The following is a 57,671-nucleotide window of genomic DNA, read 5'->3' on the forward strand; positions in this document are numbered from 1 at the left end:
ATGCCGGCTATGTCGGCTGTGAATACCGCCCGGCGGGCGAAACCGTCGCCGGGCTCGGCTGGCTGAAGGCGTTCGCCGGCTGATCCGGCGGGGGCTGGGAGCAAGTCTTGGAGGCGGGTCCCGGACCCGCCTGCCGTCCTCAGATTTTCCCGAGATTCTCGTAGCTCTGATGCAGCGCCCAGTCGCCTGCGCAGAAGCGTTCCTTCGCGAAATTGTGCTGGTGCCAATAGGGATAGATGTAGGGGAGGCGGCTGACGGCGTTCAGGCGTTCCAGTTCCTGAATGCTCAGCTCCAGGTCGACCGCGGCGATGTTGTCGCGGAAATGCTGTTCGGTCAGCCCGCCGACAACGACGGAGGCAATCGCCGGTCGTGACAGCGTCCAGGCGAGTGCGACCTGTGCCGGCGTGGCGCCTCTTGCCTCGGCGATCTCGACCAGAACGTCGACGATGCTCCACAGGCGCTCTTTGTCGCGGATGGGAGGTTCGCTCCACCCGGCCGCTTGGCGCGAGTCGGAAGGCGTCCGATCGCGGCGGAACGCGCCTGAAAGAAGGCCGGCCGCAAGCGGGCTCCAGACCATGACGCCGAGGCCCTGATCCACGGAGATCGGCAGGAGCTCGTATTCCGCCTCCCGCGCTTCCAGCGTGTAGTGGATCTGCTGCGTGACGAAGCGGGGATAATTCCTGAGATCCGCAATCCCCAGCACCTTCATGATGTGCCAGCCGGAATAGTTCGAGCAACCGACATAGCGGACCTTTCCCTGACTGACCAACGTGTCCAGCGCCGAGAGCATTTCTTCGGCCGGGGTAAGTCCGTCCCATTCGTGCATGAAATAGATGTCGATATGGTCGGTTCGCAGGCGCTTCAGGCTCCGCTCGCATTCGCGGATGAGGTGATAGCGTGACACGCCTTCGTCGTTCGGGCCGTCCCCGATCCGCATGCGCGCCTTGCTGGAGACGAGAACCTTGTCACGACGTCCTTCGAGGACCTCGCCGAGAATTTCCTCCGAACGTCCGGCGGAATACATGTTGGCGGTGTCGAAGAGATTGATGCCGCCGTCGATGCAGGTATCGACCAGCCGTTGCGCCTCCTTGACGCCCTGGCTTGCGACCATGGCGAAATCGCCCTTGCCGCCGAACGAGAAGGTACCCATGCTCACCGCCGAGACCTTGAGGCCAGAGCGGCCGAGTCGCCGATATTCCATGTTCTACTCCTTGGCTTGACGCTGCCCGGGACGCCGCCCGGCAGCCTTGATGTCGTGGTCTGGACGACCGGAAACCGTCGCCTTCATCGCTGGGGCGCGCCTGCCGAAAGCTGCTGCCTGACATGGCGCATGCCGAGTTCGGGGCTGGTCAGCACCGGCACGCCGCCCGGCTCGGGGCCGAGAGGGGCGAGCGCATTCGCCATCGACGCCTGGGCGAGGACGATCAGGTCGACCTTCGGTGCAAGCCGTCGGAAACCGTCGACCACAATGGCGTCGTGTCCCTCGCGGTCGCCGCCTGACAGGCGCTGGAACGCTCCCTCGCACAGCTCCTCCGTGACGCGGCAATCGGCGCGCCCGGTGTCGGCCGCGGCCCTCCTGATGACGTCGCCGGTGGGGCCGAGCGTCGTCGGCAACGTTGCCAGGACGCCGATCCGCGACGATTTCGACACCGCTTCGAGGGCCATGCCCGTGTCGATGCGGAAGAGTGGCACGGGGCAAAGGTGTCGCGCGGCATCAACGGCCGGACCGAGCGAGGAGCAGGTGACGAGAACGGCATCGGCACCGCCATCGACGGCCGACCAAACGTACTGCGTCAGGCGCCGCATCGTCGCTTTCGAGAGGCTGCCCTCCCGGATCGTATTCCTCAGCAGGCTTTCATCGAGAATGTTGAAGGGCTCCCAGTCGTCCAGTTCCCGCCTGGCAAGCGCGTCCAGCGTTGGCACGAGGCCTGCGACCGTGTGAATCATGGCGATGGACATGGCGGCCTTTGTCGCGTCGGGCATCAACGGGCTCTCCGGTTCGATTTCTCGCCTGCGATCAGGCTCGAGCAGACTTTAATATGACAGCGCTGCCATACTATCGCCCGTCTTCGGATGAACGCAACATCCAAAAAGCGCCGTATCTCCACTATCTTTGACGAATTGCGGGAATCCGCAGATGAAATGCGAATATCCGCAAATCGTAAAATGCCGGTTGACAAAATCCGGGAACTGAACGAGACAATGACAGCGCTGCCATTCAATGGCCATTCTACCGTCAGTTCTCGACCGGAGATTGGGCGGCACGGACGGCCGAAGGGGTTGAGGAGCCCCTTGCGTCGAGGCGGCAGCGCACCGGAGCAATTTTTGGGAGGAATGAGAAATGCTTGCGACCGATCAGCACCAAACCGCGTCCGGATCGCTGCATTCCCGCCTGCTGACCGAAGCCGGCAGGCTGTTCCAGGTGCGTGAGTTCAACGTCCTGATCGCGCTGGTCGTGGTCGGGGCCCTGATCAGCCTCTATACGCCCTACTTCTTCACGACGAACAACCTGATGGGCGTGTTCCGCGCCTTTTCGCTGACGGCGATCATGAGCATCGGCATGGTCATGGTCATCATTACCGGCGGCATCGACCTGTCGGTCGGATCGGCCATGGGGCTTGCCTCGCTCGTAACCGCTCTCTGCTTCAGCGCGGGTTACCCAGCGGAGATCTGCGTTGCCGCCGGTCTGGGCGTCGGCCTGGTCTTCGGCCTCTGCAACGGCCTCCTGATCACCTTTATCGGTTTGCCGCCGTTCATCGCGACCCTTGGAACACTGAGCATCGGGCGCGGGCTGATGTACATGATCACCCGGGGCGTGCCGGTGACGCCCGAGACGCCGGAGGGTTTTTCCGTCCTCGGGCAGGGGTATCTCGGCCCCGTGCCGGTGCCGGTCATCATCATGGTTGTCCTGATGCTGTTCTTCGCGGTCATCATGCGCCGCACCCGCTTCGGCCGGCACGTCTATGCGACGGGTGGGAACGAGCACGCCGCGCGGCTGAGCGGCGTCAAGGTCGACCGCATCAAGCTGTCGGTCTATGTCCTGTCGTCAACGATTGCCGCATTGGCCGGCGTCATCGGTTTCTCCCGCTATCTCTCGGCCGAGCCGGCTTCCGGCTTCGGGTCCGAGCTTGATGTCATCGCCGCCGCCGCGATCGGCGGAGCGAGTCTGGCCGGCGGGGCAGGGAGCGTGACCGGTGCGGTCATCGGCGCGGCGCTCGTCGGCGTGATCGCCAACGGCGTCGTGCTTCTCAACATCAATACCTATGCGCAACAGGCCATCACCGGCGGCGTCATCCTGATCGCCGTGAGCCTCGACGTGCTGCGGAGCAGGATCATGGGAGGAAAAAACTGAGCCAAGACGAATGAGCATGCCGAACATCTAAGTCAATCACGAAGAATCCAGGCTCGAGGAGAGCTTGTTGAGGAGGAGGATTTCATGCGTGTACTTTTCAATTCCGCTCGTGCGGCGATCCTGACGATGTCGCTGCTGGCAACGGGTGCAGCCTTTGCCAAGGACAAGGCCGACATCACCGTCGCCGTCGTTCCGAAGGTTGCCGTCCCGTTCTTCGACGACTGCAACACCGGTGCGAAGGAAGCTGCCGACAAGCTCGGCGTGCAGTATCAGTGGGTCGTTCCGCAGAACACCCAGGGTTCGACGCAGGTCAAGATCATCGAGGACCTGATCGCGCGGCATGTCGACGGGATCGCGATTTCCGTGAACGAGCCGAAGTCCGTCGAAGGCATCATCAAGCAGGCCGTCGATGCCGGCATTGCCGTTCTCACCTTCGACAGCGACAGCGCCAACAGCGGCCGCAGCATGTATATCGGCACGATCAATGAAGCTGCTGGCGAAACCATGGGCAAGGCGATGGCGGAAGCCATCGGCGGCGAGGGCAAGGTGGCGATCGTCACCGGTCAGCTCGGCGCATCGAACCTGAACGAGCGCATCGCCGGCGTGAAGAAGGCACTCGAAGCCTATCCGAAGATCACCATCGCCGCCACCGAAGGCACCGAGGACGATCTCGCCCGCGGGGTGTCGGTGACGGAAGCACTGCTTCGCGCCAACCCGGACCTCAAGGGCATCTTCGGTATCAGCCAGGTCGGCGGTCCCGCGGTCGCCAAGGTTCTCGCCGAGAAGGAATTCTCCGATCGCAAGGGTGTGCTGAAGGTGTTTGCCTTCGACGACCTGCCGGACACGGTCAAGGGCGTCAAGGACGGCTTCATCGACGGCATCATGGTTCAGCGTCCGGTCACGATGGGACGTCTGGCGGTCGAGCACCTGGTGGCGCAGATCACCGGCGAGGAGAAGAACCCGGCCGATGTCGATACCGGCGTCACCGTCGTCACGGCCAACAATCTGGGCAGCTACACGAAGTAACACCTGCAGAACCTGGGTGCGGGAGCCGACTGCTTCCGCATCCATTCACACCGGAGCGGGATTCGAGCAGACCATGACCCCATTTCTCGAAATGCGAAACATCTCAAAGACCTTTCCGGGCGTGAAGGCATTGAAAGGGGTCGATCTCACCCTCTATCGCGGACAGGTTCATGCCATCGCGGGCGAGAACGGGGCGGGAAAAAGCACGCTGATGAAGATCATGACCGGCGTGCAGCGCTGTGATCCCGGCGGTACGATTGCGGTCGAAGGCCAGGACGTCGTAATCTCTGATCCGGTGCATGCCAGAGCCCTCGGCATATCGATCATCTACCAGGAGCTCGCGGTCGTCGATAATCTGTCGATTGCGGAAAACATCTTCCTCGCCCGCGAACCGGTGAATGCAGCCGGGCTGATCGACCGGCGAAAGATGAATGCGGCTGCCGCCGCCGTTCTCGCCGAACTCGACATGAAACTCAATCCGGCGATGCTGGTCGGCGATCTCAGCATCGGACAAAAGCAGATGGTCGAGATCGCCCGTGCGATCTCCTATCAGTCGAAACTCATCATCATGGACGAACCGACCGCCTCGCTCAGCCATCACGAGGCAACCGTCCTGCTGCGCATGGTCAAGAAGCTCGCCGCGCAGGGGATCGGTATCGTCTACATCTCGCATCGGCTCGAGGAAATCTTCGAGATCGCCGACACGGTGACCGTCATGCGCGACGGCGAGACCGTGGACTCTCGGCCCGTCGGCGAAATGACGCGCGATCTTCTGGTGCGCAAGATGGTCGATCGCGAACTGTCGCAGTTCTTCGGCGAACATGTCTCCCACGCCACCGACGAAGTGCTGTTGTCCGTGCGCAATCTCGGCATGTACCGGCCGACGCATCATTCCGCCAATGTCAGGGATGTGAGCTTCGACCTGCACAGGGGTGAAATCCTCGGCTTCTTCGGACTCATCGGAGCGGGTCGCACGGAGGTCATGGAAATGATCTTCGGCAGCCGGGCCTATGTCGGCGAGATCCTGATCGATGGCAAGCCGGTCAGGATGAGCGACCCTTCGGTTGCGATCAGCGAAGGTCTCGGCTTCGTGACCGAGGACCGCAAGGGGCAGGGGCTCGTGCTCGACATGTCGGTCCGCGAGAATTTCAGCCTCACGCATCTCTCGGACTATTGCCGGCTCGATTTCGTGGATCGCGGCCGGGAGACGAAGCGCTGCCGGGAGTTCATCCAGGCGCTCGGGATCAAGACGCCGAGCCCGGAACAGAAGGTCGTCAATCTGTCGGGCGGCAACCAGCAGAAGGTCATCATCGCCAAATGGGTGGCCCGCAAGCCGCGCATTCTCATCGTCGACGAACCGACCCGCGGCATCGACGTCGGCGCGAAGGCCGAGGTCCACGCCCTGCTGAACAAGCTGGCTGAGGAAGGCATGTCGATCATCGTGGTCTCCTCCGACCTGCCGGAGATCCTCGCCATCAGCGACAGGGTGATCGTCCTCAGGGAGGGCCGCATCACCGGTGGCTTCAGCCACCAGGACGCCAGCCAGGAAAACGTGATGTTCGCCGCGACGGGCTGACCCCGCGGGCAAGACGACATCCCCAACAGCAATATCAGCAGCAATGGAGTATGAGATGAGCAAACGCATTATGTTCACCGGGGGCAGCGGCAAGGCTGGAAAGCATGTCGTCCAGTACCTCGTCGAACAGGGCCACCAGGTCCTGAACATCGACACCAAGCCGCTCGACAATCCCAAGGTGCGCACGCTGATCACCGACATTACCGACAGCGGCCAGGTGTTCAATGCCTTCTCGAGCTACATGGGCCTGCACGAATTCGACCCGTCACTGCGGGCGCAGCCCGTGGATGCGGTCGTCCACTTTGCGGCGATCCCGCGGATCATGCTCACGCCGGACAACGAAATGTTCCGCATCAACACGATGGGGACCTACAACGTCATCGAGGCCGCGGTGAAGCTCGGGATCAAGAAGGTGATCATCGCCTCGTCGGAGACCACCTATGGTCTCGTTTTCGCCAACGAGCCCCGCCATCCGGTGCACTTCCCGCTGGAGGAGGATTACCCCGTCGACCCGATGGACAGCTATGCACTGTCGAAGATCTGCAACGAGAAGACCGCGCAGGCCTTCGCCCTGCGGTCGGGCGTCGACATCTATGCCATCCGCATCGGCAACGTGATCGAGCCGCACGAATACGAACTCTTCCCCAAATGGTTTGCCGATCCGGGCTTCCGCAAGAGAATTGCGTGGAGCTATATCGACGCGCGGGATCTCGGCCAGATCGTCGACCTCGCCGTTCACAAGGACGGGCTCGGCTTCGAGGTGTTCAACGCCGCCAACGACGAAACCTCTTCCGACCTCCCGACGCAGGAACTGATCGACCGCTTCTATCCGGGCGTAAAGGTCACGCGTCCGATGGGAGAATACGAAAGCCTGCTGTCGAATCGCAAGGCACGCGAGATCCTCGGCTTCCGGGAGCAGCACTCGTGGCGGAAATACGTCGGACAGAAGTGATGCGTATTCGCCGTTCGCGCCACGGCCTCTTGTGAAACAAGTCGTCCGGCGCTCTTCGCAGCGTCGGACGACTTGGTATAAAGGTTCTACGGGAACGAATGGTTGGAAACAGCCGACAGGTCTTCTTGAACCCGCACTGGAGCACAAAGAATGGGAGAAGCTACGCAACCGAGGCTGCGTCTGCCCGACCGGAAGAGCAAGGTCACCGTCAAGGACGTCGCGCAGCGTGCCGGTGTGGGCGAATCGACCGTCTCACGCATCATGCGCAACAAGGGGCCGGTCGCGGAAGAAACCCGAAAGCGGGTGATGGAAGCGGTGCGGGCCACCGGCTACGTGCCGAACAGGATCGCCGGCTCGCTGGCCTCGCTCGATTCCCATCTCGTCGGCGTCGTCATTCCGTCGCTCTCGAACATCGTCTTTCCCGAAGTGCTTCAGGGCATCCACGCCGCGCTGCGGGACAGCGAGAACCAGCCGGTCATCAGCGTCACCGAATATGACATGGACCGTGAGGAAGCGGTCGTTCGCGGGCTCTTGTCCTGGAAGCCGAGCGCAATCCTGATCGCTGGCTTCGAACATACCGATGCGACGCGTCGCATGCTCATTCAAAGCGATATCCGCGTCGTGGAAATGATGGATATCGATGCGGTGCCGATCGATATCGCCGTCGGCATGTCGCACCGGCGTGCCGGATACGCCACGGGGCGCTATCTCGTCGGGCGCGGCTATCGCCGCTTCGGCTATGCCGGCCACGACTGGACGGCGGACCGGCGGGCGCGTCTTCGCTACGACGGCCTTGTGGACGCGCTGCGGGATGCGGGTCTGACGATCACGGCGGAAGCCGTGGCGGAAGCGCCGAGCTCCGTCGGCGTCGGCAAGGAGATGACGGCACGGCTCTGTGCCGAGCATCCGGAACTCGATGTCGTCGTCTATTCCAACGACGACATGGCGGTCGGCGGCATCTTTCACTGCATGGCCGCGAATATCTCGATCCCGGACCGGCTGGCGATTTTCGGCTTCAACGGCCTCGATATCGGCCGGGAATTGCCGCAGCCGCTTTCAACGATCCGCTCGAACCGTTTTCTCATTGGCCGCACTGCGGTCGAGAAGGCGTTCGAGTCGGCGCAGCGCCCGCCGGAACCCTCGGTTTTCGACACCGGCTTCGAGGTGTTCGCCGGCGCGACCGCGTGATGCGTCCGGCGAGGGCTGGCTTCGACACCTGGCGAAACTCAGCGACTTCGCTTTGGTCGAGTGGAACGCCGGAGAGACCGAAATAGGCCCGGTCGGCCCAAGCTCGCGAAAATGGCCAACTTGACGAACAAACGAAGAATATGGATTTTGGCGGGTGCAAGCGACAATGCCTTTGCATCGCAAAAATCAGGCGCGAAAAGCAAACTTTAATCGGGATTTCTGCGACAAAGAAAATTCTAGTCGCAAGAAACGGGTGGCCTATGACTCTATAGATCAGGCCATCTGTCCTTATGTATCGCACATGAGGACAAACGATGTTGAATTCCATCCAATCTGCTCCACTACCCTCCGCATTCAAACGCATAGGCTGGTCGAATCTCTTCGCACAGTTTTCCGAGCAGATAGCATTGGCAGCGGCTCCATTGGCAGCGGTTTTGTTACTTGGGGCGGGGCCGGTTGAAACGGGCTGGCTGCAAATGGCGCAAACCCTTCCGTTTTTGCTGCTGTCCATTCCGGCCGGACTTGCCGTTGATCGGGCCTCGCGCAGAACATTGATGGTGGGATCGGAGGTCCTGCGCAGCTTTTCCCTTATTGTTATCGTACTACTTTTAGCATTTGGACTGCTGAATGTTACGCTACTCGCGGTTCTCGGCTTCATCGGGGCCGTCGGGACGGTTTGTTATAGCGTGGCCGCTCCTGCGATTATTCCCTCAATCGTACCCCGCGCACGACTTGGCGATGCGAACCGCTGGCTTGAATTGGTGCGCAGCGCCGCTTTTGCCGCCGGCCCCGCTCTTGGCGGTGCGTTGGTCGGTTGGACCGGCGCTTCTACTGCCTATGTGCTTGCAACCGTGCTTTCCATTCTGGCCGCGCTGTATTTAGCAAGTATTCCAAGAGACGATGTAACATCGCGCCCCTTCAGCAGCCCGCTACAAGACCTGAAGGCGGGAGCGACATTCGTTGCACATCATAAATTCCTGCTTCCGATCCTGTTCACTGCGATTTTCTTTAATACCGCGTGGGTGATTTTGATCGCGATCTTTGTTGCCTACGCCGTCCAAAACCTCGGCATGAGTGCAACCCAGGTAGGCATTGCGTTGGGAATTGATGGTGTCGGCATGATTGTAGGAGCCATGATCGTGCCAGTCCTTGCACGGCGCTTTTCGGTTGGAACCATGATTGTTCTGGGGCCGCTTGGAGGATTCTGTGGGGCTTTCCTCATGTTGTTGACGCTGTGGTTTCCTTCATTCTGGCTGGTATGTGTCAGTTTCTTCGTGTTCGGCGTCGGGCCAGTTCTTTGGAGCATCACGACGATGACACTGCGTCAGGCGGTTACGCCAAACGTCATGCTTGGTCGAGTTTCGGCGCTGATAATGACCGCCACCTATGGGGCAAGGCCGCTCGGGGCTGCGCTCGGCGCTCTCGTCGCGGGCTACTTCGGCGTTGCAGCATGTCTATTCTTGGCAACAGGAGGATTCTTGATCCAGTTCCTGATTATCCTCCTTTCGCCAGTGCCCGGACTACGTGCCTTGCCGTGAACAAGAGACTGCCATTGGGCAGGTTTAACGGCCGGTCGTCGCAAAATTCCTGATTTTTCAGCGAAAAATGCCCATACTGAGATCATTCGGCAAATCTTGTCGCAAAACTCGCTCGCAAAAATCATTGAATCGCAGGGGATTTTTGCGACAAGATTCCAGCCCGCGACGCATTTGGGTATACCGATGAGTGACAATCGAATGTGACGTATATGGAATGTAACAAAAGGGTGGATTTTCGATAAAAGTGACGTTACAAAATCGAAACCACCCTAATGTGGCAGATTTGCCATGGCCCGCATCGGATACGCCCGCGTCAGCACCACAGATCAGGACCTCGATATTCAAACCGAGCGGCTGAAGGCTGCCGGTTGCGAAATCATCCGTTCGGAAACCGGATCGGGCGCCTCGAGGAGGGGGCGTTCCGAATTGGAAACCATCATGCAGTTTCTGCATGCGGGTGACGAGCTGGTGGTGCTGCGGCTTGGTCGGCTCGGCCGCTCTACCCGCGATGTTCTCAATCTCGTTCATGAACTTGACGAAAAGGGGGCGTCGCTCCGCGTCCTCGAACCGGAAGTGACGACGGCCGGGAGCATGGGGCGAATGGTCATAACGATCCTCGGCATGGTGGCCGATATGGAACTCAAGTTCATCAAGGACAGGCAACGGGCTGGTATCGATGCAGCGAAAGCTGACGGCATCTACAAGGGACGCAAGAAAATCATTGATGACGCCGAAATTCGCAGACGGATTGCTGACGGTGCAACCAAAGCGGCCGTTGCTCGTGAATTGAACGTTTCCAGGATGACAGTTTATCGCGCCTTGGAAGGTCTCCCCGCGCCGTCAGAATCCATCTGACTATTCGTTCACCGTCCGTTCTTCGAGTTGGCCAAAATCGCAGCTTCGGGCCGACTGGGCCAAATAGACAGCAGGGCACCGGCGCTGGTGTCCACGCACAAGGAGGCTTCGAGCGCGTCGCGCTCCATACCGCGGCCGAGCGCCGCCCAGACGGATACCGTTGAGTCGGCATGGACCTGCGGCCAGTTGCTAACGTTCGTGTTCGAGCGGCCCGACGATGCTGATGCCCTCGGCGCGTGCAACGGCGGCCATTTTCCGGTCGGACGTAGCGAGTGGCATTCCACTTGATCTTGCGAGTTCGACGTAGCTTGCATCGTAAGCCGACAGGCCAAGTCGAAGCGACAGATTGACGATGGATACGTCGTTACCGGTGCCTCCGTCCGTGAGCGGCAAAGCGCGCAGCCTGAGCGTCATGGCCAGCGCCGCCCCTGGGTTCAAACGGCCTCGCCTTTCCGCCATGACAAACAGGTTGCGGATCTCAAACCAGAAAAGGGACGGCACAAGCGCCGGTCCGGCGGCGAGCGCTCGGATCAAGCTCTCTGCGGCTTCACTTTCCTCGTCGGGAAGAAACCAGCTGGCCGCAATCGATGCGTCGAGAACAAACGCCATAGCTACGCTCGGCCCTCATCGCGCCATGTGCGGATTTCGTCGCGTGTGACCGGCTTGGCGAGCGCGCGCATCGCTCTGATTTCGACGATTGCCGACTCGATGTTGTCTTCTTTGCGGATACGGGAAAGGACGGCAATGGGATCGTTGCCGCGGGAAATGATTATCTCTTCGCCCGCTTCGACGCGCGCCAGCAGTTCGGAGAGATGGGCTTTCGCCTCTGCCACCTTGACGGTTACGCTCATAAAAACTCCCTCGTCGTTCGCATTCGCCCACCAAATGCCGCGGGCCACATGCGGGCAATTGCGAAACGATATCTCCGGCCAAGAACTTGGTCAACCGGTAGACCACCTTGGCGGATGCCACGGCTGCTGACCGCGAACCCATCGTCTCGCAGTAAAGAATACGCATCGAAATCCTGCTGAAGGAAAATCTCCAAGACGTGCCGGAGGTAACCGGGTCACGGATCCGCTGGCCGATCTTCCGTCCGTTCGACGTCGGCGGTGTCTTGGACGCAGCCGGAAAGCGATCACATCCTGATGAAGCTTCTCATCGCTGGTCGAGGCCCTCGGCCAGATGCACAAGGCCGATGAATTCCGACCGGTAGCCGTAGGGGTCCGGGCCACGCGATGCCGACGCGAGATCTGCGATCGCCTGGTAGGAATAGGAGTCGGGGAGGGCGACGTGCCGCAGTTTCTGGCCGAAGGCGGCGACGGCCACCGAGAAGCGAACGTCCTGCGGCGCGGCGTCGACCGAGGCGACGGTGTTCTTGTCGTCGACAGGCATGGTGACGAGGACGCTCTTTTCTTCGCCCGGCCGCTTGTAGCGCATCTTGAGGAAGGCAAGCTCCCCGCGATGCGCATCGCCTGATGTCTCTGCCGGAACGGTGCTGCTCGCGCCGTAACGCAGCTCGTCGTTCATGACCGCGGGACTTCCCTTGGGCGTGATTTCGTAGATCGCCGTGACGGTGTGGCCGGAACCGATGTCGCCGGCGTCCACACGGTCGTTGTTGAAGTCCTCGCGGTTGAGGGTCCGCGTCTCATAGCCGATCAGCCTGTACTCGGCGATTCGCTCCGGGTTGAATTCGACCTGAAACTTGACGTCCGTGGCGATCGGAAACAACGTCGATCCGGCTTCCTCGACCAGCGTCTTCTGTGCCTCCGCCAGGGTATCGATATAGGCGGCGCTCCCATTGCCGTTCTGAGCAAGCGTCTGCATCAGGGAATCGTTGAGATTGCCGCGGCCGAAGCCGAGAACGGTCAGGAAGATGCCATCTTTGCGCTCCTCCTCGACCATGCGCTTCAGGTCTTCGTCGCTCGACGGCCCGACGTTGAAATCGCCATCCGTCGCCAGCATCACGCGATTGACACCGTCCTTGACGAAGGCTTGCTGGGCGAGATCGTAGGCCGCCTCGATCCCCTCGGCGCCCCCGGTCGAGCCTCCGGCCTCCAGCCGGTCGATTGCCGAGAGGATCTTTGATTTCTCCGCCACGGGTGTCGGTTCGAGCACGATTCCGGCATTGCCGGCATAGGCGACGATCGAAACCGTGTCGTCGGCCTTCAGCCTGTTGACCAGGAGACGAAAGGCGCTCTTGAGCAGCGGCAGCTTGTCCGGCTCGTCCATCGAGCCCGACACGTCGATCAGGAACACCAGGTTGGCACGCGGCGTCGTCGCCGGCGCGCGGTCATAGCCCTTGATCGCCACGTGCATCAGTTCCGTGTCGTGGTTCCACGGGGTCGGCATCACCGTCACGGTCGCCCTGAACGGCGCATCGGCGCTTTCAGGGCCCGGCCAGTCATACGGGAAATAGTTTATCATCTCCTCGACGCGAACCGACTGGGGATCGGGGATTGTCCCCCCGGTCAAGGAACGGCGAACGAAGGAGTAGGACGCGCTGTCGACATCGGCGGAGAAGGTCGAAACCGGATCCGTCGCCACACTCCTGATCGGATTATCATCGGCGTTGGCGAACCGCTCGCGATCCTGTTCGGGCTGAAACGCGCCGCTCTCCCCCATGAGTGGAACCGGGGCGAGGGCGGGTGCGTTCATACGAGCGGCCGACTGCGGTTTCGGGGATACGGCGCTCGATGCATTGGGTAGCAGGCGTTCGACCTCCCCGACATCCGCGGCGGGACCGTTCGTCTTGCCCGCAAGGGCGATGGCATCAGAGTCGCCACGCGTCGCCTCGGCCGCAGCAGATGGAAGGGAGGTGGGCCGCTCCTCGTCCGTTGCGATCTTTTCCTGATCGATGACCGGCACGCCGTTACCGTTCATCTCGATCGTGAGATAACCGGCGAGGGGAACGACGAGCAGCGTCGCAAGGGCTGAACCGGCGAGGAATTTCTTGTTCACGGCAGGACTCCATATCCAGTTGAAGATGGAGCTTTGACGCCGCCCTCCCGCATTTCCTTGGTCTGCCGGGACATGATTTCCCGCATCGTCGAAAGCCTGCATCGCTGCGGCAAGCGCCCGCGCCCGCGCCTCCGGATCGGGTGCCGGCGGTGTCTGGCGGGAGAGTTTTTCGAGTTCCTTGTCCAAGATCATACCTCTTCCTTGCCGAACATGGCCTTCAGCCTCTTGCGTGCCTCGTGGACGTGCCAGGAAACGGTCGCCTCCGAGCAACCCAGCGTATCGGCGGCGGCGGAATGGCTGAGGCCCTCGCCATAGACGAGCAGCACCGCCGCGCATTGACGTTCCGGCAGCGCGCGCACCGCCGCCCACAGCTCGGTCGAGACCTCGTCGTCGCCGCCCGTATTGTGCTGCGGTTCGGCGGTGTAGGCGCGAACCGTCTGCTGTTCTCGGGTGTGCTTGCGTCTATGGTCGCGGGCTGCGTTCAGCGTCAGCGTATAGAGCCATGTCCTGAACCGGCTGGCGCCGCGAAAGCTCCGGATGGCCGCGCCGAGCTTGACGCAGACCTCCTGGGCGATATCGTCGGCATCGGTGGAACTGCCCGACCATCGCCATGCCATTGCGTGGACAAAATCGTAGTGGCGCGAGACGAGCTGCCCGAAGGCCTCGCTGTCGCCGCGCTGCGCCCGTTCTATGAGCTCTGCATCCAATTTCGCACCCACCCCAAGCCGACCCGCAAAGGACTATTTTGAGAATGAGACGGTTGTCGGATGATTTTCCTTGGGTCGGCATCAGAAAATTATCAGGAAATCTGAAAATCGATAGTGTCGCGGGACATACGGCCGGATGGAGTCGACAGTTCCATAATGCTGATTATGCAATTTATGAATGTGGCCGCAAAGTTGAAGTGTCCTGTTTCTGCAAAGTTGGAATGTCACACTCCCCGTCTCTGATTGCAATCAATCCCATCTGCAATCTCCCAGACGTCAATCAGAGACGGGGAGTGTGACATTCCAACTTTGCAGAAACAGGACACTTCAACTTTGCGGCCACACTCGTCCGTTTGTATATTCCTGCTTTTGGAACTGTCTGCATTTTTTAGGCGGGGCTTGTTATGTATTGCCATGAAAACGTTTGCGATTTTGCAAAACACAAAGCGCGCCTTGCAGGCGCTCTGCTTGCGTCGACGGCGTTGGCGGTCAATCCGCTTGCAGCCTTTGCCGGTGATGTTCTGCCAACGGGTGGGACGGTTGCAGCCGGTTCTGTGAATGCGTCCACGTCCGGCACCACGATGACGGTCACGCAAAGCTCGGACCAGGCGATTGTCAACTGGAACGGCTTTTCCATCGGGCAGGGCTATACGGTCAATTTCGTCCAGCCGGACAGTTCTTCCGCTATTCTCAATCGTGTGACCGGCTCCACGACCTCGACGATTGCCGGTTCGCTGACGGCGAACGGTCAGGTTTATCTCATCAACCCGAACGGCATTGCGATTACCTCAACGGGTTCGGTGAAGGTCGGTGGCGGCTTTGTCGCTTCCACGCTGGATATCTCGGATGAAGACTTCCTCAATGGCAATTTGAAGTTTCAGGGTGATGGCGCGTCCGCCGGTGTTTCCAACGAAGGCGTGATCACCATTGGTCGCGGCGGCTATGCAGCGCTTCTTGGCGGCACGGTGAAGAATTCCGGCACGATTGCAGTTCCCGTGGGCAAGGTCGGTCTTGGTTCGGGCGAACAGGCAACGCTTGATCTTTCCGGCGATGGCTTCCTGCAGGTGGCAGTTCCCACAGCCGATGGCGCGGAAGGCGATGGCGCGCTTGTTGAAAATTCCGGCTCGATCTCGGCAAGCGGCGGTCTTGTGGTGATGAAGGCGGCAACGGCCAAGTCAGCCGCCCGTCAGGCGATCAATATGTCCGGCGTTGTCGAAGCGGATTCGGTTTCCGGCTCGGATGGCGAGATCGTCATTGGCGGTGGCGACGGCGGTACGGTCAAGGTCTCCGGCAAGGTGACGGCCAAGTCATCGACGGGCAAAGGTGGAAAGATCAAGGTCACTGGCAAGACAATCAAGCTTGCAAGTGCGGAAATTGATGCATCGGGTGCAACAGGCGGCGGTTCGATCAATATCGGCGGCCTGAGGCACGGCGCGGACGGGTTGCAGACGGCGGAGACCACGAGCGTTGATGCAAATACGGTCATCCGTGCGGATGCCACACAAGCCGGCAATGGCGGCAATGTCGTTGTCTGGTCTGATCTTCTGACGACCTATAACGGCACGATCTCGGCCGTTGGTGCTGGCACGGGCACAGGTGGCGATGCGGAAGTCTCGGGCAAGGCAACACTTGTCTATACCGGCTATACCAATCTCTATGGTCCCGGTGGTTATGGCACGCTTTTGCTTGATCCATATAACATCACGATCTCCAGTGGCACGGCGTCGAACTCTTCGGGCACTACGGCCACGGGCAATGACAGCGTGATCAATGTCAGCACGCTGACGAACGCTCTTGCCAGCGCCAATGTGGAAATCACCACCAATTCCGGCGGCAGCCAGACGGGCAATATCACGGTAGCAAGCGATATCAGCTGGTCGGCGGGTACAACGCTGACGCTGACGGCGGCCAACAATATCTATGTGAATGCCAATATCACGGCGACAGGCGCAAGCGCCGGTCTGGTGCTGACCTATGGCGGGTCCGATTATTCCATTGCGTCGGGCTCTTCGATCACGCTTTCCGGCGCAAGCGCCTCGCTTGCCATCAACGGTCAGGCCTATACGCTGATCCACTCCATGAGCGAGCTGGACGCAATCGATACGACCGGTTTGTCTGGACACTACGCATTGGCAGAAGATCTGGATGCGTCCGGCACGACCTACACATCAGCACTGGTTGCAACCGGCAGTTCGTCATTCACCGGCACGTTTGCGGGCCTTGGCAACACGATTTCCAACCTTACGATCAACGCGTCCTCGGGGTACGGTGTCGCATTGTTCTATGGTTCCAGTGGCGCCATCCGTGACGTCGGTCTGGCGAGCGTCAACATTACCGGGGGGTACTATGTTGGCGCTTTGGTTGGATCCAATCGGGGTACGATTAGTAATTCCTATGCGACTGGCAGTGTGAACGGCACGTACTCCTACATCGGCGGGCTGGTGGGGCAGAATAGCTCTGGCGGCGCGATCAGCAATTCCTATGCGACAGTTGGCGTTGGCGGCAGCACGTATGTTGGAGGTCTGGTGGGGTTGAATGACGCTGGCGCGATCAGTAATTCCTATGCAGCCGGCAGCGTGACTGGCGTTGCCTATGTTGGCGGGCTGGCGGGGGATAATGGCTCCGGTTATGGCTCCGGCACGATCGCCAATTCTTATGCGACGGGCAGCGTAACGGGTGATGGAGATGTCGGCGGGCTGGTGGGATATAATGTCAACTCCGGCTCGATCAGCTATTCTTATGCGACCGGCAGCGTAACCGGCGGCAGTAGCAGCGGTGCCGTTGGCGGGCTGGTGGGGACTAGTTATGGCACGATCAGCAACTCCTATGCGACAGGCAACGTGCTCGGTTTTTCCATCGGCGGGCTGGTGGGGCATAATCGTGGCGCCATTAGCAACTCCTATGCGACTGGCAGCGTGACTGGCAGCGGCAACTATATCGGCGGGCTGGTGGGATATAATAACTCCGGCACGATCAGCTATTCCTATGCCACTGGAGCGGTGACCGCCTCCTCCTCATCATCCTACTCCTACGCTGGCGGGCTGTTGGGGTATAGCACCTCCGGCACGGTCAGCTATTCTTATGCCACTGGAGCGGTGAACGCCGCCGCCTCATCATTCTACTCCTACGCTGGCGGGCTTATAGGGTATAACGCTAACGGCACGGTCAGCTATTCTTATGCCACCGGGGCGGTGAACGCCTCCTCCTTATCAGAGTCCTCCTCATCCGCTGCCTTCGCTGGCGGGCTGGTAGGGTATAGCGACAACAGCACGATCAGCTATTCCTATGCCACTGGGGCGGTGAACGCCTCCTCCGCCTCATTTTCCTTCCCATCCAGCGCCTACGTTGGCGGGTTAGTGGGGTATGACTTTGTCAGCACGATCAGCTATTCTTATGCCGCCGGGGCCGTAACGGCCTCCGCCTCCTCCTCCGTCGCCAACAATACCGGCGTTGGCGGGCTGTTGGGGTATACTTGGCTTGACGGCAGCACATTTACTGCACTTTACTGGGATACCGAAAGCTCCGGCACAACAACGGGTGTCGGTCTTGGCACTGCAACAGGCGTTACCGGCCTGACATCCGCCCAGGCGCGCGTTGCCTCCAATTATTCCGGCTGGGATTTCTCGACCGTCTGGTATCAGACGGGCGATATGCGACCGATCCTGAGATCGGAAGCCGCAACTGCGGTCAATGGTGTCATCACCGTTTCCAACCTGCATCAACTGGCGCTGATGGGGGCTGATCTGACGGCCAGCTACCAGCTGACGGCCGACCTCGACGCCAGCGCCACCGCTTCCACCGCCACAAGCCGCGGCATATGGGGCGCAGCAGGATGGCAGTCTGTTGGCGACTTTTTCACAGCCTTTTCCGGAACGTTTGACGGCAACGGCCACACGATTTCCAACCTGACGATCAGCGCATCATCGGCCACCTTTGTCGGCCTGTTTGGTGGATCAGAGGGCACAATCACCAATATCGGACTTGTGAATGCTGATATTACCGGGGGGAGTTATGTCGGCGGGCTGATAGGGATAAATGCCGGCACGGTCAGCAACGCCTATGTGACCGGCAGCGTGAGTGGCAGCGGCGATTACGTCGGCGGGCTGGTGGGGTATGGCGGCGGTCCCGGTACGGTGAGCACTTCCAATTCAACCGCGAGTGTGAGCGGTGGCGCTGGTGTCGGCGGGCTGATGGGGAGCAATCGTGGTGGGATCAGTAATTCCTATTCGACCGGCAGCGTGACTGGTACGAGCTATGTCGGCGGGCTGGTGGGGTATGGCGATGGCGGCACGGTCAGCAATTCTTATGCAACCGGCAGCGTGAGCGGTACGAGCTATGTCGGCGGGTTGATGGGGTTTAGCACCGGAACGATCCGATATTCCTATGCCACGGGTAGCGTGAACGGTAGCGGCGATTACGTCGGTGGTCTGGTAGGGGGTAACGCCGGCACATTAACTGCGCTGTACTGGGATACGGTTACTTCTGGAAGAACGACGGGTGTTGGCGTGGGCAGTGCGACAGGCGTTACAGGCCTGACGACATCCCAGTTCCAGGATACGGATTATTTCTACACGCTGGCTTCCGCCGCTGGCTGGGACTTCGAGACAGTCTGGGCGCCGCCAAGCGATGGCTATTATCCTGAGCTTTACGCAATGTCGACGGTCGCTTGGGTCAGCGATGTGGCGGCCTCCTCCACTTACGGTGACAGCACGGCGACAGTCGGCTCGGTGACATCTCATGGCGGTCCGTCGTCTTATGTTTGGGGGAGAGCTGGCGATAGCCTGACGCTGACGGGCGGAACATATGCTGTCAGTTCCACCACATCTGCTGGCTCGCATAGTTCCAGCCTGACGACCTCGGTCTCCTCCGCGACCAGCGCCGATGGCCTCAGCTACCGGGTAATCTATTACGGTGGCACCAATAATCTGACAGTTGCCCAACGCGCCATCACTGTGGCGGCCAATGCTGCATCGAGCACCTATGGCAATACGGCAAGCCTGACTTACTCGGTGACCTCCGGCAGCCTCGTCAATGGCGACAGCCTGTCAGGTTCGCTGGCAAGCACAGGCGCGTCGTCAACGGCGAATGTCGGTGATTATTCGATCACGCAGGGGACATTGGACAACTCCAACTATGCGATCACCTATGTCGGGAATACTCTGACCGTTGGTCAGCGGGCGATCACCGTTGCGGCTAACGCTGCTTCGAGCACTTATGGCGAGACAGCGAGCCTGACTTACTCGGTAACCTCCGGCAGCCTCGTCAATGGCGACCGCCTGTCCGGTTCTCTGGCAAGCACAGGCGCGTCGTCGACGGCGAATGTCGGGACCTATTCGATCACGCAGGGCACGCTTGCGGCGAACTCCAACTATGCCGTGACCTATGTGGCAGGAACCCTGACGGTTGGTCAGCGGGCGATCACGGTGACGGCTGATAATGTGACGATCACTGATGGCGATACGGCAAACCTGACCTGGCGGCTCACTTCCGGCAGCCTCGTCAATGGCGACAGCCTGTCCGGTTCGCTGGCCAGTGACGGTACATCTGGCGGTGTCGGGACCTATTCGATCACGCAGGGCACGCTTGCCGCCGGCGGTAACTATGCCTTGACCTATGCGGCAGGCATTTTGACAGTGAACGCAGCCAGCGGTGGCGGCGGCACAACAATCGTTCCCTCGACACCTCTTGCAGGCACGTTCGGCCAGTCATCTTCCCCGTTCGGCTTCTCAGGTGCAGGCTCAACCGGTCTTGGCGGTACATCTGGCGTGGCGCAGATCGTCAGCTATGGCGTCGGTTCTCAGGGTAGCGCAGACCAGTCCTCCGGCAGCGGGTCTTCCGGTTCGGTCATGACGGTGGAAGATCCGGAACTTTCCGGTGCTGTCTGCCAGCTTGGTGACGGTTCGGCTGTCGCCTGCAGCGTAAACTGAGTTTGAGGGAAACGATCATGCGTAAATTGTTGAACATCTCCGTTTCCGCTCTCACTCTGGGCCTTGCAATCTCTGCATCTTACGGACTGGCTCATGCCCAGACGGCAAGCCAGCTGACCGAGAAGTCCTATGCGCCGCCCGTCATCAAGGCGGTCAAGGGCGGGCTTGCGCTTCCCGGCTCGACCGGCGTTGAAGCACCTGCCGGGGCCGAGCGGCTGCATGTCACGCCGTCCGGCCTTGTCGTCGACGGTAGTCTGCCAGGCATGGAGACTGATACTGCCGCCGTTGAAGGCACGATTGCTGGCAAGACGGTCACGGGTGCCGATCTCTTTAAAGCGGCAAGCGATCTGGAAGCCGCTTACGTGCGGGCGGGCTACCTGCTCGTGCGCGTGTCCTTGCCGCCGCAGACGTTGAAGAATGGCCAGCCGTTAAAGCTCGTCGTGACTGATGGCTATGTCGAGGCAATCGATGCATCAGCGCTTTCGGGCAAGGCGAGAACGCGTGTGGAAGCGGTTCTGGCTCCGCTTGCCGGCTCAAAAGGCCTGACGAAGCGTGAGCTTGAACGCCGTCTGCTGCTTGCAGGCGACACACCCGGCGTCATGCTCAAATCCACGTTGAAGGCCGGATCCAAACCGGGTGCGACGATCATCGTTGTCGATGGCCGCTATGATGCTGTCACTGTCAGTTCTTCGGTTGACAATTCGCTTTCCAGTTCCATGGGATCAATCGTGGCCAGCACGGGCTTCGACTTCAACAACCTGCTTGGTCTTGGCGAGGCATTTTATCTGCGCCTGAACGGCTATCCGGGCTTTGGTTCGGACGATGTCTTCAGCGCCGATCCGCGCAACCGCCAGATCGTTGCAGGCCTGACCATGCCGATTGGTACGGACGGATTGTGGGCAGGCCTTGAGGCTGTGGACAGCCGCACGCATCCAACCTCCAGCCTTGGCTATACGATGGCTGACCATTATCAGCGCCTGTCTTCAAAGCTCGGCTATAACTGGGTGCGCTCGCGCGATTTCAACACGGCGTCCATCATCACCTTCGATATTGCTGACGAGAAGCAGCAGATCGTCATGTCGGGCACGAAGACGGATTATAGCGAAGACCGTCTGCGCGTGCTGCGCCTGACGCAATCGGCTGACTATTTCTACAGTTTCGGCGGTCATGTGTCGGGCGATATCACGGCTTCCTTCGGCATGAAGGCACTTGGCGCGCGTACGGCAACGTCGGAGCTTCCGATGTCGCGTGATGGCGCAAGCCCGTCATTCAGCAAGCTGGAAGCAAGTCTGCACTATACTCAGCCCTTTGCCGATGGCCGTGTGCAATGGTTGATTGCCGCACATGGGCAAACCTCGTTTGGCGATGCGCTGGCCGCGTCCGAGCAGATGGGGCTTGGCGGCATGAGCTGGTTGTCGGCCTTTGACAGCGGCGCTGTTCAGGGCGATGCCGGCTTTGCGGTTCGCTCCGAATTGTCCTTCCCGCAGATCTTCACGCCTTTTGCCTCGAAGGAAGATATCGGCGCGGTTGCCGCTCCTTATATCTTTGGCGCAGCCGGTGTGGCCAAACTGGAAAATCCGACTTCGGTTGAAACAGCCGTTACACGCGCGATCTCCTTTGGTGCAGGTCTGCGTCTGGCACTGTCTCAACAGGCCAGTTCAAATGCGGCCAACCTTACGCTTGAATATGCCCATGGCGCAGCCAACGGGATGAGCGCGAAGAACCGCATCAATGTGCGCTTCTTAGTCAGCTTCTAACTCTTGCTCCCGAATTGCCCACCCGCTACAGCCTTGCAGCGGGTGGGCCTGTTTCAACAGCCTTGCCAAACCGGACCGGTGCGGCAACTTACCGGACCATAACATGACCCTGATTGCCCGTTCCTCATCGCTTCTTCACATTGCCCTGCTTTCTGGCCTGGTGCTTGGCGCGCCTGCCTCCGGTTTTGCCGCCGATAACAAAACCGCCGCAGTTCCGGCAGAACCGGCCGTCACCACGGCCTCTTATGGCAACTGGGTTTTACGCTGCGTCAATCTTCCGGCAGGAAAAGACGGACAGGCCGCAGCAATACCGGTGACGAGCTGCGAGGTTTCCGAAACGGTTCAGGTTCAGGGTCAGGCCCAGCCGGTGGCCCAAATCGCTCTTGGCCGCATCCCCGGCGACAAGACACTCATTCTGACAGCCGTTCTGCCATCCAACATCGCCATTCCCGGCATGGTTCACATCTCCGGCAATGGCAAGACGGGCGCTGACGAAGAAGGCGCAATCGACATGAGCTGGAACCGCTGTGCGGGCGGGGCCTGCTTTGCCACCGCCAAGCCGGATGCCGCCGCCATCAAAACCTTGCGCTCCGGCAAGGATGGCCACATCCGCTTGACCGACGCATCCGGTCGCGTCATCTCTATCCCCCTCTCATGGAACGGCCTCGATCAGGCACTCACAGCGCTCGATAAGCAGGGGTGAGGAGTGCAGCAGGGCCGACGCGGCGGCTCGCGTCTCGATGCCCACGAGGACTACATCGTCGGCATGTTCGAAGAGGCAAAGGACATCACGCTCAACGAAATGGTTCTTCGATTGGCTGAAGAAAGAACCGTATCCATTGGCCGCAGCGGTCTTGATGTCTGGCTGCGCAAGCGCGGCTGGACTTTCAAAAAGAAACCGCACATGCATTGGAGCAGGAGCGTCCCGACCTCCTGAAGCGTCGCAGAGACTGGTTCGACGGCCAGCTCGATCTCGATCCGGCGCGTCTCGTCTTCATTGATGGTGAGACGGAAAAGCAATTGATCTAGGCAGTCGACTCATAAACTTTGACACCAAATTCTCGTGGCGACGAGCTTCACAGCGGCGAGATAGTTTTCGGGGCGCTTGTCGTATCGGGTTGCGATGCCCCGGAACTGTTTGATCTTGTTGAAGAAGCGCTCCACGAGATTGCGCTGCCGGTAAACCCAGCGCGAGAAGACAAAAGAGCCCTTGCGGGTTGCCTTCGGCGGGATATTGGCCCAGGCTCTTCGCTCGGCAGCCTTGGCCCGAATGGCATTGGTGTCATAGCCCTTGTCAGCCAGCAGGATATCTCCTTCGCCAAGCTCGTCCATCAGCGTGTCGGCCTCTGTGCAGTCGGCGACTTGGCCACCAGTCAGGCGGAGGTTGACGGGACGTCCTTCGGCGTCAACGAGCGCGTGGATTTTGCTCGTGAGCCCGCCACGGGAACGTCCCATGCCTCCATCATCTCCATCCCCTTTTTCCCGTGGCCGCATGCTGGTGAACACCGACAAAGGTCGGGTCGATCATAACTATATCGCCATCATAAGCCTCAGAAACCGCCTCAAGACGCCGGTCCCAGACACCGGCTTTGCGCCAACGGACGAACCGGTTGTAGCAGGTCGTCGGTGACCCGTAGCGCTCCGGGATTTCCGCCCAGGGCGAACCTGTCCGGAACCGCCAAAGGATGCCGTTCAGCACTCTGCGGTCATCGACCCGAGGAACGCCGCGAGGCTTGTTGGGCAGAAGTGGCGAAAGGATTGACCATTCGTGGTCCGTAAGTTCGTAGCGGCGACGCGTCATGAAGGCTCCCTTATTCGGAAGCCTTGAATCACGACACGAGAAAAACACCAGGTGATTTTATGAGTTTACGGCCTAGCAAATGAGGCCGCTCGATCCCGCTGGATTATGCCGTTTTCCAGCATTGGCGGGCTATGTTGGAGATTGATTGGGCGCATGCAGAGCTGTCATGTCAGGCCGCAGTCGCCGAGGAAGGAACCTGCGGGCGGCATGCTCTGGACGAAGCCTACAAAAGCCTGGCCGCTGAGGTCGCCGACTACAATTTCGACATGGCAGCTGCTCGTCTGAGCCCGGGGAATTGAACGTATCGATCGCAAACACGAATCACACGATCGTTAAAAGCCCATGAAGCCTTCGCAGTCGGCCAGTCTCGGAGCCGTCTTCAGCGTCTCCAAATCAACCATGGGAACCCCAAGAACTGGGTCGCCCGCAAAGATCTCCTCGATCGCGGTCGCCACCTGCAGCACGCCGGCGTCATCATGCCGGCGGCCGACGATCTGCAGCCCGAAGGGCATGCCGAACGCATCCCGGCCGACGGGGATGGTGATCGACGGATGGCCGGCCAGCGTCGAGGCATAGGCCATGGCCAGCCAGTGATAGTAGTTTTTCGTCGGTTGCCCGTCGATCTCGGTCGGATAAAGCTCGTGCCAGTCGCGCGGGCTGATGGTCACGGCCGGGCAAAGGACGTAGTCATGGCCTTCGAAAAATCGTTGCCAGTCGCGATAGAACCGGCCCTGTTTCACCAGCGCATCGGCGATATCGAGCGGGCCATAGCTTAGACCCTCCTCGACATTGGCGCGGACGTTCGGGCCGATCTTGTCGGGGTGGGTTTGCAGCAGCGTGTGGTGCAGGCCGAGAAACATCACGCCGCGAAGTACGGAAAAGATGCGATCGGCATCGGTGCAAGCGGGATGGGTCTGCTCGACCCTGCCGAGATGGTCGGACAGCCGCGCCACCACCCGGCCGAACGCCTCGCGGATCACCCTTGATGTCGGCGCAAAGCCGAAATCCTCGGTCACCGCGATCCGCAGAGTTGCCAGATCCGGGCGCCGGCCCTGGCCGAAGCGATCGGCCTGCCACGGCGTCTGCCCGTCTATGACCACGGTATAGGGGTCGAGCCGATCCGGCCGCGCCATGACCGACAGCATCAGCGCCACATCGGCGACGCTGCGCCCCATCGGCCCGCTGGTCGAAAGATGCATCAACGCCATGGCGCGCGTATCGCCGGGAACAACACCGGGCGACGGGCGGAAGCCGACGACACCGCAGAAAGCAGCCGGGTTGCGCAGGCTGCCGCCCGTATCCGAACCGGTGGCCAAGGGTGCCATGCGGGCCGCCAGAAGGGCTGCCGAACCGCCCGACGAGCCGGCTGCGCTTTTCGTCGTGTCATGGGGATTGGCCGTAACACCATAGACGGCGTTGCGGGTATTGCCGCCGGCGCTCCAGTCCGGATTGTTGGTCTTGCCGAGGGGAATGGCGCCGGCCCGGCGCATGGCGGCAACAATAGCATCGTCCTTTACAGCGATATTGTCGCGAAAGATCTCCGAGCCGAACGTGGTCGGCAGACCCTGGACGTCGATCATGTCCTTGACCCCGAAGGGCAGGCCATGCAGCGGACCGAGCGCCTCATGGCGCATCACGCTCTGCTCGGCCTGGCGCGCCTCGGCGATGACCCGGTCGAAATCCTGCGCCACCACGGCATTGACCGCAGGATTGAGCTGCGTCACGCGCTCGATACAGGCCTCGGCCAGTTCGACCGGCGACAGGCGGCGCAGCCCGATCAGCCGGCGGGCGTCCATCGCATCGAGATCGGCAGGATTGGTCTTGCTCATGGCGATACCTTTTTCACGTCGAGAGAGCGCCAAGCCCCTTGATCAGCATATTGAGGGCCATCAGTAAGATGAACACGGCGAAAATCCGCTTGAGCATTGCGGCTGGAAGGTAATGCGCCAGCCGAACCCCGAGCGAGACCGTGGTCATCGAGATGGCGACGATGACAACCAGAGCCGGCAGGTCGACGAAGCCGATCGTGTAGGGTGGGAGACCGGGAAGCCCCCAGCCGGCAATCAGAAATCCGGCAAAGGACGGCACGGAGATCAGCAGCCCGAAGCCCGCGGACGTGGCCACCGCCTTCTGCACCGGCATGCCGTAGAGCGTCATTGCCGGCACACCGAAGGAACCGCCGCCGATGCCCATCATCGCCGAGAAAAAGCCGATGACCAGACCGTAGATGCTGGCCAGCATCCGGCCCGGCAGGGTGTCAGACAGTTTCCAATGGGTTCGGCTGATCAGCATGTAGAGCCCGAGCAGCAGGCCGGTCACCCCGAAGATCACCGAGAGATTGGCTGAGCGCAGCGAAGCGGCACCGACCACTCCGGCCAGCGCGCCGAGAGAAATCGCCGGTCCCCAGCGCTTCAGCACGGACCAGTCGACCGCCCCGCGCCGGTGATGCATCAGAACCGAGCGTGCCGAGTTGAGGATGATGGTGCCGCTGGAGGTGGCGACACAGACCTGCATCAGGCGGTCGCTCTCATAGCCGAGGAACTCGAAGGCATAATAGAGGGCCGGTACCAGGACGACTCCGCCGCCGATCCCGAGCAGGCCAGCGACCAGGCCGGACAAGGCGCCCGTTGCGGCCAGGAACACAAAAAGCAGAACGAAATCCATCGATCAGGCAATCTGCTTCAGGCTTTTGGCATTCTCGGCGATATCGAGGAACAGCGCCGTCATGACCTGCATGCCTTCACGGGCAATCGGCACCAGCGCATGTTCGTTGGGGCCGTGCTGGCCGCATTCGGCATGGGAGTGCGGAATCCAGATCGTCGGCAGACCAAGGATGTCGGTAAAGGCATCGTTGGGCAGTGAGCCGGCCAGATTGGGCAAGACATGCGGCCGCCTTCCCGCCGTCCGCGTGAGCGAGTTTTCGACAAAACGCACCCAGGGATGATCCGGTGAAAAACGGGTCGCCCGGAAGGCTTCGCCGCGCCCCGGACGAACCTCGACCATGGGAAAACCATGGGCATCGAGATGACGACGCAGGGCGGGAATGATGTCGTTGATGTCGGTGCCGACGACGAAGCGCAACTGGCAGGTGGCCCGCGCCGAGCCCGAAATGGCATTTTGCGGCGCATCGATATTGCCGGACGACATGGCGAGCACGGCAAAGGAGTTCCAGCCGAAGACACGCTCGCTCGGCGTCAGGTCACTCTCGCCCCATTCGGCGTCGTGACGGCGCGGCGGCAGATCACTGAGCGTGGCGCGGATATCGGGCGTCAGGCTGGTCGGGCGCCATTCGGGAATTTGTATCTGGCCGCGCGCATCGGTGATCGTCGAGATTGCCTGGGCCAGGATGATGGCGGGATCGGCCAGCAGTCCGCCGAAATTGCCGGAATGGTGGTCGCCGTCCCGCAGATCGACCAACAGGTTGATCGACATGCCGCCGCGCGACCCCATGAACATGGTCGGCGTGTCGACCGCCAGACGCGGGCCGTCCGAGGCGATCAGCACATCGGCCGCCAGCCGCTCCCGGTTGGCCGTGAAGAATTCGCGCAGCCCGAAGGAACCGGTCTCCTCGGCCATTTCGAGAACGATCCTGGCGTTGAAACCGAGCCGGCCCTGTTCGCGGATCAGCAGTTCCAGCGCCTTGATGTTGATGAGATGCTGGATCTTGTTGTCGGCCGTGCCGCGGCCATAGAGCTTGTCGCCTTCTCTGGTCAGGGCGAAGGGCTCAAGGCCCTCCCGCCAACGATGGGCCTCTCCGTTGCAGACATCGCCATGCCCATAGACCAGAACCGTCGGCAGGCTCTCCTCCTCGATGCGGCTGGCGATCAGCAGCGGAGCGCCGCCCTCGCGAGGATTGTCGAAAATCTCGACTGCAAAGCCCATGGCCGACAGCCGTGGCTGCATGTCCTCCTGCAGATAGGCGTAGAGATCCTCCCGCCGCCCTTCCGACTGGCTGACGGAGCGTCGCGCCACGAGCGCGGCCAGATCTGCGACCAGCCCTCCACCATCAACATAATGGGTGGCGGCGTCGATCAATTGTGTTCTGTCCATGGAATGCACCTACCTCGCTGCGTCGGCAGGCCCAAGCGCTGCCATATCTGGCGCCTCCCAGCCGCGGCCGGGCATGGCGGCGAGCAGTTGACGCGTATAGGAATGTTGTGGATTGCCGAAAACGTCGTCGACCGTGCCATATTCCACCACCTCGCCTTTCGACATGACGAGGATATGGTCGGAAATCTCGGCTGCCACACGCAGATCGTGGGTGATGAAAATCACCGTCAGGCCAACGGCCTTGCGAATGTCGTCGAGCAGCTTCAGCACGTCCTTCTGCACGGATACGTCGAGCGCCGACACGGCCTCGTCGGCGATCAGGATTTTCGGCTCGACCATCAGGGCGCGGGCAATCGAGATGCGCTGACGCTGGCCGCCGGAAAACTGTGCCGGATACCGGTCGAGCGCATCCTCCTCCAGCCGGACGATCTTCAGAAGTGCTCGGGCCTTTTCCATGGCTTGGCTGCGCGGCACGCCGAAATTGACTGGCCCCTCGACCAGCAGGTCGCCAATCTTGCGGCGCGGATTGAGCGAGCCATAAGGATCCTGAAAGACGATCTGGATATGTTTCCTGAAATCGCGGCGGCCGGCGGCCGTGGTCGTATCCAGCCTCGAACTGCCGATCCAGACGGACCCTTCGTCAGGCTCCACAAGCCCCATCAGGCACCGCACCAGCGTCGTCTTGCCGGAGCCGGATTCCCCGACGATGCCCAGCGTCTGGCCTTCCAGAACGGTAAAGTCCGTCGGCTTGACGGCATGCACCTTGCGGGCCGGCTTGAACATGGTCCGGGCCGTCGAATAGGTCTTTTCGATGCCGGCGACCCTAAGCGCGATCGGCCCAGACATATCAGGATTGCCCTTGATGCCATGACGTTTCGGCACCGCATCGATCAGCATGCGCGTATAGGGATGGCTTGGGTTGTTGAGCACCTGTTCGACGGTGCCCTGCTCCACGACCACGCCCTTCTGCATGACCAGGACTCGATCGGCGAGTTCCGCCACCACGTCGAAATCATGGGTGACGAACAGGATGCCCGCCTTGCGGCTTTCCTTCAGCGCCTTGAACATATCGAGGATCTGCGCCTGCGTCGTCACGTCGAGCGCCGTCGTCGGCTCGTCGGCGATCAGCAGGCGCGGCTCCATGGCGAGCGCAATGGCAATGACGATGCGCTGGCGCTGGCCGCCCGACAATTGATGCGGATAGGCATAATAGAGGCGTTCGGGATCGGGAAGACGCACTTCCTTGAGAAGCGCCAATGTCCGCGCCCGACGCTCGGCCCTGGACATTTGCGCATGTGCTTCGAAGACTTCCTCGATCTGGTTGCCGACCGTATAGCACGGGTTGAGCGCGCTCATCGGCTCCTGGAAGATCATGCCCATGCGGCTGCCGCGCAAGCCGGCATGCTCGGCCTTGGACAGCTTCAGCACATCGCGGCCTTCAACGAGGATTTCGCCCGCCGACGGCTTCAGGACTTTCGGCAGAAGGCCCATGGCGGCAAAGGACGTGATCGACTTTCCGGAACCGGATTCCCCGACGATGCAGAGGATTTCCTTCTCGTGGATATCGAGCGACAGGTTGCTGACGGCATGCGGGCGGTCGCCGCCCTTCGGCAAGTCTATCGTCAGGTTGCGGATCGACAGGACGGGTGTGGCTGCGTGGGTCATCAGTTCCTGCCCTCCGGCGCGGTCACGTCGCGAATGCCGTCGCCCAGCATGTTGATGGAAAAGACCAGGATGAACAGAGCGATACCGGGAATGGTGATGAGCCAGCTTTCAAACAACAGCATTTCCTTGCCTTCGGAAATCATCAGGCCCCAGGACGGTGTGGGCGGCTGCACGCCAAGCCCGAGGAAGGACAGTGCCGACTCCAGGATGATGGCGTGGGCCATTTCGAGCGTGACGATGACGATCAGTGCATTCATCACATTCGGCAGCACATCCTTGAGCAGGATACGCGGCAGGCTGGCGCCCAGCACTTCGGCCGCGGCGATATAGTCCATCTGCCGCACCTGCATCGTGGCGCTGCGTAGCACGACCGCGAAACGGTCCCAAAGCAGCAGTCCAAGCACAGACACGACGACGGTCAGCGATCCGCCGAACAGCGCCACCACGGCCAGCGCCACCAGCGTCGCCGGCAAGGCCAGCCGGACCGAGACGATGAACATGACCACCGCATCGACCTTGCCGCCGAAATAGCCGCCGAGAATACCGAGCGTCGTGCCGATCACGGCGGAAATCAGGGCCGCGGTAAAGCCGATCAGCAGGGAGACGCGGGCCCCATAGATCAGCCGCGACAGGTAGTCCCGGCCCAGCGCATCGGTGCCGAGCAGGTGCTTCCAGTCGCCGCCCAGGAACACCGGCGGAGCAAGCCGCGACAGCAGATCCTGCTTGTAGGGATCGTATGGGGCGATCAGCGGCGCGAAAAGTGCGGTAAGGCCAACGAACAGCAGGATCAGGAAGCCGACCATGAAGCCGCGATGTTTCAGCGCCTTGCGGGCCAGCAGACGGGATGGAGTCGGCGATGCCGCGCGAAGTCCGGGGTTGATGGTGAGGGACGTGTTGTTCATGTCAGGCAGTCCTCAAGCGGGGATCGAGCCATGCGTTCAAGACATCGGCGAGGAACGTGAAAGCGATGTAGAACATCGCGAAGATCAGGATGAGCGCCTGCATCGTCGGCAGATCATTACGGGAGATCGATTCCCAGGCGAGGTAACCGGCACCATGCAGCGCGAAGATGGTTTCCACCACGACCGACCCGCCGAACATAAAGCCGAGCTGCACCGCCGCCAGGCTGACCACCGGGATGATGGCATTGCGCAGCGCGTGCTTGAACAGAACCCGGCGTGGCTTGATGCCCTTGGCTCTTGCCGTGCGGATGTAGTCCGCCGACAGCACTTCCAGCATGCCCGCCCGTGTAAGCCGCATGATAGCCGGCGTCGCGAAGTAGCCGAGCACGATCATCGGCAGGATATAGCCGGTCCATTGCCGCGTTCCCGAGGCCGGCACCCATCCCAGATTGACCGAGAAGACAACGATCAGGATAAGGCCGAACCAGAAGCTCGGGATCGCCTGTCCGACGACGGCTACGCCGAGCGCCAGTCGGTCGATCAACGTGTTGGGAAAGGCGGCGGCCAGAACCCCCATGGGAATGGCGAGTAGCAGGGCGAAGCTCATGCCGAGAAAGCCGATGGTCATGGTGACTGGCAGCCGTTCGGCGATCATGCCCGAGACCGGGGTCTTGAAATAGTAGCTCATGCCGAAATCACCGGAGAGCGCGCGCATCAGCCAGTCGGCATACTGAACGAGCAATGGCCGGTCGAAACCGTATTGGCTGCGGATCGCCGCGACCACCTCTCCTGAAGCCCCCTCGCCGGCAATGGCGATCGCCGGATCGCCGGCCATGAACAGAAGAATGAAACTGATGAAGGACACCGTCAGCGCAACCAGCGCCGCCATGCCAATCTTGGTCAGGACAAATTTCAACATCTGAAACCCTCAAGCAGGCGGCCTTGCGGCTCCGCGATCTCGACATGCCTCTAAAACAAGAAGCTCGAATCCGGGCCGGGCGCCGCTGAACGGCCTCCCGGCCCAGGGATACAGATGTTACTTCCAGCCGATTTCGTAGAAGCGGACCAACTCATCCGGGGTCGGGGTGAAGGCGATGTCGCCGCTCATGACGTAGTTGGTGGAGTAGTTCCACAACGGCACCCAATAGGCCTTGTCGGCGATCACCGACAGCGCCTGGGTATAGAGCGTCTTGCGCTCGGCCGGATCGATCGAGGAATCGGCCTTTTCCAGCAGATCGGACAGGCTCTTGTCGCGGGCGTCATCTTCGCCGCCCATGGTGAAGAACTCGCTGGTGATGGCCGAGACATCGGCAATCGAGTTGGAACCCCAGGTCAAGAAGGCGATCGGCACGCCTTCCTTGATGCGTTTTTCGCGCAGCGCCGCGTATTGCATGTAGTTGAGGTTGGCCTTGACGCCGATCTCGGCCAGCATGCCGATCATCGCTTCGGCCAGCGGTCGGTCGCGATAGGCATAGAGTTCAATCTCGAAACCGTCGGGATAGCCGGCTTCCGCCAGCAGTGCCTTGGCCTTCGCCGGATCGTAGGCATAGGTCGTAACAGCCTTGTCGCAGCCGAACTGGCTCGGCGAGCAGGCGCTGTTGATCACTTCCGTCGTGCCCTTCATCAGCGCCTCGACGATACCCTCGCGGTTGATGGCATGATAGATCGCCTGCCGGACCTTGAGGTTCGTCATCGGGTTCTTGTCACCCGAGCGACCGGCCGCATCGAGCGAGAGATAGCCGACGCGCATGGTCGGGGCATTGATCACCTGGAAGCCGTCCCGGTCGGCCATCTTGCCGGCCTGGTCGGAGGGCACCTGCCAGACCAGATCGATCGTGCCGTTGAAAAGCTCGGCCATCTGCGTGTTGATGTCCGGGATGGTGCGGATATCGATGGTGCCGACCTTGGCCTTGGGCTTGGCGGCGGCGAAATAATCCTCATTGCGCTTCAGCACGAAATGCTTGCCGGGTTCGACGCTCTCGAATTTGTAGGGACCCGTGCCGATCGGCTTGGTGGCGACGCCGGCCGGGCCGACGGCTTTGTAGTATTCATCTGGATGGATGATGACCGGGCCGGCCAGATATTCGAGCGCAGCCGGGAATGGCCCGTTGGTGATGATGCGCACCTTGAACCGGTCGATTTTTACGGCCTGCTTGATCCATCCCGTCGCCACCTTGTTCTTGGCGCCGTTCTTGGGGTCGACGGTGAAGTTCAGCGTGTAGACGACATCATCGGCATCAAAGGGCTCGCCGTTGTGGAACTTGACGCCTTCCCGAAGCGTGAGCTCCAGCGTGGTGGAATCCACCCATGTCCAGCTGGTCGCCAGATTGCCGACATACTCTCCTGTCGCCGGATCGCGGTAGAGAAGGCCGTCCCAGGCGGCATTTCCGAGCAGGATGCCCTCGCGCGCGGTGTTGAAATAGGGATCGACATGCTCAAGCTCCTTCGCGAATGCGATGGAGACCGTATCGTCCGCCTTGCCGGCCCAGGCCGCGGTGGCAAACAGGAATGCAGGTAGAAGAGCGGCTGTAGCCGCCGTCATTGTCGGTTTCATTCTCGTTCCCTCTGTTTTTTTGCCTATTATTTAGGCTTTCTTGATGATTGTTTGTATTGTACTCCATTCTTATTCTTTGTATACAATATTATTAGATTGCACACACATCACGATTATTGCATACGTCCGCTTGTCAAATCCCCCGGATCACACGACAATGCGTGTGGAGGAGCGATATGAATTCACCCGCATCAAAAACGCCGACCGCCGACGTGCTTTACGAGCGCATCGAGACGATGATCGCCGAGGGGCATTTCAAGGATGGCGAGCGCCTCGACGAAATGCGCCTCGCCCGGGATTTCGGCGTATCGCGCACGCCCCTTCGTGAGGCGCTGCGTCTTCTGTCGGCCACCGGGCTGGTCGAGCTCATTCCCAACCGTGGCGCCTTCGTGCGCCAGCCCGATTTCACCCGTCTTGTGGAAATGTTCGAAGTGATGGCGGAGGTCGAAGCCTGGTGCGCGCGGCTGGCGGCCGGCCGCATCACCAAGGCACAACTGCTGCTTCTGCGCAAAGCCGCCTCCGCCTGCGAAGCGGCGCTTCAGGCGCAGGACTACAAGCGCTATTATGCCGAGAACGCTACGTTTCACACCATGATCTACGAGGCATCCGGCAACGGCTTCCTGGCTGAGGAGGCCGCCAACCTGCACCGGCGCCTCAAGCCCTTCCGGCAGGCGCAGCTCTCCTTCGGCGACCGCCTGTCTCGGTCGATGATGGAACATCGCGAAATCCTGCTGGCCCTTGAAGCCGGCGATGCGGCGCGCGCCGATGCCGTGATGCGCGACCATATCCGTGTCCAGGGCAGTATCTATGAGGAATACCGCCAATCGATGAGCGGAGAGCGCGAGGTCGCCGGCCGACAAGCCTCGTGAAACCTGCCGCCGATTCCGGGCAGCCGCCTCGCCGAACCTCATGGGCATAGCAAAAGCTCGGAAACCGCAGCCCCTCGCGTCAACCCCGACACCGTCCTGACGATACCCGCCTTGTCGATGCCATAGTGCCGATAGAGGTCCTGCACCGTGCCGGTCTGGCCGAAATGTTCCACCCCGAGCGGTATCGTCCGGTGGCCGCAAACGGCACCCAGCCAGGCAAGCGCCGCTGGGTGTCCATCGGTGACGGTGACCAGGGTGCAATGGGACGGAAGGCCGGCGAGCAAGGTCTCGACATGGCCGGACGCCCGACTGACGCCGCGGCGCCGCGCCCGCTGGGCCGCGGTCCAGCCGGCGTTCAGGCGATCTGCGGATGTCACAGCCAGCACGCCGATATCCCGTCGGCTCTCGCCGAGCAGCCCGGCGGCCGCGATCACTTCCGGCGCGATGCAACCCTGATAGACCAACACGACATCGGCGTTGGGCCCCGGCGGCTTCAGCCAATAGCCGCCATCGATGACGCCTTGGCGGAAAGCCGGACCGCCCCGCGGCGCCGGCTGTTCGAGCGGTCGTGTCGTCAGCCGCAGATAGACCGAACCGCCCGTCTCGTCGCGCAACCAGGTGCGCTCGTCCGGCTGACCGTCGCCATCTCGCTGCATGTAGTCGAACGACCAGTCCATGATGATCGCGAGTTCGTCGAGGAAGGCCGGCTCGAAACTCGCCAGCCCGTCCTGGCTGATGCCGATCAGCGGTGTGGCGATCGACTGATGCGCGCCGCCCTCCGGCGAAAGCGTGATGCCGGACGGCGTGCCGACGATCATGAAACGGGCATCCTGATAGCAGGCATAGTTCAGTGCATCGAGACCGCGGCAGATGAAGGGATCATAGACCGTGCCGATCGGCAGCAGACGCTCGCCGAACAGCGAATGCGAAAGACCGGCGGCGGCCAGCAGCAGGAAGAGATTCATCTCGGCAATGCCGAGTTCGATATGCTGCCCCTCCGGCGAAAAATGCCATTTTTGCGCGGACGGCACCCGCTCGTCGCGAAAGGTATCGGCCCGCGCGCCGCGCGCAAACAGTCCACGCTGGTTGACCCAGGGGCCGAGATTGGTCGAGACGGTGACATCCGGGGCGGTGGTCACGATGCGGTCGGCGAGTGCCGTGTCGGTCTTGGCCAAAGCGTCGAGGATCTTGCCGAAGCCGGCCTGGGTGGACAGAACGCGGTCCTCCAGCAGGACCGGCGCCTCTGTCGCAATGCGCTCCGCCTTGAAGCGTCGCGGCCCCGGCTCGAAGAACGGCACGCGGGCAAGAAAGGCCCGTGCATCGCCGCTGTCGGCCATGGTCGAAAACGGGTCCCATTCCGTTCCGGGCGCAACCTGCATTGCTGCCTGGAACTCGGCCATCTGGTTCGTGGTCATCAGGCCGGCATGATTGTCCTTATGGCCGGCAAGCGGCGTGCCCCAGCCCTTGATCGTATAAGCCAGGAAGACCGTCGGCCGGTCGTGGTCGATACTGTCGAACACATCGGTCAGCGCCTCCAGGCAATGGCCGCCGAGATTGTTCATGAGTTCGGCCAGTTCGGCGTCGGATCGGCGCTCGATCAGCGCGGTGACATCGCCCTGGTCGCCGATCTCGTCGAGCAGCCGACGCCGCCACGCAGCCCCACCCTGAAAGGTCAGCGCTGCATAAAGCTGGTTCGGGCAGGCGTCGATCCAGTCCTTCAGGCGCGCTCCACCCGGCTCGGCGAACGCGGCCTTCTGCAGCGCCCCATATTTGACGATGACGACATCCCAGCCGAAGGCCTTGAAAATGGCCTCGATGCGCTGCCACAGACCTTCTCGCACCACGCCGTCGAGGCTCTGGCGATTGTAGTCGATGACCCACCAGGTATTGCGCAGATCATGCTTCCAGCCTTCCTGCAGGCACTCGTAGACATTGCCTTCATCCAGTTCGGCATCACCGACCAGGGCAATCATCCGCCCGAGCGGACGCTTCTGCGCCCAGGGTCTGGCGGCGATATAGTCCTGCACCATCGAGGCAAAGGCGGTGACGGCGACGCCGAGGCCGACCGAACCGGTGGAGAAATCGACATCCGCGATATCCTTGGTGCGGCTCGGATAGGACTGCGCGCCGCCAAAGCCACGGAAATTCTCGAGCTTCTCGCGCGTCTGGTTGCCCATCAGATACTGGATGGCATGAAACACCGGCGAGGCATGCGGCTTGACCGCAACGCGATCTTCCGGGCGCAGCGCATGAAAATAGAGCGCCGTCAGGATCGAGGCCATCGAGGCCGAGGAGGCTTGGTGCCCGCCGACCTTGACCTCGCCCTTCTCGCGCAGGTGATTGGCGTTGTGGATCATCCAGCAGGCGAGCCACAGGACCTGCTTCTCGATGGATTTCAGAATTGCGATATCGGTGCTTGTCACGGTCGACTCCCAGTCACGCGTTCACGCCTGATGAGGATCCGCCGGCGGCTTTTCGCCTTGCTCTGCTCGGATCCCGTTCCCATGTCTGCACCGTTCGGCGGGACGATCATCCCGCCGAACGGCGTGGCAAGTGTTCAACCGTTGCGGAAGGTGTAGGCATAGCCATTGATGGCCGGGGCGCCGCCGAGATGGGCGTAAAGTACCTTGGAGCCTTCCGGGAAGTAGCCCTTCTTGACCAGGTCGATCATGCCCTGCATCGACTTGCCCTCATAGACCGGGTCGGTGATCATACCTTCAAGCCGGGCGCAGAGGCGGATGGCCTCCTTGGTCTCGTCGGACGGCACGCCGTAGACCGGATAGGCATAATCCTCGATCAGGATGATGTCGTCCGCCGTCAGATCCCGGCCGAGTTCGACGAGTTCGGCAGTGCGCCGGGCGATCTCCAGCACCTGGGCCCTGGTCTGCGCCGGCGTGAAGGAGGCGTCGATACCGATGACATTACGTTCGCGGCCATCCTTGGCAAAGCCGACCGTCATGCCGGCATGGGTCGATCCGGTCACCGTGCAGACGACGATATAGTCGAACTTGAAGCCGAGTTCGGCCTCCTGCGCGCGCACTTCCTCGGCAAAGCCGACATAACCGAGGCCACCATATTTGTGCACGGATGCCCCGGCCGGTATCGGATAGGGCTTCCCGCCCTTGGCCTTGACGTCCTCGATCGCCTCCTCCCAGCTCTGGCGAATGCCGATGTCGAAGCCCTCGTCCACCATCTGCACATCCGCGCCCATGATCCGGCTCAGCAGAATATTGCCGACGCGGTCATAGACGGCGTCCTCGTGCGGCACCCAGCTTTCCTGCACCAGCCGGCACTTGAAGCCGATCTTGGCGGCGACGGCGGCGATCATGCGGGTATGGTTGGACTGTACGCCGCCGATCGAGACCAGCGTATCGGCATTGGAAGCGATCGCGTCGGGAATGATATATTCCAGCTTGCGCAGCTTGTTGCCGCCAAAGGCCAGACCGGAATTGCAGTCCTCACGCTTGGCATAGAGCTCGACCTTGCCGCCGAGATGCTCGGACAGCCGCTCCAGCTTCTCGATATGGGTCTGACCAAATGTGAGCGGATAGCGCTCGAATTTCTCCAGCATGGGATCCCCTTCTGCTTGCTGTGACACGGGGGAAACGCTACCATCGCATGGATGAAAGGTGCTCTCTAATTTGAACTGGATATTTCGTGATATCCTTTCATGGATCAGAAAGAATATACATAACTTTCATCTATATCGTCATTTTCGGAAGAATCTTTCATGACATCGGAACTGGACCGCATCGACCTAAAAATGCTCCGACTGCTGCAAAACAACGGGCGGCTCAGCAATGCCGAACTGGCGCAACTGGTCGATGTCAGTGCCGCGACCTGCCATCGCCGCACCCAGCGGCTATTTGAGGAGGGTTATATCAAGTCGGTCAGAGCCATGGTCGAGCCGCAGAAAGTCGACCGCGGTGCGCTGGTCATGGTCGGCGTGGTGCTGGATCGCTCGACGCCGGAGAGCTTCGGCACCTTTGAAAAGGCGGTCGCCAAGTTGAATTTCGTACTGGACTGCAATCTGGTTGCGGGCGATTTTGATTATTTCCTGAAGATCCGTGTGCGTGACATGGCAGATTTCAACCGCATCCATGGCACCCAGCTGATCGCGCTACCCGGCGTGCGTCAGACCCGCACCTTTTTCGTGATGAAGGAAGTGGTCGACAATGCGCCGCTGAACTTTTGACAACTGCCTTCCCGCCTCGACCGAGCCGGGAGAATGGCGGGCTCAGTGAATTAGCCCCCGAAAGGCACGGACATGCCCCCACTCAGAGGCCACCTCAAAAAGAGGTATGTGATTTCAAGCGGTTATGATTCCTTCGGATTTGCGAGATTCGATCGAGAACATGATGGCCTGGAGCGAAATCACCCGTCGGCAATATGCCCGGCGAACGGCACGCTGCGCAAGCGACATGACGGATCGGGAATGGGCGCTTGTGGAACCTTTCTGCCGAAGCCCCGCCCCTTGGGTCGTCCCCGGACCACGGATTTGCGCGAGGTCGTGAATGCGCTGCTTTACACCGCCACGACAGGTTGCCAGTGGCGCATGCTGCCGAAGCATTTCCCGCCCTGTTCGACCGTCCAGCGCTATTTCTATGAATGGCGGGCGCTGGGACTTTGGACACGCATCAACCATCATCTCGTGATGGCAGCACGCGCGTTGGAGGGCAAAGAGGCAAGCCCGACGGCTGGTGTCATCGATAGCCAGAGCGTCAGAACCACGGAAAGCGGCGGTATCCGGGGGTATGACACGGGCAAGAAGATCAAGGGCCGCAAGCGCCACATCATCGTCAATACACTCGGCCAGATGGTCGGTCTCATGGTGCATGGTGCCGGTGCCCACGATCGCGACGGTGATCCCGATCTCCTGAAATCCACCGCCACACGTGGCCATGGTTGTTGCATGTCTTTGCCGATGGTGGCTATGCGGGCCACAAGTTGAAGCGGCGACTGAAGATGATCGGGCGTTTCACGGTCGAGATCATCAAGCGCTCAGACAAGGCGAAAGGCTTCGAAGTCCTGCCACGCCGCAGGCTAGTAGAGCGGACCTTCGCCTGGCTCGGCAGATGCCGCAGACTGGCCAGGGACGTCGAAAAATCCATAGCTTCAGCCGAGGCCTGGATCAGGATCGCCCACATCCGCCTTATGACACGGCGTTTTGCAAGGTATTGCTACTACTGAGAGCTTTTCGAGTCCGACTCTCAGCTAAGAGCTTGAACCGGAATGTCGAGCACGTCACCATCGGCGTCAATGGCCCGCCATAACCAGAATTTCTTTCCGCCGATCATGATGACGGCCTCATCGAGGCACCATTTGTCGTTTGGCTTTGGCCGGTTCCTGCGAGTACAGCCGGCAAAATGACGACCAAAGCGGCTGATCCAAAGCCGCACGGTTTCCCGGCTGACAACAACGTCGCGCTCCGCCAGAAGATCTTCCACATCCGCCGTGCTCAAGGCAAACCGGTGATAGGCCCACACAGCGCAGGCGACAATTTCACGCGGAAAACGAACCCCCTCCAGACGGGGAAACGCTCGGCAATTTTATTCCGTCTCGATAACCGAAACGCGAAGGTCAAACAACTTGGCGATGCCTCGAATACGTCTCCTTGAACAGAGATCGCTCTTAAAAAGGCAGCGCTATCGGCGCAAATTGATGCTTTTCCGATGACAAGCTGCGGCTTTATACGAAGTTCTTGGCATCGGACCTCGCGAGGGCTGGCGTGACTTGGAAGGGGTGGAGACGCCCCGCCTCCTTGCATCGACAGTCGGCAGTGCAGCCATTGCAGTGATTCAATGCAGTCAACAGCGCGGGAAGGAACCTCTATGGCACGACCATTCTACTGGAACGAACTGACCGCCTATGACTTCAAATCACTGAACCCGGATGAGACGATTGCCATCCTGCCGCTGGCCTCCACCGAGCAGCACGGTCCGCATCTACCGATTTCCACCGATGTGACGATCGCAAACGGAATGCTTGCCGAAGTACGCAGCATCCTGCCGGAGGACCTGACGGCGCTTGTGCTGCCGACGCAGGAGATCGGCAAGGCCAACGAACATGTCTACGGCCCCGGCACCCTGTCGCTTCCGGCCGGGCTCCTGATCGAGGCCTGGACCACGATCGGGCAGAAGGTAGCGGAAGCAGGCGTACGCAAGCTGGTGATGGTCAACTCCCATGGCGGCAATCTCGACATCATGAGCATCGTTTCGCGCGAAATGCGCGTTCGCTTCGGCATGATGGCGGTGGCCACGCAATGGACTCGCTTTGGCTATCCTGACGACCTGGTTCTGTCGCCCGACGAACAGAAATACGGCATTCACGGCGGCGAGGTGGAGACCTCGCTGATGCTCCACTTCCGTCCCGATCTGGTGAAGATGGAAAACGCGGATGATTTCCGGTCCAAGGCCGAGTGGATGGCCAGCAACACGAAATATCTCCAGCCGCTCCCGCCGCATTCGGTCGCCTGGATCGCGCATGACCTCAATCCGTTCGGCGTCGTCGGCAATGCCGCCGCCGGCACGGCGGAAAAGGGCGAGAAGATCGCAGGCCATATCGCGCGCGCCTTCGTCGACCTTCTTCATGATGTGAAGGCCTACCCGTTGAGCAATCTCTACTCGCCGAAATAGATCCCTGCCTATTCGTCCAGATTGACGCCCGGCCCGACGCTCTTGACGCCTTGCGCCGAAAGGCTGGCGAGCAGCGATGACAGTTCGGCAAGCAGGAACTCGACGAAGAGGCTTGTGGCACTGTCGAGCGGGGTACGCGCACGCGCGAAAACCTTCATCTGTTGCACTTTCACATGCGGATCGGAAAGCGGCCGAAAGGCGAGCTCGCCCCGCTCACACTCATGAATGATATCAAGCGGGTTCATGAGCGAGACACCTGCCCCCGCCCGAACGAACTGCTTGACCGCCTCCGTCGTGTTCGTCTCGATGACGGGCTCGACCGGAACGGAGAGAGGTGCAAAGGCAAAGTCGATAACCTCGCGCAGGCTCAGAGACTTCATCACCAGAACCAGCCGCTCCTGAAGCAGTTCGGCGAGGCTGACCTGGGCTTGCCGCGCAAGCGGGTGTCCCGGCGGCAGGACGGCGCCGATCGGCACGTCGAACACGGCCAGCGTACGGATGCCCGGAGACGCCGGAATGTTGAGGCCGATGCCGATATCCACCTCTCCGACGCTTACCGGGTTGAGCGTGGTCCCGGAGCCGATGTCATTGCGTATGAATATTTTGACCCGCGGATGCCGAGCCAGGAATTTCGAGACGATCACCGGCATCGGACCGGCGGCAAGCCCGGTCGTCGTGACAATGCGCACCTTGCCCGCGTCCGGCATCTTCAGGGCTTTGACGCGAGACTCGAGCCGCTGATAGCTCTTGATGACGTCGCGGATATGTTCGACATAAAGCTCACCTGCCGAGGTCAGGCGCAGGCCGCGCGGCAGGCGCTCGAACAAGGCGGCGCCGATTTCGTCCTCAAGTTCGATGATCTGCCGGTTGATGGCGGAGGAGGCAACATTCAGCTTGGCCGCGGCCTTGCGAATGGACCCAGTGCGGGCAATTTCGTCGATGTAAAGCAGTTTGCGAGAATGAAGCACCTCTGTTCCTTTTCTCGATTCCTGTAGGCGGAGCGCTTCCTGACATAGCGCAAAAAGGCATCAATGCGAACGAATTTTGATGCTTTTCAAAGAGCGTAACGCCAGCGCACTATCCTGCTGCAGCGCAAAAGCGCCTTCCAGATAAAGCAGGGAACAGTCTTGATGTCGCACTTCCTCAAATCTCTCGCCGCCTCAGCGGCAGTTTGCCTGTCGGCGAGCCTCCCCGCGCACGCGCTCGACAAGGTCTCCTTCGGAACGAACTGGCTCGCCGAGCCGGAGCATGGGGGCTATTACCAGGCCGTCGCCGATGGCACTTACAAGAAGCACGGGCTGGACGTGACGATCGTGCAGGGTGGCCCGAACGCCGCCAACAGCGCACTTCTGATTTCCGGCAAGATCGAATTCTACATGGGCGGCGAAATGGGTTCGCTCAACGCGGTCAAGCAGGACATTCCACTGGTGGATGTCGCCGCCATGTTCCAGAAGGACCCGCAGGTCCTGATGGCCCATCCCGACGAGGGCATCGAGACGTTCGACGATCTGGCCAAGGCCAGCGCCATTTTCATGGGCAAGGACGGGTATCTCACCTATTTCGAATGGATGAAGGTCAACTTCAAGGGCTTCCAGGACGAGCAGTACAAGCCCTATAACTTCAACCCCGGCCCGTTCATCGCCGACAAGAAGTCAGTGCAGCAGGGCTATCTGACCTCCGAACCCTATGCGGTTGAAAAGGAGACCGGCTGGAAGCCCAAGGTATTCCTGCTCGCCGACAATGGCTTCAGCCCCTATTCGACCACAGTGTCGGTCAAGGCCGACCTGATCGCGTCCAATCCGGACCTGATCCAGCGCTTCGTCGATGCCTCGATCGAGGGCTGGTACAACTATCTCTACGGCGACAACAAGGCGGCCAATGATCTGATCAAGAAAGACAATCCGGAAATGACCGATGAGCAGATCGCCTTCTCCATCGCCCAGATGAAGGAGCATGGCATTCTGGAATCGGACGAGGCTCTAACCAAGGGCATCGGCTGCATGACCGACGAGAAGTACAAGAAGTTCTTCGATGAGATGGTCAAGATCAAGCTCTTCGACGCAGGCATGGACTACAAGAAGGCCTTCACCACGCAGTTTGTCTGCAAGGGCGTCGGCATGTCCCTCAAGAAGTAATTTGCAAGAGCAAATCTCCGTTCCCGATCGTTCGGGAACGGAGAGACCAGATCCAGCTTAGAGTTGATGGCATGAACGCTCAGGCGGCCAAACCAGTCGCGACAACGGCCCATACCCGCCCGCTCGTCGTGATGGACCATGTGACCAAGAAGTTCTCCAACGGTACGCTCGCCCTTCAGGACATGTCGCTGACGGTGTGCGGTGGCGAATTCCTGAGCCTGCTCGGTCCTTCGGGCTGCGGCAAATCGACGGCGTTGCGCATCATCGCCGGTCTCGGCGGCGTCAGCGGCGGCTCCATCGACTGGCCGAGTTCCCGCATCAATTCGAAGGGATTGCCGGAGGGCGATATCAGTTTCGTCTTCCAGGAGCCGACATTGATGCCCTGGCAGACGGTGTTCGGAAATGTCTATCTGCCGCTCCGGCTGCGCGGGGTCACCCAGAAGGCGGCTGCAACCCCGATCATGGAAGCGCTATCCGCCGTGGGCCTCGGCGACTTCGCGAATGCCTATCCGCGCGAGCTCTCCGGCGGCATGAAGATGCGGGTCTCGATTGCCCGGGCCATGGTCACCAAGCCACGCCTTCTGCTGATGGACGAGCCCTTTGCCGCGCTGGACGAGATCACCCGGCAGAAGCTCAACGACGACGTTCTCGATCTCTGGCGCAAGACCGGCATCACCGTGATCTTCGTGACCCATTCCGTTTTCGAATCCGCCTATCTGTCCAACCGCATCGTCGTGATGAAGGCGCGGCCCGGCCGCGTTCATGCGGATTTCCCGCTTGTGACGGCAAGCGAGCGCGACGCGCTCTATCGCAGTTCCGAAGATTATCGCCAGGCCTGCGAGAAGGTCTCCGCGATGTTGCTCGAAGCCATGGGTGACGCCCCGGAGGACCACTGATGACAAGCCCCGCACCTGAACCGAACATGACAGCCGGACGCGGCAGGGAATTAGCGCTGCGCATCGCCGTTCCCCTGCTGATGGTCGTAGCGCTGGTGCTGATCTGGCATCTTGGCGTGATGTGGTCGGGCGTCCCGCCCTATATTCTTCCCAGTCCGGGCGCGGTCGTCGCCGCCCTGATCGGCGACTGGGGTCTTCTGTTTCCCGCCCTTCTGGTGACGACGAAGATCACGCTGATGTCGCTGGCCCTGGCCCTGATTGGCGGGGGCGGCTTTGCGATCTTTCTGGTGCAGTCCCGCTGGATTGAAATCGCCTTCTACCCGATCGCCGTCATCCTGCAGGTCACGCCGATCGTTGCGATCTCGCCGCTCATTCTCATCTATGCACCGACCACGCAGGTGGCGCTGCTCATCTGCGCCTTTCTCGTCGCCTTCTTCCCGATCCTGTCCAACATGGTTCAGGGATTGAAGAGCGTCGATCACAATCTCCTGAACCTTTTCGACCTCTATGGCGCGTCGCGTTGGCAGACGCTGGTCTATCTGAAGATACCCGCAGCCCAGCCCTATTTCATGACGGGCCTCAGGATCGGCGGCGGGCTCGCGCTCATCGCCGCCGTGGTGGCGGAGTTTGCGGCAGGCTCGGCGGGCGCATCTTCCGGTCTCGCCTTCCGCCTGCTGGAATCGCAGTTCCGAATGAATATTCCCAGGCTCTTTGCAGCCCTTTTGCTGCTCTCGGCGCTGGGGGTCGCAATCTTTGCCGCAACCTCTTTCATCTCCTGGCTCGTGCTGCATCGCTGGCATGAGAGCAATCTCAAGCGCGAGAACTGAAACGTGACGTCAAGCGTGGAACTACCCGGATCGCCAGTCTACGTGCTGAAAGGCGCGACCGTGCCGCAGGCGGCGACGAGCGCAAGGCTGCCGGCACCGAAGGAAGGGCTCGCCAGCGCCGACCTCGTAATCCGGGAGGGTGTGATTGCGGAGATTCTGCCTGCCGGCGCGGCGAATTCCGAACTTCCTGCGGTCGAACTCGGCGGGCGTATGGTCTGGCCCTGTTTCACAGATATGCATACCCATCTCGACAAGGGTCATATCTGGGAGCGCAATCCCAACCCCGACGGCAGCTTTCCCGGAGCACTGGACGCTGTGCAGGCGGACCGTGAGGCGAACTGGTCTGCCGAGGACGTCGCAAGACGCATGGATTTCTCCCTCCGCTGCGCTTATGCGCACGGCACGTCGCTCATCCGCACACATATCGACTCGCTCAATCCCCAGCATCGCATTTCCTTCCCGATCGTGCAGGAGATGCGGGAACGCTGGAAGGGCAGGATCGACCTTCAGGCGGCAGCTCTCTTTCCACTTTATGCGATGGCGGACGAGGTGTTCTTCCGCGATCTCGTGGCCGTCCTGACGGAAACTGGCGGCATCCTTGGCGGACTGACGCAGGTGGGGCCGAACCTTGACGCAGAACTCGACCAGCTTCTGCAGACGGCCTCCGACATTGGCGTGGATGTCGATCTCCATGTCGACGAAACCGCTGACCGCGAAGTCCTGACCCTGGCCTCGATTGCGAAAGCCGTAATCCGGAATGGTTTTCAAGGAACGGTTACCGTCGGCCATTGCTGCTCGTTGGCTCGGCAGGACGAGGAAACGGCAAAACGAACGGTGGATCTGGTCGCCGAAGCCAATCTCGCCGTCGTTTCGTTACCCATGTGCAACATGTATCTGCAAGACAGGCATGCCGGCCTGACGCCTCGTTGGCGCGGCGTTACGCTCTTCAACGAGTTGCGCGCCGCCGGCGTCCGCACGGCCGTGTCCTCCGACAATACGCGCGATCCGTTCTATGCCTATGGCGATCTGGATTCGGTGGAAGTCTTCCGCGAGGCGGTGCGGTTCCTCCATCTTGACCATCCGCTGACCGATGCGGCCTCGATCGTGACCGCGACCCCCGCTGACATCCTCGGCCGGAAGGACAAGAGCCGCATTGCGGTCGGAGCCGCCGCCGATCTTGTTGTCTTCAAAGCCAGACGCTGGAGCGAATTCCTGTCGCGCCCCCAATCTGACCGAACCGTCATCCGGAGCGGTCGCATCATCGAGCACGCCATTCCCGACTACGCCGAACTCGACACCCTTCACGGAGCATGAACATGGTGGATTACGCACAGATCAAGAAAGACCTGGAAGGGATAGCGGTCGAGGATCATCCGGCTCTCGTCAAGCAGAAGAGCCGGGACTTCTACTGGTACTCCCCGATCCTGAAGAGCCAGCTCGACAACGTGACAGCGGATCTTGTCGTGTCTCCGGTGACGGAAGAGGAGGTCATTCGCACTCTGAAGGTCGCCTACGCGCATGGTGCGCCAATCACTCCGCGCGGCGGCGGTACGGGAAACTACGGGCAGGCCATGCCCCTTTCCGGCGGCATCATCCTGAACATGGCGAACATGAACAAGGTTAAACAAATCCTGCCCGGGCGCGTCATCGCTGAAACGGGTGTGATCATTTCCGAGCTTGATAAGCAGACGAAGGCGCATTCCGGGCAGGAGCTGCGCTTCCATCCCTCGACGGCGCAGACCGCGACCATCGGCGGCTTCATCGCCGGCGGCTCGGGCGGCGTCGGCTCGATCACCTGGGGGGGCTTGCGCGATCTCGGCAATATCCTGCGCCTGCGCGTGATCACCATGGAGGCCGAGCCGCGCATTCTCGACCTGACCGGCTGGGACCTGCAGAAGGTCAGCCATGCCTACGGAACGAATGGCATCATCACCGAAGTCGAGATGCCGCTCGCGCCAGCCTATGACTGGGTCGACGTGCTGGTCGGCTATGACGACTTCATGGATGCGGTTCGCTTTGCCGATACGCTGGCGCATTCCAATGGGCTGCTGGTCAAGGAAATCGCGCCCATCGCAGCGCCTGCGCCGTTCGAATATTTCACACGGCACAAGCCCTACCTGAAGGAAGGTCAGTCTGTCGTCGTGATCATGGTCGCGCCCCATTCCATGGGGCCATTCGAGGCGCTGGTCTCGCGCTACAAGGGCGATATCCGCTTCCGCTCCGACAAGGTGGAGAGCATGAAAGGCATCCCGCATGCCTATGAGCTGGCCTGGAACCACACCACGCTGCGGGCTCTCAAGATCGACCCGAGCATCACCTATCTTCAAGTGCAGTATCCCGCTCCGGACCATGTGGAAAAGGTTCGCAAGACCGTTGAGACCTTCCCCGGCGAGTTGATCGGCCACCTGGAATTCATGCGCTTTGACGGGTCAATCCAGTGCTCGGGCCTGCCCATGGTGCGCTACACGACGGCCGAGCGCCTCGAGGAAATCATCCGCATTCACGAGGATCTGGGATGCCCGATCTTCAATCCGCATCGCTACACGCTGGAAGAGGGCGGGATGAAGCAGACAGACGTCGTGCAGCTCGCCTTCAAGAGGGAGACCGATCCGAAGGGCCTGCTCAACCCCGGCAAGATGATCGCGTGGGACAATCCGGATTTCGACTTCAAGGCGGGCAAGAACTATCTCTTTCAGGGTCTCGCGGCCTTCATGGAGGCGTGAATGCGCGTTCTCGTCCTTTATTCGCACCCGGTCGAAGACAGCTATGGTGCCGCGCTGCACGCCCAGACGGTTGAGAGCCTGAAGGCCGCTGGCCATGAGGTCGATGACTGCGATCTCTATGCCGAAGGCTTCGACCCCGTGCTGTCGCGCCACGATCGCATGATCTATCACACCTATCCCGACAACACGGCGCTGGTGTCCGGCCATGTCGAACGGTTGAAGAAGGCTGAAGCGCTTGTCATCTGCACGCCGGTCTGGAACTTCGGCTTTCCGGCGATGCTCAAGGGCTATTTCGATCGCGTCTGGCTGCCCGGCGTCACCTTCGATCTGGTCGACGGCAAGGTGCAGTCGACGCTGCGCCATATCAAGAAGCTCGGCGCCGTCCTGACCTATGGGGCCGATCCTTTCCGGGCCTTTGTGGCCGGCAATCCGCCCAAGAAGATCGTCAAGCGCGTGATCCGGGCGCAGATCGCTCCGCTCGCCAAGGTGCGCTTCCTTGCCCATTACGACATGAACCGCGCCACCGAAGAGACCCGCAAACGCTTTCTCGACAAGGTCAAGCGGGAATTCTCCACATTCTGAGGCAGCCGCCTATGAAACGCTCTCTCAACCCCCTCACTGTGCGAAAACCCTTCGGACATTATAATCACGGGCTCATCATGCCCGCTCGAGGCGAGTTGCTCGTCACATCCGGCCAGCTGGGCATCCGGCCCGACGAAACCATTCCCGACAGCATAGAGGATCAGGCGGTGATCTGCTTCGAGGCCATTGCGGCAATCCTCGAAGAGGCCGAAATGAGCTTCGCCGATGTCGTCCGCATCGCGGGCTTCGTGACCCGGCGGGAAGATTTCGCTCCCTATATGGCCGTGCGCGACCGATATACGCGAGAACCCCGGCCGGTCTCCACGCTCTTGATCGTGAGCGGGTTCACCCGACCTGAATTCAAGGTCGAGGTCGAGGTAACTGCCCTGAGATCATGAGGAGCTGGAACGCGCCGGGCATCCGTGGCGCATCGTCTGCTCCTGCCAGAGCCGCAGTGGTCTGACGGCCGCGGCCAGGACCGGCATTGGGCATCATGGTCGAGTCGCGAAGCCTCGCCCCGGCCGGACGGCGCGAATTGCCACCCTCTACCCTACCGCCGATCGAGGATGTGGAATTCGTTCCGGTGTCCGCTCCCTTCGCGGATCGCGCCTCGGTCACCGCGTTCACTCGCCTCATTCGCGAACGCGTCGGCAACAGCCTTTCGCCGTCCCGCTAACGCCCCACAGCATGTCTGATCGAAGTCCCTTGACGTCGCCAAAACTGAATGATTGTATGAGTGGATACAAAAATCCAATAGGCCACAGATGCCGATATCTCCCGCCTCCACTGCACATCTCGCCTCCACGGCCGAAGAGGAGGCCTACTTCCATCTGCAGCAGGCCCTGCGTTTCGGTCGCTACAAGCCAGGCGATCGCCTGATCCCCGAAGAGATTGCCGCCGAAATCGGAATGAGCCGCATGCCCGTGCGGGAAGCCTTTCGGCGTCTCGCCGCCGATGGCCTGGTGACGCTTCGTCCCAACCGGGGATGTGTCGTTGCCGGCCTGACGCTGGATGAGATCCATGAGACCTTCGAAATCCGATCCGTGCTCGAGGGCCTCGCCGTCCGCCTGGCGACGCCGCGGATGAATTCAGAGACTTTCGAGGAACTGGAGGGGCTGCTCGACCGCGTCGAACGCGCCGGACAGTCCGGCAGCGGCGACTGGGTCCTGCGCCACCAGGAATTCCACGCCTTCATCTACGGCCTGAGCGGCCGCCCGAAGCTCATCCGGCAGATCGCCGCGCTGCATGTGGTGATCGAGCCCTACATGCGCATCTGGTTCGACTACGTCGACAAACCCCTGTCTGCCCGCGAGGAGCACCAGAAGCTGATCGACGCTCTGAGGTCCGGCGATGCCCGCCACGCCGAAGCGGTCATGCAGGACCACATCATTGAAACGGCATCGATGCTTGCCGATTACGCCAGTCCCGGGCGGCGCTGAACGCTGCCCGGTCATTTTGTCCGAAGCTGGGGGAGACATCCGGCAAGGACGGGGAACCGCCGTCACGAACGGCCAAAACAGACGAAGAGGAAAAGTCATGACGATCCGTCGCATGGCCGCGCTGGCGGCTGCCTTTACGACACTGACATTCGGCCAGGTTGCCCTGGCGCAGGACGCACCGACCGAGATCAAGATTGCGACCGAGGGCGCCTATGCGCCCTGGAACTTCACCACAGCCGACGGCAAGCTGGACGGTCTCGAGATCGAACTCGCCAACGACCTCTGCGCCCGCATGAAGGTCAAGTGCACCATCGTCGCCCAGGACTGGGACGGCCTCATCCCCTCGCTCACCGTCGGCAAGTTCGACGTCATCATGGCGAGCATGTTCATCACGCCGAAGCGCCTGGAAACGATCGACTTCACCCAGCCCTACGCCGTCGACCCGTCGGGCTTCGCCATCGGCAAGGACAGCGAGCTCGGCAAGCTCGGCGTCTCGGCAGAGAAGTTCAAGCTCGAAGACGAGGCCTCGGCTCTTGCGGCCATCGACAAGTTGAAGCCCATGCTCAAGGGCAAGGTCGTCGGCGTGCAGGCCGCCACCACGAACCTCGACTTCCTGAAGAAGTACTTCGCCGACACCGTCGAGATCCGCGAATACAAGACGACCGAACAGCACGACCTCGACCTCGCCGCCGGCCGCATCGATGCGCTCTTCGCGCAGCAGACCGCGCTCGCCGCGACGCTGGCAAAGCCTGAATTCGCCGACTACACGATCGCCGGTCCGGGCTTCGTCGGCGGCGTCTTCGGCCTCGGTACGGGTGCGGGTCTGCGCAAGGAGGACACCAAGCTCAAGGATATGCTGAATGCCGCAATCGACTCCGCGATTGCCGATGGCACGATCAAGCGCATTTCGGAGAAGTGGGTCGGCACCGACGTAACCCCGGTCAAGTAACCAAGGCGGACCGCACACAGCCGGAGTTCAGCGGACTCCGGCTGTGTGGAATGCAAGGAGAGGTTCGCCCGCATGCTTGAAAAACTGCATCTGCTCGGCTTCGCCGAAGGCGGCTGGGGCGTGGCCCTTCTAGCGGCAGCCGCAATGACACTGCTCCTGTCCGTCCTGGGCTTCGTGCTCGGAGCAATCTTCGGCGGCTTTGCGGCAGCCGGCCGCCTGTCTTCGGGGCGCGTGCCGAAAGCCCTCGCCTCAGCCTATGGCACGGTCTTCCGCAGTGTGCCGGACCTCCTCACTATCTACCTGTTCTACTACGGCGGCAGTGTTGCCTTGACCGCGATCGCCCGCAGCCTCGGCTCCGACGAATTTGTCGGCCTGCCGTCGCTTGCAACCGGCGTGCTTGCGATCGGCATCATTTCAGGCGCCTACCAGGCGGAAGTCTATCGCGGGGCCTATCTGGCTGTCGAACGGGGACAGTTCGATGCCGCGAAGGCGCTCGCACTCTCGAACATCCAGATGCTGCGGCTGGTGATTGTCCCGCAACTGTTGCGCCATGCGATACCGGGTCTGAGCAATGTCTGGCAGCTGGTCCTCAAGGACTCCGCCCTGATTTCCGTCATCGGCCTCGTCGAGCTGATGCGGCAGGCCCAGATCGGCGCCGGCTCGACGCGGGAACCCTTCCTCTTCTATCTCGCTGCCGCAAGCCTCTACTTCGTGATCGCCGGCCTCACCGGACAGGTCTTCCGCTTCGGAGAGACACGCGCCTCCCGGGGGATCACGCCTCGATGATCGACGTCGGCTTTTTCCTCGAAATCATCCCGAAGCTACTGTCCGGGGTTCCGCTGACCTTGCAGCTTGCGGGCACCTCCATTCTGCTCGGCTTCGCCCTCGCACTCGCCCTCGCCCTTGCCCAGCAGGGTGGGCACCGCCGGATCGTCTGGCCGATACGCACCTTCGTCGCCGTCTTCCGCGGCACGCCCCTGCTCGTCCAGATCTTCCTTATCTACTACGGGCTCGGCCAGTTCCGCCCTGCCCTCCAGACGGTCGGGCTGTGGTGGCTGTTTCGTGAGCCCTACTGGTGTGCGATCCTGGCGCTGACGCTCAACACGGCCGCCTATGGCAGCGAGATCCTGCGCGGCGCAATCAGCAATGTCCCGCGCGGGCTCGGCGAAGCGGCTTCCGCGCTTGGCATGTCACGCCTGCTGACGCTCCGTCTCGTCATACTGCCGATCGCACTCCGCCAGGCGATACCCGCTTACGGCAACGAGATCATCCTGATGGTGAAGGGCACCTCGCTCGCCTCGATCATCACCCTGATGGAGGTCACGGGCATCGCCCAAGGGCTGATCTCCCAGAGCTATCGTGCGATCGAAGTCTTCATCGCCGCGGGCGCGATCTATCTGCTGCTGAATTTCCTGATCGTCCGGGCATTGTCCGCCCTCGAAATCAGGCTCACGCCATACCGAACCCGCACCTGACCGGCTGCGGCACAAAAGCATACGAGGAGACTGACAAGGATGCGCAACTTCGAAAAGCCGACGCGGTCGGTGGCCGTATCGGCCAAGGCCATGGCTGCAACCTCCCACCCTTATGCGACGCTGACAGCCGTCAACATATTGCAGACCGGTGGAAACGCCATGGACGCAGCCATTGCCGCCTGTGCCGTGCAATGCGTGGTCGAACCGGGCTCCACAGGCATCGGCGGCGATTGTTTCGCCCTTTACGCGCCCAAGGGCGGCGCCGACGTCATCGCCTATAACGGCTCCGGTCGCACGCCGAAGGCGCTGACGATCGAATGGTTCGAAGAACGTGGGCTCTCGGAAGTGCCGCGCCAGTCGCCCTCCGCCGTCACCATTCCCGGAGCAATCGACGCCTGGACGCGCCTGCATGCCGATCATGGCCGTCTGCCCTTGGCCGAGGTGCTCGCACCCGCCATTCGTTATGCCGAGGAAGGCTACGCCATCACGCCCCGCGTCCACCGTGACTGGGCGCAAGAAGAGAAGCTTCTCGCCGCCGACAAGGCGGCTGCCGAAATCTTCCTGCCCGGCGGTCGCGCGCCGCGCATCGGCGAAATGCACCGCCAGCCGAAGCTGGCAGCGACTTTGCGCCGCATCGCGGCCGAGGGCCGTGACGGCTTCTACACGGGGCCGGTGGCGGCTGACATGGTGGCGCATCTGAACGCCCATGGCGGCCTGCACACGCTCGAGGACTTCGCCGCGGCGAAGGGCGAATACGTGACGCCGGTGACGACGACCTTCCGCGGCCATACAATCCATGAATGCCCGCCGAACGGCCAGGGCATCATCGCCCTGCTCATCCTCAACATCCTGTCCTGCTTCGACAATCAGCTGGCGCCCGGGTCACCGGATAGGCTGCATCTGGAGATCGAGGCAACCCGTCTCGCCTATGCCGCCCGTGACGCCTGGATCGCCGATCCTGACAAGGCCGATGTGCCGGTCGACGAACTGTTGTCGGAGGACTTCGCGCGTCGCCTGGCCGGCATGATCGACCTGACCCGGGCCCTGACGGAGCTCCCGGATTTCGAGATGCCGCTTCACCGCGACACCGTCTACATTTCGATCGTCGATGAAGAACGCAACGCGGTAAGCTTCATCAATTCGATCTTCGACAGCTTCGGCACGGGCCTGGTCGCCCCTGAATCAGGCGTCATCCTGCACAATCGTGGTCAGAGTTTTTCGCTCGAGCGCGGACATCCGAACATGATCGCCCCGGAGAAACGACCGCTGCACACGATCATCCCGGGCATGGTGACCCGAAACGGCCGAACGGAGTTGTCCTTCGGCGTGATGGGTGGCTATTACCAGGCGATGGGTCACGCTCACCTGGTCTCGAAGGTGGTCGATTACGGCATGGACATGCAGGACGCGATCGATCTGCCGCGCCTGATCCCCGTCGGCGGCAAGGCGCCCCGCGTCGAGGCGGAGCATACCGTTCCCATGGCAACGGTGGCGGAACTCACCCGCCGCGGCTTCGAGATCGTGCCGGCCGAGGATCCGATCGGCGGCGCGCAGATTATCCGGATCGACTGGGACAACGGAACGCTCACCGGCGCATCGGAATCACGCAAAGACGGCATCGCGCTCGGATACTGATCCCGGAACACCGCCCGGGAAGCGCCCACAACGGCAGTATCGAAGCGAGGAGGTCCCTGGGGACGAAGCCGTTGATGTTCGACTTCGTCACGAGGTGCTCGCCTTCGACGGGCGCGACCACTCTGTTGATCTCGGCGCCTGCAGTTCCCGGAACGACGAACGTCGCCCCTCCTCCCCGGCACTCAGACCGAAAGCGAGCGGATATAGCTCCGCCAGCCGCCAAGCGCGGTGATCTCTTGTGCGCCGGCGATCGCGTAGGCTTCACAAAGGAAACCGGAGACGGAGGAGCCGTCGTCGAGCGTAACCTTGCCGATGCCGAGCGGGGCCGGAATATTGGCGACGAAGCGGCCAAAGGCATCCGGCGGCAGCGCCCACACTTCCACTTCGAGGCCCGCCCCCTCGTAATCCGGTTCGCGGATGAGGCCCGGCTTGGGTGGTGTGGTGCCGGGCAGGACGAAGAGGCGATAGTCCTTCGAGGTACGGCAGATCCTGACGAGCCTTCCGCCCGGTCCCGTCAGTTCGTGGTTGAGCGGCATGCCGGTCAGGTGCGCGCCAACGACCATGATGGGGATCATGCCATCGTCGGGCTCGACCACGCGGCTCGCCTCGGGCAGTGCGGCGAGCCTGTCCTTGCCCATGCCCGCCGCGACGTCGCGGTGCATCCGGTCGGCGAACCATGCAAGAGCCTCATCGGCGAAGGCCGGGCCGATCAGCGTCACGCCGAAAGGCAGATGGCCGGCGGCATCGAAGCCGGCGGGAATGGCGATCGCGGCATAGCCGAACAGGTTCACGAAGTTGGTGTAGCGGCCGAAATGGCCGTTCTTCGCGATCGGATCGGCCAGCATGTCCTCGACCGTGTAGGTCGTCGGCGAAGTCGGCAACATCAGCACGTCAACCTTGTTCCACTCGACCTTCGTTTTCTGGCGAAGGCTTTCGAGCTTGTACCTGCCCTCGAAGGCAGCCACCGCGTCGTAGCTTCTGGCGCCCTCGATGATGGTGCGGACGGTCGGGTCGAAATCATCGGCATTCGTGGCGATGAAACCCTTCACCGCGGCCAGCCGTTCTGCCACCCAGGGGCCGTTGTAAAGCAGTTCGGCAGCTTCATGAAACGGCGCATAGTCGAATGGCACGATGGTGGCGCCCAAGGATTTCGCCCGCTCGATCGCCGCATCGTAGAGCGCTTCATAGGCCTTGTTGCCGTAGAATTCGCGTTCCGCACCGTCGAGGACGCCAATCCGGAGGCCCGAGGCGGGAAGCGTGCACGGTTCAGCCTCGCGCGAGAAGGGATCTCCCGCATCATAGCCCTCCATCACCTTTCGGACGGCGATACCATCGCCGACCGTCCCGGCAAAGACGGTCACGACATCGACGCTGCGGCAGGCTGGAATGACGCCGGTGTTCGGCACCAGGCCGGGCGTGGGCTTGATTCCGACGAGGTTATTGAAGCTGGCCGGAACGCGCCCGGAGCCGGCGGTATCGGTCCCCAATGCGAATGTCGCGAGGCCCGATGCCACCGCAACGGCCGAGCCGGAACTCGATCCGCCCGAGACATAGGCCTTGTCGAAGACCGAGCGGGGTGCGCCATAGGGCGAGCGGGTACCGTTGAGGCCAGTTGCGAACTGGTCCAGATTCGTCTTGCCGATGACGAGCGCGCCGGCAGCCTTCAGCCGGGCGATCAGCGTTGCATCTGCTTCCGGACGGTATTCATAGGCGGGACAGGCGGCCGTGGTCGGTAGGCCGGCGACGTCGATATTGTCCTTGACCGCAAAGGGAATGCCCCAGAGCGGAAGACTGTTCGGCTGCGGCGCGCGCGCTACCAGTTCCCTTGCAGCATTGCGCAATTCGTCGTCGGGCGTGCGCGTAATGAAGATCGCCGGATCGTCGGCGCGCTCGCAGCGGACGATCACTTCCTCGACGAGTTCGAGCGGTGTGAGACCCTGCGCATAAGCGGCACGGACGGACGATAGATCGAGTATTTCGGGAAGCATCAGATTTCCTCCAGTACGGCCAGCACGTCTCCGGCCTTGATGTTCCGGCCGGGACCGGCGCGCAATTCGCGAACGCGGCCATTGGCATGGGCGGTGATGGTGATTTCCATCTTCATGGATTCGATGATTGCGAGCGTATCACCCGCGGCGACGGACTGGCCCTGTTCGACCAGCACTTTCCAGACATTGCCGGGCACGGCACTTTCGACGCCGAAACAACCCTCCGGGATGTCTCCGCCCGGATGGTGACCAGGACCTTCGTCGACGGTGAAGCTGTCAAGTCCCTGCTCTTTCCAGCGCCGACGCTCGGCTTCGAAAGCAGCCTGCTGACCCGCCTTGAAAGTGGCAATGGAACCTGCGTCGGCGGCAAGGCCCGCTTCGTAGTCGGCGTAGCAAAAGGTGCCGTCCTCGATGCGGATCGGATAGCCGTCATACGGGAATGCAGCGCGCGCCTCCGTCAGTTCCTCGTGACTGACGGGAAAAAAGCGGATCTGGTCGAAGAAATCGAGCAGCCAGGGCTTGCCCTTCGAGAAGAAAGCCGTCTGCCGCCAGGTGTTCCAGACCTGGATGGTGCGGCCGAACAGCTGATAGCCGCCCGGACCCTCCATGCCGTAGATGCACATGTAGGCGCCGCCGATGCCGACTGCGTTTTCGGGCGTCCAGGTGCGGGCCGGATTGTACTTGGTCGTCACCAGCCGGTGACGCGGGTCGAGCGGGGTTGCCACCGGCGCACCGAGATAGACGTCGCCCAGGCCCATGACCAGATAGCTGGCATTGAAGATCGTGTCTTTGACCGCCTGCTCGTCGGCAAGGCCGTTGATGCGGCGAATGAACTCGATGTTCGACGGGCACCATGGCGCGTTGGGGCGCACCAGTTCCTGATATTTCCGCATGGCGAGTTCGGCGTCTGGGTCGTTCCACGAGAGCGGCAGGTAGACCGTGCGGCTCGGCACCTTCGCCTCGTGGACGGCGGGGAGCGAGGCCTCGATTTCGGCGAGCAGGCCGAGCAGGCGGGTGCGCGACAGAGACGTGCCGTCGTAGTGGATCTGCAGCGAGCGGATACCCGGCGTCAGGTCGATGAGCCCCGGCACTTTCTCCTCCTGCAAGGCCTGCATCAGCAGATGGGCGCGGAGCCTCAGGCCGATCGACAGATGCATCGGCCCGTATTCGACCAGAATATTGTCGTCGCCCTGTCGACGATAGACCACCGGCACCGGGCCACTCTCGCTGCTCGCAATGACCGGCGAGCCCGCGTCTTCGCCGATGCGTTTGACGACAGGACCGGCGATGGTATCGTCGGGCCGGACGACGGCATGGAACCGGATTTTGTCGCCCGGCTTGAACTGGCCCATCTTCCACTGCTCGTCTCGGACGATGACGGCCGGGCAGACGAAGCCGCCGAGGCTCGGACCATCGGGACCGAGGATGATCGGCATGTCACCGGTGAAATCGATCGCACCGATCGCATAGGCATTGTCATGCAGGTTGGACGGATGGAGACCCGCCTCTCCGCCATCCTCACGGGCCCATTTCGGCGCGGAGCCAATCAGGCGCACACCGGTGCGGGCGCTGTTGAAGTGGACCTCGTATTCGGTCGAGAACAGCGTTTCGATGTCCTCTTCGACAAAGAAATCGGGCGCGCCATGCGGACCGTAAACTACGCCGACCGTCCATTCGTGCGACAGCGGCGCGGGTGCTTCTGGCGGCTTTACGTTCACCTGCGGCTCTCTGGCGAGGCGCAACACATGACCGGCACGGAGCGTGCCGGTCGCATTGCCACCGAACTGGCCGAGGCCGAAGGTTGCGCGGGAACCGAGTACCACGGGTGCAGCGAGGCCGCCTGCAACGGCAAGATAGGCGCGCTGGCCGGGACCGTCGATCGTGCCGATCGCCAGCGTCTGTCCGGCCTTCACTCTGACTACGGCGTTGTGGGTTACCAGCTCACCGTCGAGCTTCATCGGCATTTTCGCACCGGCAAGCGCCACCGTTGCGTCGGCGAAGAACTTCAGCACCGGACCAGAGACGGTGAGCTCCAGCGCTGCGGTTTCGTCGGCATTGCCGACAAGCCGGTTGGCGTGGCGGAAGGATCGGTCGTCCATTGGCCCGCTCGGGGGTACGCCGACATGCCAGAGGCCGAGGCGACCCGGCAGTTCCTGCAGGCTCGACTGTGCGCCCGGCGTGATGACCTCGATCACGTGAGGCGAGAAGGCGAAGCCCTTCAGTGCCGTCGTCGCCACATCTCCGCTCTTGAACAGGTCTGAAGCGGCGATCGCCTTGAGATAATCGAGATTGGTCTCGATGCCGGAAATCGAGCTGCTGTCCAGCGCTTGGCCAAGGGCGCTTATCGCCGAGCCGCGATCCGCAGCCGATACGATGATCTTTGCCAGCATCGGGTCGTAATAGGGGCTGACCTCGGTACCGGTCTCGATCCAGCGGTCGACGCGCACGTTCTCCGGAAATACGACCTCGGTCAGCAATCCGGTGCTTGGGCGAAAATCGGCATGGGGCATCTCGGCATAGACTCGAACCTCGATTGCCGCGCCCCTTGGCATGAGGTTTTCCTTGCCGGTGAGCACATCCTCGCCCGCGGCGTGACGGATCATCCATTCGACCAGGTCGATGCCGAAGACGGCCTCCGTTACCGGGTGCTCGACCTGCAGGCGAGTGTTGACCTCCAGGAAATAGAATTCCTGACGGGCCGGATCGTAGA

45 protein-coding genes and 3 pseudogenes (2 of these 48 only partly in view) are annotated in these 57,671 nt (G+C 61.3%); 28 read left to right on the plus strand and 20 right to left on the minus strand.

Annotated features, from left to right (window positions below; genetic code table 11):
* Nucleotides 1-83: the end of a 2-oxo-tetronate isomerase gene (otnI, locus tag NHF53_RS17050; protein WP_252835307.1), read on the plus strand. The gene continues 691 nt to the left of window position 1, outside the view; only the last 83 of its 774 coding nucleotides appear in the window; its start codon lies off the left edge, out of view; the stop codon is at nt 81-83.
* Between the two features lie 56 nt (nt 84-139).
* Here otnI and NHF53_RS17055 read toward each other — a convergent pair whose 3' ends face one another.
* Both NHF53_RS17055 and NHF53_RS17060 read right to left on the minus strand, forming a co-directional pair.
* A complete protein-coding gene (locus tag NHF53_RS17055) occupies nt 140-1,201 on the minus strand; it encodes an aldo/keto reductase (RefSeq protein ID WP_252835308.1) in 1,062 nt (353 codons plus the stop codon).
* Nucleotides 1,202-1,284: 83 nt separating this feature from the next.
* Complete coding sequence (locus tag NHF53_RS17060; protein WP_252835309.1) at nt 1,285-1,983, minus strand: aspartate/glutamate racemase family protein; 699 nt, start codon at nt 1,981-1,983, stop codon at nt 1,285-1,287.
* 358 nt (nt 1,984-2,341) lie between these two features.
* On the opposite strand from NHF53_RS17060, the gene NHF53_RS17065 reads away from it, so the two are divergent.
* The 7 genes from NHF53_RS17065 (at nt 2,342) to NHF53_RS17095 (ending at nt 10,487) form a co-directional block, all read left to right on the plus strand.
* Nucleotides 2,342-3,352, plus strand: a complete 1,011-nt coding sequence (locus NHF53_RS17065) for an ABC transporter permease (RefSeq protein WP_252835310.1) — start codon at nt 2,342-2,344, stop codon at nt 3,350-3,352.
* 84 nt (nt 3,353-3,436) lie between these two features.
* The gene (locus NHF53_RS17070) at nt 3,437-4,378 is read left to right on the plus strand and encodes a sugar-binding protein (RefSeq protein ID WP_252835311.1); all 942 of its coding nucleotides are present in this window, start codon (nt 3,437-3,439) and stop codon (nt 4,376-4,378) included.
* A 73-nt stretch (nt 4,379-4,451) separates the two neighbouring features.
* Nucleotides 4,452-5,954, plus strand: a complete 1,503-nt coding sequence (locus tag NHF53_RS17075) for a sugar ABC transporter ATP-binding protein (protein WP_252835312.1) — start codon at nt 4,452-4,454, stop codon at nt 5,952-5,954.
* Nucleotides 5,955-6,009: 55 nt separating this feature from the next.
* On the plus strand, nt 6,010-6,906 hold the full coding sequence (locus NHF53_RS17080) for an NAD(P)-dependent oxidoreductase (RefSeq protein WP_252835313.1): 897 nt from the start codon (nt 6,010-6,012) through the stop codon (nt 6,904-6,906).
* 150 nt (nt 6,907-7,056) lie between these two features.
* A complete protein-coding gene (locus NHF53_RS17085) occupies nt 7,057-8,094 on the plus strand; it encodes a LacI family DNA-binding transcriptional regulator (protein ID WP_252835314.1) in 1,038 nt (345 codons plus the stop codon).
* A gap of 314 nt (nt 8,095-8,408) precedes the next feature.
* Complete coding sequence (locus tag NHF53_RS17090) at nt 8,409-9,632, plus strand: MFS transporter (RefSeq protein ID WP_252835315.1); 1,224 nt, start codon at nt 8,409-8,411, stop codon at nt 9,630-9,632.
* 288 nt (nt 9,633-9,920) lie between these two features.
* Nucleotides 9,921-10,487, plus strand: coding sequence for a recombinase family protein (locus tag NHF53_RS17095; protein ID WP_252835316.1), 567 nt, complete (start codon nt 9,921-9,923; stop codon nt 10,485-10,487).
* A gap of 189 nt (nt 10,488-10,676) precedes the next feature.
* Here the strand turns inward: NHF53_RS17095 and NHF53_RS17100 are convergent, their stop codons facing one another.
* The 4 genes from NHF53_RS17100 to NHF53_RS17115 all read right to left on the minus strand — a co-directional run bounded on the left by NHF53_RS17100 (nt 10,677) and on the right by NHF53_RS17115 (nt 14,152).
* Nucleotides 10,677-11,096: a type II toxin-antitoxin system VapC family toxin gene (locus tag NHF53_RS17100; RefSeq protein WP_252835317.1), complete on the minus strand. Its 420-nt coding sequence runs from the start codon at nt 11,094-11,096 to the stop codon at nt 10,677-10,679.
* A 2-nt stretch (nt 11,097-11,098) separates the two neighbouring features.
* A complete protein-coding gene (locus tag NHF53_RS17105) occupies nt 11,099-11,338 on the minus strand; it encodes a type II toxin-antitoxin system Phd/YefM family antitoxin (RefSeq protein WP_252835318.1) in 240 nt (79 codons plus the stop codon).
* 304 nt (nt 11,339-11,642) lie between these two features.
* Nucleotides 11,643-13,637 (minus strand): VWA domain-containing protein, encoded by a 1,995-nt coding sequence (locus NHF53_RS17110; RefSeq protein ID WP_252835319.1) that lies wholly within the window; start codon nt 13,635-13,637, stop codon nt 11,643-11,645.
* Nucleotides 13,634-14,152, minus strand: a complete 519-nt coding sequence (locus NHF53_RS17115) for an RNA polymerase sigma factor (RefSeq protein WP_252835320.1) — start codon at nt 14,150-14,152, stop codon at nt 13,634-13,636. Before NHF53_RS17115 ends, NHF53_RS17110 begins: the two co-directional genes overlap by 4 nt.
* Before the next feature lie 404 nt (nt 14,153-14,556).
* Between NHF53_RS17115 and NHF53_RS17120 the strand changes: the two genes are divergently transcribed.
* From NHF53_RS17120 to NHF53_RS24335, 4 genes and pseudogenes are all read left to right on the plus strand, one after another.
* Nucleotides 14,557-20,079: an S-layer family protein gene (locus tag NHF53_RS17120; protein ID WP_252835321.1), complete on the plus strand. Its 5,523-nt coding sequence runs from the start codon at nt 14,557-14,559 to the stop codon at nt 20,077-20,079.
* A gap of 17 nt (nt 20,080-20,096) precedes the next feature.
* Nucleotides 20,097-21,836, plus strand: a complete 1,740-nt coding sequence (locus tag NHF53_RS17125; protein WP_252835322.1) for a ShlB/FhaC/HecB family hemolysin secretion/activation protein — start codon at nt 20,097-20,099, stop codon at nt 21,834-21,836.
* A 103-nt stretch (nt 21,837-21,939) separates the two neighbouring features.
* Nucleotides 21,940-22,539: an invasion associated locus B family protein gene (locus NHF53_RS17130; RefSeq protein WP_252835323.1), complete on the plus strand. Its 600-nt coding sequence runs from the start codon at nt 21,940-21,942 to the stop codon at nt 22,537-22,539.
* Nucleotides 22,540-22,548: 9 nt separating this feature from the next.
* A pseudogene (locus NHF53_RS24335) lies at nt 22,549-22,838 on the plus strand (IS630 family transposase); the annotation flags it as partial.
* Nucleotides 22,839-22,874: 36 nt separating this feature from the next.
* Here the strand turns inward: NHF53_RS24335 and NHF53_RS17140 are convergent.
* The 8 genes from NHF53_RS17140 to NHF53_RS17175 all read right to left on the minus strand — a co-directional run bounded on the left by NHF53_RS17140 (nt 22,875) and on the right by NHF53_RS17175 (nt 32,808).
* Nucleotides 22,875-23,637 (minus strand): IS5 family transposase gene (locus NHF53_RS17140; protein ID WP_252835324.1). Its coding sequence is split into 2 segments (ribosomal slippage): nt 22,875-23,316 and nt 23,315-23,637, totalling 765 coding nucleotides; the frame shifts between segments, so codons are not numbered across the junction.
* A 332-nt stretch (nt 23,638-23,969) separates the two neighbouring features.
* Complete coding sequence (locus NHF53_RS17145) at nt 23,970-25,466, minus strand: amidase (protein ID WP_252835325.1); 1,497 nt, start codon at nt 25,464-25,466, stop codon at nt 23,970-23,972.
* A gap of 13 nt (nt 25,467-25,479) precedes the next feature.
* The gene (locus tag NHF53_RS17150; protein ID WP_252835326.1) at nt 25,480-26,301 is read right to left on the minus strand and encodes a sulfite exporter TauE/SafE family protein; all 822 of its coding nucleotides are present in this window, start codon (nt 26,299-26,301) and stop codon (nt 25,480-25,482) included.
* 3 nt (nt 26,302-26,304) lie between these two features.
* A complete protein-coding gene (locus NHF53_RS17155; protein WP_252835327.1) occupies nt 26,305-27,687 on the minus strand; it encodes a M20 family metallopeptidase in 1,383 nt (460 codons plus the stop codon).
* A gap of 9 nt (nt 27,688-27,696) precedes the next feature.
* A complete protein-coding gene (locus NHF53_RS17160) occupies nt 27,697-29,352 on the minus strand; it encodes an ABC transporter ATP-binding protein (RefSeq protein WP_252835328.1) in 1,656 nt (551 codons plus the stop codon).
* The gene (locus tag NHF53_RS17165) at nt 29,352-30,254 is read right to left on the minus strand and encodes an ABC transporter permease (protein ID WP_252835329.1); all 903 of its coding nucleotides are present in this window, start codon (nt 30,252-30,254) and stop codon (nt 29,352-29,354) included. The genes NHF53_RS17160 and NHF53_RS17165 overlap by 1 nt, the downstream gene beginning before the upstream one ends.
* A 1-nt stretch (nt 30,255) precedes the next feature.
* Nucleotides 30,256-31,173: an ABC transporter permease gene (locus tag NHF53_RS17170; protein ID WP_252835330.1), complete on the minus strand. Its 918-nt coding sequence runs from the start codon at nt 31,171-31,173 to the stop codon at nt 30,256-30,258.
* Between the two features lie 117 nt (nt 31,174-31,290).
* On the minus strand, nt 31,291-32,808 hold the full coding sequence (locus tag NHF53_RS17175) for an ABC transporter substrate-binding protein (RefSeq protein ID WP_374591223.1): 1,518 nt from the start codon (nt 32,806-32,808) through the stop codon (nt 31,291-31,293).
* 176 nt (nt 32,809-32,984) lie between these two features.
* Here NHF53_RS17175 and NHF53_RS17180 point away from each other — a divergent pair, with 176 nt between their 5' ends.
* Nucleotides 32,985-33,677, plus strand: coding sequence for a GntR family transcriptional regulator (locus tag NHF53_RS17180; RefSeq protein WP_252835331.1), 693 nt, complete (start codon nt 32,985-32,987; stop codon nt 33,675-33,677).
* A 38-nt stretch (nt 33,678-33,715) separates the two neighbouring features.
* Here NHF53_RS17180 and NHF53_RS17185 read toward each other — a convergent pair whose 3' ends face one another.
* Both NHF53_RS17185 and NHF53_RS17190 read right to left on the minus strand, forming a co-directional pair.
* A complete protein-coding gene (locus NHF53_RS17185; RefSeq protein ID WP_252835993.1) occupies nt 33,716-36,034 on the minus strand; it encodes a transketolase in 2,319 nt (772 codons plus the stop codon).
* Between the two features lie 200 nt (nt 36,035-36,234).
* Nucleotides 36,235-37,248, minus strand: a complete 1,014-nt coding sequence (locus NHF53_RS17190) for a 1-aminocyclopropane-1-carboxylate deaminase (protein WP_114364879.1) — start codon at nt 37,246-37,248, stop codon at nt 36,235-36,237.
* Between the two features lie 159 nt (nt 37,249-37,407).
* Between NHF53_RS17190 and NHF53_RS17195 the strand changes: the two genes are divergently transcribed.
* Both NHF53_RS17195 and NHF53_RS17200 read left to right on the plus strand, forming a co-directional pair.
* A complete protein-coding gene (locus NHF53_RS17195) occupies nt 37,408-37,872 on the plus strand; it encodes an Lrp/AsnC family transcriptional regulator (protein ID WP_112831243.1) in 465 nt (154 codons plus the stop codon).
* Nucleotides 37,873-38,035: 163 nt separating this feature from the next.
* Nucleotides 38,036-38,867 (plus strand): annotated as a pseudogene (locus NHF53_RS17200) (IS5 family transposase).
* Nucleotides 38,868-38,899: 32 nt separating this feature from the next.
* Here the strand turns inward: NHF53_RS17200 and NHF53_RS17205 are convergent.
* A pseudogene (locus NHF53_RS17205) lies at nt 38,900-39,205 on the minus strand (transposase); the annotation flags it as partial.
* Between the two features lie 303 nt (nt 39,206-39,508).
* Between NHF53_RS17205 and NHF53_RS17210 the strand changes: the two are divergent.
* A complete protein-coding gene (locus NHF53_RS17210; RefSeq protein ID WP_252835332.1) occupies nt 39,509-40,312 on the plus strand; it encodes a creatininase family protein in 804 nt (267 codons plus the stop codon).
* An 8-nt stretch (nt 40,313-40,320) separates the two neighbouring features.
* On the opposite strand, the gene NHF53_RS17215 is transcribed toward NHF53_RS17210, so the two are convergent.
* Nucleotides 40,321-41,280 (minus strand): LysR family transcriptional regulator, encoded by a 960-nt coding sequence (locus NHF53_RS17215; protein WP_114364876.1) that lies wholly within the window; start codon nt 41,278-41,280, stop codon nt 40,321-40,323.
* A gap of 162 nt (nt 41,281-41,442) precedes the next feature.
* Here NHF53_RS17215 and NHF53_RS17220 point away from each other — a divergent pair, with 162 nt between their 5' ends.
* From NHF53_RS17220 to ggt, 12 genes are all read left to right on the plus strand, one after another.
* Complete coding sequence (locus tag NHF53_RS17220) at nt 41,443-42,447, plus strand: ABC transporter substrate-binding protein (protein ID WP_252835333.1); 1,005 nt, start codon at nt 41,443-41,445, stop codon at nt 42,445-42,447.
* 71 nt (nt 42,448-42,518) lie between these two features.
* Nucleotides 42,519-43,343, plus strand: coding sequence for an ABC transporter ATP-binding protein (locus NHF53_RS17225; protein WP_252835334.1), 825 nt, complete (start codon nt 42,519-42,521; stop codon nt 43,341-43,343).
* Nucleotides 43,343-44,170 (plus strand): ABC transporter permease, encoded by an 828-nt coding sequence (locus NHF53_RS17230; RefSeq protein WP_114364873.1) that lies wholly within the window; start codon nt 43,343-43,345, stop codon nt 44,168-44,170. The genes NHF53_RS17225 and NHF53_RS17230 overlap by 1 nt, the downstream gene beginning before the upstream one ends.
* A gap of 3 nt (nt 44,171-44,173) precedes the next feature.
* Nucleotides 44,174-45,484 carry a cytosine deaminase gene (locus NHF53_RS17235; protein WP_308218672.1) on the plus strand — a complete coding sequence of 437 codons (1,311 nt, stop codon included), beginning with the start codon at nt 44,174-44,176 and terminating at the stop codon, nt 45,482-45,484.
* Nucleotides 45,485-45,486: 2 nt separating this feature from the next.
* A complete protein-coding gene (locus NHF53_RS17240; RefSeq protein WP_252835335.1) occupies nt 45,487-46,893 on the plus strand; it encodes an FAD-binding oxidoreductase in 1,407 nt (468 codons plus the stop codon).
* Nucleotides 46,894-47,475 (plus strand): NAD(P)H-dependent oxidoreductase, encoded by a 582-nt coding sequence (locus NHF53_RS17245; RefSeq protein WP_252835336.1) that lies wholly within the window; start codon nt 46,894-46,896, stop codon nt 47,473-47,475.
* A gap of 11 nt (nt 47,476-47,486) precedes the next feature.
* A complete protein-coding gene (locus NHF53_RS17250) occupies nt 47,487-47,873 on the plus strand; it encodes a RidA family protein (RefSeq protein ID WP_252835337.1) in 387 nt (128 codons plus the stop codon).
* A 366-nt stretch (nt 47,874-48,239) separates the two neighbouring features.
* The gene (locus NHF53_RS17260; RefSeq protein ID WP_252835338.1) at nt 48,240-48,914 is read left to right on the plus strand and encodes a GntR family transcriptional regulator; all 675 of its coding nucleotides are present in this window, start codon (nt 48,240-48,242) and stop codon (nt 48,912-48,914) included.
* 97 nt (nt 48,915-49,011) lie between these two features.
* Nucleotides 49,012-49,863, plus strand: coding sequence for a transporter substrate-binding domain-containing protein (locus NHF53_RS17265; RefSeq protein WP_252835339.1), 852 nt, complete (start codon nt 49,012-49,014; stop codon nt 49,861-49,863).
* Nucleotides 49,864-49,935: 72 nt separating this feature from the next.
* Nucleotides 49,936-50,649, plus strand: coding sequence for an ABC transporter permease (locus NHF53_RS17270; RefSeq protein WP_252835340.1), 714 nt, complete (start codon nt 49,936-49,938; stop codon nt 50,647-50,649).
* Complete coding sequence (locus NHF53_RS17275) at nt 50,646-51,338, plus strand: ABC transporter permease (RefSeq protein ID WP_252835341.1); 693 nt, start codon at nt 50,646-50,648, stop codon at nt 51,336-51,338. Before NHF53_RS17270 ends, NHF53_RS17275 begins: the two co-directional genes overlap by 4 nt.
* A gap of 39 nt (nt 51,339-51,377) precedes the next feature.
* Nucleotides 51,378-52,973 carry a gamma-glutamyltransferase gene (ggt, locus tag NHF53_RS17280; protein WP_252835342.1) on the plus strand — a complete coding sequence of 532 codons (1,596 nt, stop codon included), beginning with the start codon at nt 51,378-51,380 and terminating at the stop codon, nt 52,971-52,973.
* 182 nt (nt 52,974-53,155) lie between these two features.
* Here the strand turns inward: ggt and atzF are convergent, their stop codons facing one another.
* Together atzF and uca are read right to left on the minus strand one after the other, a co-directional pair.
* Nucleotides 53,156-54,961: an allophanate hydrolase gene (gene atzF, locus NHF53_RS17285; protein ID WP_252835343.1), complete on the minus strand. Its 1,806-nt coding sequence runs from the start codon at nt 54,959-54,961 to the stop codon at nt 53,156-53,158.
* Nucleotides 54,961-57,671, minus strand: the 3' portion of a protein-coding gene (uca, locus tag NHF53_RS17290; protein WP_252835344.1) for an urea carboxylase. The gene runs 826 nt beyond the window's last position; the window shows 2,711 of its 3,537 coding nt (coding positions 827-3,537); its start codon lies off the right edge, out of view; it ends in the stop codon at nt 54,961-54,963. Before uca ends, atzF begins: the two co-directional genes overlap by 1 nt.

This window comes from Ciceribacter sp. RN22, assembly GCF_024054295.1.
Lineage (GTDB): Bacteria > Pseudomonadota > Alphaproteobacteria > Rhizobiales > Rhizobiaceae > Allorhizobium > Allorhizobium lividum.

Bases quoted from the DNA above. Each gene is read 5' to 3' on its own strand.
- NHF53_RS17245 (WP_252835336.1), top strand. From the start codon at position 46,894: ATGCGCGTTCTCGTCCTTTATTCGCACCCGGTCGAAGACAGCTATGGT.
- NHF53_RS17225 (WP_252835334.1), top strand. From the start codon at position 42,519: ATGAACGCTCAGGCGGCCAAACCAGTCGCGACAACGGCCCATACCCGC.
- NHF53_RS17065 (WP_252835310.1), top strand. From the start codon at position 2,342: ATGCTTGCGACCGATCAGCACCAAACCGCGTCCGGATCGCTGCATTCC.
- NHF53_RS17210 (WP_252835332.1), top strand. From the start codon at position 39,509: ATGGCACGACCATTCTACTGGAACGAACTGACCGCCTATGACTTCAAA.
- ggt (WP_252835342.1), top strand. From the start codon at position 51,378: ATGCGCAACTTCGAAAAGCCGACGCGGTCGGTGGCCGTATCGGCCAAG.
- NHF53_RS17160 (WP_252835328.1), bottom strand. From the start codon at position 29,352: ATGACCCACGCAGCCACACCCGTCCTGTCGATCCGCAACCTGACGATA.
- NHF53_RS17240 (WP_252835335.1), top strand. From the start codon at position 45,487: ATGGTGGATTACGCACAGATCAAGAAAGACCTGGAAGGGATAGCGGTC.
- NHF53_RS17080 (WP_252835313.1), top strand. From the start codon at position 6,010: ATGAGCAAACGCATTATGTTCACCGGGGGCAGCGGCAAGGCTGGAAAG.
- NHF53_RS17195 (WP_112831243.1), top strand. From the start codon at position 37,408: ATGACATCGGAACTGGACCGCATCGACCTAAAAATGCTCCGACTGCTG.
- NHF53_RS17270 (WP_252835340.1), top strand. From the start codon at position 49,936: ATGCTTGAAAAACTGCATCTGCTCGGCTTCGCCGAAGGCGGCTGGGGC.
- NHF53_RS17250 (WP_252835337.1), top strand. From the start codon at position 47,487: ATGAAACGCTCTCTCAACCCCCTCACTGTGCGAAAACCCTTCGGACAT.
- NHF53_RS17180 (WP_252835331.1), top strand. From the start codon at position 32,985: ATGAATTCACCCGCATCAAAAACGCCGACCGCCGACGTGCTTTACGAG.
- NHF53_RS17145 (WP_252835325.1), bottom strand. From the start codon at position 25,466: ATGAGCAAGACCAATCCTGCCGATCTCGATGCGATGGACGCCCGCCGG.
- NHF53_RS17075 (WP_252835312.1), top strand. From the start codon at position 4,452: ATGACCCCATTTCTCGAAATGCGAAACATCTCAAAGACCTTTCCGGGC.
- NHF53_RS17265 (WP_252835339.1), top strand. From the start codon at position 49,012: ATGACGATCCGTCGCATGGCCGCGCTGGCGGCTGCCTTTACGACACTG.
- NHF53_RS17260 (WP_252835338.1), top strand. From the start codon at position 48,240: ATGCCGATATCTCCCGCCTCCACTGCACATCTCGCCTCCACGGCCGAA.
- NHF53_RS17055 (WP_252835308.1), bottom strand. From the start codon at position 1,201: ATGGAATATCGGCGACTCGGCCGCTCTGGCCTCAAGGTCTCGGCGGTG.
- NHF53_RS17100 (WP_252835317.1), bottom strand. From the start codon at position 11,096: ATGGCGTTTGTTCTCGACGCATCGATTGCGGCCAGCTGGTTTCTTCCC.
- NHF53_RS17105 (WP_252835318.1), bottom strand. From the start codon at position 11,338: ATGAGCGTAACCGTCAAGGTGGCAGAGGCGAAAGCCCATCTCTCCGAA.
- NHF53_RS17175 (WP_374591223.1), bottom strand. From the start codon at position 32,808: ATGAAACCGACAATGACGGCGGCTACAGCCGCTCTTCTACCTGCATTC.
- atzF (WP_252835343.1), bottom strand. From the start codon at position 54,961: ATGCTTCCCGAAATACTCGATCTATCGTCCGTCCGTGCCGCTTATGCG.
- NHF53_RS17130 (WP_252835323.1), top strand. From the start codon at position 21,940: ATGACCCTGATTGCCCGTTCCTCATCGCTTCTTCACATTGCCCTGCTT.
- NHF53_RS17275 (WP_252835341.1), top strand. From the start codon at position 50,646: ATGATCGACGTCGGCTTTTTCCTCGAAATCATCCCGAAGCTACTGTCC.
- NHF53_RS17190 (WP_114364879.1), bottom strand. From the start codon at position 37,248: ATGCTGGAGAAATTCGAGCGCTATCCGCTCACATTTGGTCAGACCCAT.
- NHF53_RS17060 (WP_252835309.1), bottom strand. From the start codon at position 1,983: ATGCCCGACGCGACAAAGGCCGCCATGTCCATCGCCATGATTCACACG.
- NHF53_RS17110 (WP_252835319.1), bottom strand. From the start codon at position 13,637: ATGATCTTGGACAAGGAACTCGAAAAACTCTCCCGCCAGACACCGCCG.
- NHF53_RS17070 (WP_252835311.1), top strand. From the start codon at position 3,437: ATGCGTGTACTTTTCAATTCCGCTCGTGCGGCGATCCTGACGATGTCG.
- NHF53_RS17125 (WP_252835322.1), top strand. From the start codon at position 20,097: ATGCGTAAATTGTTGAACATCTCCGTTTCCGCTCTCACTCTGGGCCTT.
- NHF53_RS17090 (WP_252835315.1), top strand. From the start codon at position 8,409: ATGTTGAATTCCATCCAATCTGCTCCACTACCCTCCGCATTCAAACGC.
- NHF53_RS17095 (WP_252835316.1), top strand. From the start codon at position 9,921: ATGGCCCGCATCGGATACGCCCGCGTCAGCACCACAGATCAGGACCTC.
- NHF53_RS17120 (WP_252835321.1), top strand. From the start codon at position 14,557: ATGTATTGCCATGAAAACGTTTGCGATTTTGCAAAACACAAAGCGCGC.
- NHF53_RS17155 (WP_252835327.1), bottom strand. From the start codon at position 27,687: ATGGACAGAACACAATTGATCGACGCCGCCACCCATTATGTTGATGGT.
- NHF53_RS17165 (WP_252835329.1), bottom strand. From the start codon at position 30,254: ATGAACAACACGTCCCTCACCATCAACCCCGGACTTCGCGCGGCATCG.
- NHF53_RS17170 (WP_252835330.1), bottom strand. From the start codon at position 31,173: ATGTTGAAATTTGTCCTGACCAAGATTGGCATGGCGGCGCTGGTTGCG.
- NHF53_RS17150 (WP_252835326.1), bottom strand. From the start codon at position 26,301: ATGGATTTCGTTCTGCTTTTTGTGTTCCTGGCCGCAACGGGCGCCTTG.
- NHF53_RS17085 (WP_252835314.1), top strand. From the start codon at position 7,057: ATGGGAGAAGCTACGCAACCGAGGCTGCGTCTGCCCGACCGGAAGAGC.
- NHF53_RS17230 (WP_114364873.1), top strand. From the start codon at position 43,343: ATGACAAGCCCCGCACCTGAACCGAACATGACAGCCGGACGCGGCAGG.
- NHF53_RS17185 (WP_252835993.1), bottom strand. From the start codon at position 36,034: ATGATCCACAACGCCAATCACCTGCGCGAGAAGGGCGAGGTCAAGGTC.
- NHF53_RS17220 (WP_252835333.1), top strand. From the start codon at position 41,443: ATGTCGCACTTCCTCAAATCTCTCGCCGCCTCAGCGGCAGTTTGCCTG.